The 54,551-nt window shown below is 74.1% G+C and carries 53 protein-coding genes and 1 pseudogene (2 of these 54 only partly in view); 35 read left to right on the top strand and 19 right to left on the bottom strand.

All coding sequences use genetic code 11. The annotated features are described in order from the left end of the window. From bioB to ACWDAS_RS25425, 6 genes are all read left to right on the top strand, one after another. On the top strand, positions 1-886 hold the 3' portion of the coding sequence (bioB, locus tag ACWDAS_RS25450; protein ID WP_450395046.1) for a biotin synthase BioB. The gene continues 323 nt to the left of window position 1, outside the view; the window shows 886 of its 1,209 coding nt (coding positions 324-1,209); its start codon lies off the left edge, out of view; its stop codon occupies positions 884-886. Then, positions 879-2,171, top strand: coding sequence for an adenosylmethionine--8-amino-7-oxononanoate transaminase (locus ACWDAS_RS25445; protein WP_450395043.1), 1,293 nt, complete (start codon positions 879-881; stop codon positions 2,169-2,171). The genes bioB and ACWDAS_RS25445 overlap by 8 nt, the downstream gene beginning before the upstream one ends. Further along, positions 2,168-2,899 carry a dethiobiotin synthase gene (bioD, locus tag ACWDAS_RS25440; protein WP_450395040.1) on the top strand — a complete coding sequence of 244 codons (732 nt, stop codon included), beginning with the start codon at positions 2,168-2,170 and terminating at the stop codon, positions 2,897-2,899. Before ACWDAS_RS25445 ends, bioD begins: the two co-directional genes overlap by 4 nt. A gap of 113 nt (positions 2,900-3,012) precedes the next feature. Further along, entirely contained in the window at positions 3,013-3,690 is a 678-nt protein-coding gene (locus ACWDAS_RS25435) for a class I SAM-dependent methyltransferase (protein ID WP_450395038.1), read from the top strand. Positions 3,691-3,731: 41 nt separating this feature from the next. Then, complete coding sequence (locus tag ACWDAS_RS25430; RefSeq protein ID WP_450395036.1) at positions 3,732-4,295, top strand: TetR/AcrR family transcriptional regulator; 564 nt, start codon at positions 3,732-3,734, stop codon at positions 4,293-4,295. A gap of 31 nt (positions 4,296-4,326) precedes the next feature. Continuing rightward, on the top strand, positions 4,327-4,920 hold the full coding sequence (locus tag ACWDAS_RS25425; protein WP_450395035.1) for a DUF4865 family protein: 594 nt from the start codon (positions 4,327-4,329) through the stop codon (positions 4,918-4,920). Between the two features lie 81 nt (positions 4,921-5,001). On the opposite strand, the gene ACWDAS_RS25420 is transcribed toward ACWDAS_RS25425, so the two are convergent. The 3 genes from ACWDAS_RS25420 to ACWDAS_RS25410 all read right to left on the bottom strand — a co-directional run bounded on the left by ACWDAS_RS25420 (position 5,002) and on the right by ACWDAS_RS25410 (position 6,273). Next, complete coding sequence (locus tag ACWDAS_RS25420) at positions 5,002-5,373, bottom strand: fic family toxin-antitoxin system, toxin component (RefSeq protein WP_450395032.1); 372 nt, start codon at positions 5,371-5,373, stop codon at positions 5,002-5,004. Continuing rightward, positions 5,370-5,597, bottom strand: coding sequence for a toxin-antitoxin system HicB family antitoxin (locus tag ACWDAS_RS25415; RefSeq protein ID WP_450395029.1), 228 nt, complete (start codon positions 5,595-5,597; stop codon positions 5,370-5,372). Before ACWDAS_RS25415 ends, ACWDAS_RS25420 begins: the two co-directional genes overlap by 4 nt. Before the next feature lie 100 nt (positions 5,598-5,697). Continuing rightward, complete coding sequence (locus tag ACWDAS_RS25410) at positions 5,698-6,273, bottom strand: hypothetical protein (RefSeq protein ID WP_450395027.1); 576 nt, start codon at positions 6,271-6,273, stop codon at positions 5,698-5,700. Positions 6,274-6,513: 240 nt separating this feature from the next. Here ACWDAS_RS25410 and ACWDAS_RS25405 point away from each other — a divergent pair, with 240 nt between their 5' ends. From ACWDAS_RS25405 to mug, 10 genes are all read left to right on the top strand, one after another. Continuing rightward, positions 6,514-7,299, top strand: coding sequence for an ABC transporter ATP-binding protein (locus ACWDAS_RS25405; RefSeq protein WP_450395024.1), 786 nt, complete (start codon positions 6,514-6,516; stop codon positions 7,297-7,299). A gap of 9 nt (positions 7,300-7,308) precedes the next feature. Continuing rightward, entirely contained in the window at positions 7,309-9,876 is a 2,568-nt protein-coding gene (locus tag ACWDAS_RS25400; RefSeq protein ID WP_450395021.1) for an ABC transporter permease, read from the top strand. Between the two features lie 59 nt (positions 9,877-9,935). Then, positions 9,936-10,877, top strand: coding sequence for a TIGR03621 family F420-dependent LLM class oxidoreductase (locus tag ACWDAS_RS25395; RefSeq protein ID WP_450395018.1), 942 nt, complete (start codon positions 9,936-9,938; stop codon positions 10,875-10,877). Positions 10,878-10,881: 4 nt separating this feature from the next. Further along, positions 10,882-11,313 carry a GNAT family N-acetyltransferase gene (locus ACWDAS_RS25390; protein ID WP_450395015.1) on the top strand — a complete coding sequence of 144 codons (432 nt, stop codon included), beginning with the start codon at positions 10,882-10,884 and terminating at the stop codon, positions 11,311-11,313. 187 nt (positions 11,314-11,500) lie between these two features. Continuing rightward, complete coding sequence (locus tag ACWDAS_RS25385) at positions 11,501-12,865, top strand: hemolysin family protein (protein ID WP_450395013.1); 1,365 nt, start codon at positions 11,501-11,503, stop codon at positions 12,863-12,865. Beyond that, positions 12,862-13,887, top strand: a complete 1,026-nt coding sequence (locus tag ACWDAS_RS25380) for a hemolysin family protein (protein WP_450395012.1) — start codon at positions 12,862-12,864, stop codon at positions 13,885-13,887. Before ACWDAS_RS25385 ends, ACWDAS_RS25380 begins: the two co-directional genes overlap by 4 nt. Positions 13,888-13,934: 47 nt before the next feature. Further along, entirely contained in the window at positions 13,935-14,705 is a 771-nt protein-coding gene (locus ACWDAS_RS25375; protein ID WP_450395010.1) for an SGNH/GDSL hydrolase family protein, read from the top strand. A gap of 115 nt (positions 14,706-14,820) precedes the next feature. Further along, a complete protein-coding gene (locus ACWDAS_RS25370) occupies positions 14,821-15,090 on the top strand; it encodes a hypothetical protein (RefSeq protein WP_450395007.1) in 270 nt (89 codons plus the stop codon). A gap of 251 nt (positions 15,091-15,341) precedes the next feature. Then, positions 15,342-16,775: an adenylosuccinate lyase gene (gene purB, locus ACWDAS_RS25365; RefSeq protein WP_450395005.1), complete on the top strand. Its 1,434-nt coding sequence runs from the start codon at positions 15,342-15,344 to the stop codon at positions 16,773-16,775. Then, positions 16,772-17,332 carry a G/U mismatch-specific DNA glycosylase gene (gene mug / locus ACWDAS_RS25360; RefSeq protein ID WP_450395071.1) on the top strand — a complete coding sequence of 187 codons (561 nt, stop codon included), beginning with the start codon at positions 16,772-16,774 and terminating at the stop codon, positions 17,330-17,332. Before purB ends, mug begins: the two co-directional genes overlap by 4 nt. A 221-nt stretch (positions 17,333-17,553) precedes the next feature. On the opposite strand, the gene ACWDAS_RS25355 is transcribed toward mug, so the two are convergent. Together ACWDAS_RS25355 and ACWDAS_RS25350 are read right to left on the bottom strand one after the other, a co-directional pair. After that, the gene (locus ACWDAS_RS25355; RefSeq protein WP_450395003.1) at positions 17,554-18,894 is read right to left on the bottom strand and encodes a glycoside hydrolase domain-containing protein; all 1,341 of its coding nucleotides are present in this window, start codon (positions 18,892-18,894) and stop codon (positions 17,554-17,556) included. Between the two features lie 184 nt (positions 18,895-19,078). Continuing rightward, a complete protein-coding gene (locus ACWDAS_RS25350) occupies positions 19,079-19,525 on the bottom strand; it encodes a hypothetical protein (RefSeq protein ID WP_450395001.1) in 447 nt (148 codons plus the stop codon). A 128-nt stretch (positions 19,526-19,653) separates the two neighbouring features. Here ACWDAS_RS25350 and ACWDAS_RS25345 point away from each other — a divergent pair, with 128 nt between their 5' ends. Both ACWDAS_RS25345 and ACWDAS_RS25340 read left to right on the top strand, forming a co-directional pair. Then, complete coding sequence (locus tag ACWDAS_RS25345; protein WP_450394999.1) at positions 19,654-20,811, top strand: ROK family transcriptional regulator; 1,158 nt, start codon at positions 19,654-19,656, stop codon at positions 20,809-20,811. Positions 20,812-20,980: 169 nt separating this feature from the next. Beyond that, the gene (locus ACWDAS_RS25340) at positions 20,981-22,603 is read left to right on the top strand and encodes an alpha/beta hydrolase (RefSeq protein ID WP_450394997.1); all 1,623 of its coding nucleotides are present in this window, start codon (positions 20,981-20,983) and stop codon (positions 22,601-22,603) included. Between the two features lie 41 nt (positions 22,604-22,644). On the opposite strand, the gene ACWDAS_RS25335 is transcribed toward ACWDAS_RS25340, so the two are convergent. Next, complete coding sequence (locus tag ACWDAS_RS25335; RefSeq protein ID WP_450394995.1) at positions 22,645-23,409, bottom strand: GntR family transcriptional regulator; 765 nt, start codon at positions 23,407-23,409, stop codon at positions 22,645-22,647. Between the two features lie 248 nt (positions 23,410-23,657). On the opposite strand from ACWDAS_RS25335, the gene ACWDAS_RS25330 reads away from it, so the two are divergent. Beyond that, complete coding sequence (locus tag ACWDAS_RS25330) at positions 23,658-24,404, top strand: SDR family oxidoreductase (protein ID WP_450394993.1); 747 nt, start codon at positions 23,658-23,660, stop codon at positions 24,402-24,404. 75 nt (positions 24,405-24,479) lie between these two features. Here ACWDAS_RS25330 and ACWDAS_RS25325 read toward each other — a convergent pair whose 3' ends face one another. Next, on the bottom strand, positions 24,480-26,303 hold the full coding sequence (locus ACWDAS_RS25325; RefSeq protein ID WP_450394990.1) for a hypothetical protein: 1,824 nt from the start codon (positions 26,301-26,303) through the stop codon (positions 24,480-24,482). 196 nt (positions 26,304-26,499) lie between these two features. On the opposite strand from ACWDAS_RS25325, the gene ACWDAS_RS25320 reads away from it, so the two are divergent. Next, positions 26,500-27,951, top strand: a complete 1,452-nt coding sequence (locus ACWDAS_RS25320; protein WP_450394989.1) for an NCS2 family permease — start codon at positions 26,500-26,502, stop codon at positions 27,949-27,951. Here the strand turns inward: ACWDAS_RS25320 and ACWDAS_RS25315 are convergent. Further along, positions 27,906-28,432, bottom strand: a pseudogene (locus ACWDAS_RS25315) (EamA family transporter); the annotation flags it as partial. The gene ACWDAS_RS25320 and the pseudogene ACWDAS_RS25315 overlap by 46 nt on opposite strands. Between ACWDAS_RS25315 and ACWDAS_RS25310 the strand changes: the two are divergent. The 3 genes from ACWDAS_RS25310 (at position 28,433) to ACWDAS_RS25300 (ending at position 30,892) form a co-directional block, all read left to right on the top strand. Next, positions 28,433-28,699 (top strand): hypothetical protein, encoded by a 267-nt coding sequence (locus ACWDAS_RS25310; RefSeq protein WP_450394987.1) that lies wholly within the window; start codon positions 28,433-28,435, stop codon positions 28,697-28,699. Between the two features lie 158 nt (positions 28,700-28,857). Then, positions 28,858-30,081 (top strand): MFS transporter, encoded by a 1,224-nt coding sequence (locus ACWDAS_RS25305; RefSeq protein WP_450394985.1) that lies wholly within the window; start codon positions 28,858-28,860, stop codon positions 30,079-30,081. A gap of 49 nt (positions 30,082-30,130) precedes the next feature. Next, positions 30,131-30,892, top strand: a complete 762-nt coding sequence (locus tag ACWDAS_RS25300; protein ID WP_450394983.1) for an N-acetyltransferase — start codon at positions 30,131-30,133, stop codon at positions 30,890-30,892. On the opposite strand, the gene ACWDAS_RS25295 is transcribed toward ACWDAS_RS25300, so the two are convergent. The 3 genes from ACWDAS_RS25295 to ACWDAS_RS25285 form a co-directional block, all read right to left on the bottom strand. Further along, positions 30,889-32,733, bottom strand: a complete 1,845-nt coding sequence (locus ACWDAS_RS25295) for a glycoside hydrolase family 15 protein (protein WP_450394981.1) — start codon at positions 32,731-32,733, stop codon at positions 30,889-30,891. The genes ACWDAS_RS25300 and ACWDAS_RS25295 overlap by 4 nt on opposite strands. A 166-nt stretch (positions 32,734-32,899) precedes the next feature. Continuing rightward, complete coding sequence (locus tag ACWDAS_RS25290) at positions 32,900-35,836, bottom strand: tetratricopeptide repeat protein (RefSeq protein WP_450394978.1); 2,937 nt, start codon at positions 35,834-35,836, stop codon at positions 32,900-32,902. After that, positions 35,833-37,665 carry an HSP90 family protein gene (locus ACWDAS_RS25285; protein ID WP_450394977.1) on the bottom strand — a complete coding sequence of 611 codons (1,833 nt, stop codon included), beginning with the start codon at positions 37,663-37,665 and terminating at the stop codon, positions 35,833-35,835. The genes ACWDAS_RS25290 and ACWDAS_RS25285 overlap by 4 nt, the downstream gene beginning before the upstream one ends. Positions 37,666-37,936: 271 nt before the next feature. Here ACWDAS_RS25285 and ACWDAS_RS25280 point away from each other — a divergent pair, with 271 nt between their 5' ends. From ACWDAS_RS25280 to ACWDAS_RS25270, 3 genes are all read left to right on the top strand, one after another. Then, positions 37,937-38,092, top strand: a complete 156-nt coding sequence (locus tag ACWDAS_RS25280; RefSeq protein WP_450394974.1) for a hypothetical protein — start codon at positions 37,937-37,939, stop codon at positions 38,090-38,092. 98 nt (positions 38,093-38,190) lie between these two features. Beyond that, entirely contained in the window at positions 38,191-38,712 is a 522-nt protein-coding gene (locus ACWDAS_RS25275) for a DUF1990 family protein (RefSeq protein WP_450394971.1), read from the top strand. Positions 38,713-38,788: 76 nt separating this feature from the next. Further along, on the top strand, positions 38,789-40,165 hold the full coding sequence (locus tag ACWDAS_RS25270; RefSeq protein ID WP_450394969.1) for an N-acetyltransferase family protein: 1,377 nt from the start codon (positions 38,789-38,791) through the stop codon (positions 40,163-40,165). Here ACWDAS_RS25270 and ACWDAS_RS25265 read toward each other — a convergent pair. Next, complete coding sequence (locus ACWDAS_RS25265) at positions 40,119-41,297, bottom strand: trans-sulfuration enzyme family protein (RefSeq protein WP_450394966.1); 1,179 nt, start codon at positions 41,295-41,297, stop codon at positions 40,119-40,121. The two genes, ACWDAS_RS25270 and ACWDAS_RS25265, sit on opposite strands and share 47 nt — an antisense overlap. Before the next feature lie 59 nt (positions 41,298-41,356). On the opposite strand from ACWDAS_RS25265, the gene ACWDAS_RS25260 reads away from it, so the two are divergent. Together ACWDAS_RS25260 and ACWDAS_RS25255 are read left to right on the top strand one after the other, a co-directional pair. Further along, a complete protein-coding gene (locus tag ACWDAS_RS25260; RefSeq protein ID WP_450394964.1) occupies positions 41,357-41,839 on the top strand; it encodes an Lrp/AsnC family transcriptional regulator in 483 nt (160 codons plus the stop codon). 48 nt (positions 41,840-41,887) lie between these two features. Beyond that, positions 41,888-43,570: a DUF885 domain-containing protein gene (locus ACWDAS_RS25255; RefSeq protein ID WP_450394962.1), complete on the top strand. Its 1,683-nt coding sequence runs from the start codon at positions 41,888-41,890 to the stop codon at positions 43,568-43,570. 62 nt (positions 43,571-43,632) lie between these two features. On the opposite strand, the gene ACWDAS_RS25250 is transcribed toward ACWDAS_RS25255, so the two are convergent. After that, on the bottom strand, positions 43,633-43,863 hold the full coding sequence (locus ACWDAS_RS25250; RefSeq protein WP_450394960.1) for a hypothetical protein: 231 nt from the start codon (positions 43,861-43,863) through the stop codon (positions 43,633-43,635). Between the two features lie 143 nt (positions 43,864-44,006). Between ACWDAS_RS25250 and ACWDAS_RS25245 the strand changes: the two genes are divergently transcribed. From ACWDAS_RS25245 to ACWDAS_RS25235, 3 genes are all read left to right on the top strand, one after another. Beyond that, on the top strand, positions 44,007-44,210 hold the full coding sequence (locus tag ACWDAS_RS25245; RefSeq protein WP_450394957.1) for a hypothetical protein: 204 nt from the start codon (positions 44,007-44,009) through the stop codon (positions 44,208-44,210). A 185-nt stretch (positions 44,211-44,395) separates the two neighbouring features. After that, positions 44,396-44,926, top strand: coding sequence for a GNAT family N-acetyltransferase (locus ACWDAS_RS25240; RefSeq protein ID WP_450394954.1), 531 nt, complete (start codon positions 44,396-44,398; stop codon positions 44,924-44,926). Positions 44,927-44,991: 65 nt separating this feature from the next. Continuing rightward, complete coding sequence (locus ACWDAS_RS25235; RefSeq protein ID WP_450394952.1) at positions 44,992-45,798, top strand: ATP-grasp domain-containing protein; 807 nt, start codon at positions 44,992-44,994, stop codon at positions 45,796-45,798. Positions 45,799-45,816: 18 nt separating this feature from the next. Here the strand turns inward: ACWDAS_RS25235 and ACWDAS_RS25230 are convergent, their stop codons facing one another. Beyond that, complete coding sequence (locus ACWDAS_RS25230; protein WP_450394949.1) at positions 45,817-46,329, bottom strand: rhodanese-like domain-containing protein; 513 nt, start codon at positions 46,327-46,329, stop codon at positions 45,817-45,819. A 94-nt stretch (positions 46,330-46,423) separates the two neighbouring features. Between ACWDAS_RS25230 and ACWDAS_RS25225 the strand changes: the two genes are divergently transcribed. Then, a complete protein-coding gene (locus tag ACWDAS_RS25225; RefSeq protein WP_450394946.1) occupies positions 46,424-46,873 on the top strand; it encodes an Lrp/AsnC family transcriptional regulator in 450 nt (149 codons plus the stop codon). On the opposite strand, the gene ACWDAS_RS25220 is transcribed toward ACWDAS_RS25225, so the two are convergent. From ACWDAS_RS25220 to ACWDAS_RS25210, 3 genes are read right to left on the bottom strand one after another with little or no spacing between them, the layout of a single operon-like run. Further along, positions 46,838-49,816 carry an AAA family ATPase gene (locus ACWDAS_RS25220; RefSeq protein WP_450394943.1) on the bottom strand — a complete coding sequence of 993 codons (2,979 nt, stop codon included), beginning with the start codon at positions 49,814-49,816 and terminating at the stop codon, positions 46,838-46,840. The genes ACWDAS_RS25225 and ACWDAS_RS25220 overlap by 36 nt on opposite strands. After that, positions 49,816-50,088: a hypothetical protein gene (locus ACWDAS_RS25215; RefSeq protein ID WP_450394940.1), complete on the bottom strand. Its 273-nt coding sequence runs from the start codon at positions 50,086-50,088 to the stop codon at positions 49,816-49,818. The genes ACWDAS_RS25220 and ACWDAS_RS25215 overlap by 1 nt, the downstream gene beginning before the upstream one ends. Next, positions 50,088-51,248: an exonuclease SbcCD subunit D gene (locus ACWDAS_RS25210; protein WP_450394937.1), complete on the bottom strand. Its 1,161-nt coding sequence runs from the start codon at positions 51,246-51,248 to the stop codon at positions 50,088-50,090. Before ACWDAS_RS25210 ends, ACWDAS_RS25215 begins: the two co-directional genes overlap by 1 nt. A 278-nt stretch (positions 51,249-51,526) precedes the next feature. Here ACWDAS_RS25210 and ACWDAS_RS25205 point away from each other — a divergent pair, with 278 nt between their 5' ends. Continuing rightward, positions 51,527-52,174: a hypothetical protein gene (locus ACWDAS_RS25205; RefSeq protein ID WP_450394935.1), complete on the top strand. Its 648-nt coding sequence runs from the start codon at positions 51,527-51,529 to the stop codon at positions 52,172-52,174. Here ACWDAS_RS25205 and ACWDAS_RS25200 read toward each other — a convergent pair. Next, positions 52,171-52,800, bottom strand: coding sequence for a YigZ family protein (locus tag ACWDAS_RS25200; RefSeq protein WP_450394932.1), 630 nt, complete (start codon positions 52,798-52,800; stop codon positions 52,171-52,173). The genes ACWDAS_RS25205 and ACWDAS_RS25200 overlap by 4 nt on opposite strands. A 73-nt stretch (positions 52,801-52,873) precedes the next feature. Here ACWDAS_RS25200 and ACWDAS_RS25195 point away from each other — a divergent pair, with 73 nt between their 5' ends. Together ACWDAS_RS25195 and ACWDAS_RS25190 are read left to right on the top strand one after the other, a co-directional pair. Next, positions 52,874-53,281: a CoA-binding protein gene (locus ACWDAS_RS25195; protein ID WP_450394929.1), complete on the top strand. Its 408-nt coding sequence runs from the start codon at positions 52,874-52,876 to the stop codon at positions 53,279-53,281. An 83-nt stretch (positions 53,282-53,364) separates the two neighbouring features. Further along, a complete protein-coding gene (locus ACWDAS_RS25190) occupies positions 53,365-53,883 on the top strand; it encodes a GNAT family N-acetyltransferase (RefSeq protein ID WP_450394926.1) in 519 nt (172 codons plus the stop codon). On the opposite strand, the gene ACWDAS_RS25185 is transcribed toward ACWDAS_RS25190, so the two are convergent. Beyond that, positions 53,858-54,551, bottom strand: partial view of a GNAT family N-acetyltransferase gene (locus tag ACWDAS_RS25185; RefSeq protein ID WP_450394923.1) — the 3' portion only. Its footprint extends 128 nt past the window's final position; 694 of the gene's 822 nt are visible here — the last part of the coding sequence; its start codon lies off the right edge, out of view — the gene reads right to left on this strand; the stop codon is at positions 53,858-53,860. The genes ACWDAS_RS25190 and ACWDAS_RS25185 overlap by 26 nt on opposite strands.

Here is a 54,551-nt window from a genome sequence, read left to right as displayed (position 1 = left end):
CTGTCTGGTCGCCAGCGGACGCGGCCCGACCGACCGCGACGTGGACCGGGTCTCCAAGACCATCGAGGCCATCAAGGACCAGAACGAGGGCGTCGAGGTCTGCGCCTGCCTGGGGCTTCTGTCGGACGGGCAGGCCGAGCGGCTGCGCGACGCGGGCGCCGACGCCTACAACCACAACCTCAACACCTCCGAGGCCACCTACGGGGACATCACCACCACCCACACCTACGCGGACCGGGTCGAAACGGTGCAACAGGCCCAGGCGGCGGGCCTGTCGGCCTGCTCGGGCCTGATCGCGGGCATGGGCGAGAGCGACGAGGACCTGGTCGACGTGGTCTTCGCCCTGCGTGAGCTGGACCCCGACTCGGTCCCGGTGAACTTCCTCATCCCCTTCGAGGGCACCCCGCTGGCCAAGGAGTGGAACCTCACCCCGCAGCGGTGCCTGCGGATTCTTTCGATGGTGCGATTCGTCTGTCCCGATGTGGAGGTCCGCATCGCGGGCGGCCGCGAGGTGCACCTGCGGAGCATGCAGCCGCTCGCGCTGCACCTGGCGAACTCCATCTTCCTGGGCGACTACCTCACCAGCGAGGGCCAGGCCGGCAAGGCCGACCTCGACATGATCGCGGACGCCGGTTTCGAGGTGGAGGGCGCCGGCACGGTGACCCTGCCCGAGCACCGCGCGGACGTCGCCGCGGCTGGGGGCTGCGGCTCGCACGCCGCCGCGGGCTGCGGCGGTCACGGCGGGGCCGACGGCGGCGGCTGCGGACCCTGCGGCGGGCACGCCCACGGCGCGGACGCGGAGCCGGTCCCGGCCGGTGCCGCCCGTACCGACCTGGTGGCCGTGCGCCGCCGGGGCACCGGGACGGACCTGCCGCCCAATGCGTGAGCCGCTCACCCCGGGCGAGCTGCTGGCACTGGACCGGGAGCACGTCTGGCATCCGTACGGGCCCATGCCGGGCCGTCAGGAACCGCTCGTCGTCGAGTCCGCGGCAGGGGTCCGGCTGCGGCTCGCCGAGCCCGTGGAGGGCAGGACCGAACTCGTCGACGGGATGTCGTCGTGGTGGTCGGCGATCCACGGCTACAACCACCCGGTGCTCAACGAGGCCGCCCGCGGCCAGCTGGACCGGATGAGCCACGTCATGTTCGGCGGGCTCACCCACGAGCCCGCCGTGCGGCTCGCCGCGCGCCTGGTGGAGATCACCCCGGAGCCGCTGCGGCACGTCTTCCTCGCCGACTCCGGCTCGGTGTCGGTCGAGGTCGCGGTCAAGATGTGCCTGCAGTACTGGCGTTCGCTCGGCCGTCCGGCCAAGCGGCGGCTGCTGACCTGGCGCGGCGGCTACCACGGCGACACCTGGCAGCCGATGTCCGTCTGCGACCCCGAGGGCGGTATGCACGGGCTGTGGTCCGGCGTCCTGCCCCGGCAGGTCTTCGCGGACGCGCCGCCGTCCGCGTACGAGCCCGCGTACGCTGACCACCTGCGGGAGACGATCGCCCGTCACGCCCACGAGCTGGCCGCGGTCATCGTGGAGCCCGTCGTGCAGGGCGCGGGCGGCATGTCGTTCCACTCCCCCGCCTACCTGCGCGTACTGCGGGAGGCGTGCGACGAGCACGACGTCCTGCTGGTCCTCGACGAGATCGCCACCGGCTTCGGCCGGACCGGGGCGCTCTTCGCCGCCGAGCACGCGGGCGTGTCGCCCGACGTCATGTGCGTCGGCAAGGCCCTCACCGGCGGCTACCTCACGATGGCCGCCGCCTTGTGCACCTCGCGGGTGGCCGAAGGGATCTCCCGGGGCGAGGTGCCGGTGCTCGCCCACGGCCCCACCTTCATGGGCAACCCGCTGGCCGCGGCCGTCGCCTGCGCCTCGATCGACCTGCTGCTCGGCCAGGACTGGGCGCAGGAGGTCAAGCGCATCGAGGCCGGTCTGCGCGACGGGCTCGCGGCCGCCGCCGCGCTTCCCGGCGTACGGGACGTACGGGTGCTCGGGGCGATCGGTGTCGTCCAGCTCGATCACGAGGTCGACGTGGCAACCGCGACGCGGGCCGCCGTCCGCAGCGGAGTATGGTTGCGGCCGTTCCGGGATTTGATCTACACGATGCCCCCGTACGTGACGGGGGACGAGGACGTCGCGCGCATCTGCGCGGCGGTGTACGCGGCGGCGGAGGCGGCATGACGGTGTTGTTCGTGACCGGTACGGGCACGGAGATCGGCAAGACGGTGACCACGGCGGCGATCGCGGCGACCGCGCTGCTCAGCGAGTACAGCGTCGCGTACCTCAAGCCCGCGCAGACCGGGGTGGGCCCCGGCGCGCCGGGTGACGCCGCGGAGGTCACCCGGCTCGCCGGTCCGGAGGTAACGAGCGTCGAACTCGCCCGCTACCCCGAGCCGCTGGCACCCGCGACGGCCGCGCGGCGCTCGGGGCTCGCCCCGGTGGGCCCCGCCGACGTCGCGGAGGCGGCGGCGAAGCTGGCGGCGGTGCACGACATCGTCCTCGTGGAGGGCGCGGGCGGGCTCCTCGTCCGCCTCGACGACGCGGGCTCGACGCTGGCTGACGCGGCGCGGATGCTGAACGCCCCGGTGCTCGTGGTCGCCCCGGCGGGGCTGGGCACCCTCAACGGTGCCGCGCTCACGGCGGAGGCGCTGCGGGCGCGGGAGCTGAAGTGCGCGGGCATCGTCATCGGCAGCTGGCCGGACGACGCGGACCTGGCCGCCCGCTGCAACCTCGCCGACCTCCCCGAGGTCTCCGGCGCCCCCCTGCTGGGTGCCCTGCCCGCCGGCGCGGCCGCGCTCGACCCCGCCGACTTCCGTGCCGCGGCCCCGGGTTGGCTCTCCCCCCGCATCGGCGGCGACTGGGACGCCGCCGCCTTCACCGCGCAGTGGGCGCCCGCGGCTCTCGCCTGAGCGAGGCGGGCGACGCCGCGACACACCGATATGCGCGCGAACGGGGAGGCTTGGGACGGGCTCCGGGGCGGCAGAATCGGAGGAAGGGGTGCCGAGACGAAGGGGGTCCGGCCATGAGGAGCCGCACCAGTGTGGCGCGCGAGCCCGTCCATCACCCGCTGTTCGCCCGCTTCTACGCCCGCTGCGGCCCTGCGCTGGACGCCCGCGCCGGCTTCAGCGCGCACCGGGAGGACGTGCTGGCGGGGCTCACCGGCCGGGTCATCGAGATCGGCGCGGGATCGGGACTGAACTTCCGTCACTATCCGCGGGCCGTCTCCGAGGTCGTGGCCATCGAGCCGGAGCGGCATCTGCGCCGACTGGCCGCCGACGCCGCACAGCGCGCCGACGTGCCCGTGGACGTCGTGCCGGGGGTGGCGGAGGCGCTGCCGGTCAAGAGCGAGGCCTTCGACGCCGCGGTCAGCTCCCTCGTACTGTGCTCCGTACGCGACCAGAAGCGCGCCCTCGCCGAACTGCACCGGGTGCTGCGACCGGGAGGGGAACTGCGCCTGCTGGAGCACTGCCGGGCCGAGAGCCGGACGGGCCTGGCCCTGCAATGGGCGGCGGACCACACCCTGTGGCCGCTGCTGTTCGGCGGCTGCCGGACCGGGCGGGACACGCTCGCCGCGGTCGAGGCGGCCGGCTTCGAACTGCTCGAACTGCGCCGCTTCCACGTCCCGGAGCGGAGCAAGGGCCTGACCCTGCCCGTACCGAGCGCGTCGCACATCCTGGCCACCGCGCGCCGCCCCGCCTGAGCTCCGCGGGTTCTGTACCTACTGGTATGTACACTGCTCGCATGGAGACGACGCCTGAGCGCCTGATCGAGAGCACCCGCGAACTGCTCTGGGAGCGGGGCTACGTCGGCACCAGCCCGAAGGCCATCCAGCAGCGCTCGGGCGTCGGCCAGGGCAGCATGTACCACCACTTCTCCGGCAAGCCGGAGCTCGCGCTCGCCGCCGTGCGCCGCACCGCCGAGCAGAAGCGGGAGACCGCCGAGCGCGAACTCGCCCGGCCCGGCACGGCGGTCGAACGGATCTCCCGCTATCTGCGGCGGGAGCGGGACGTGCTGCGGGGCTGCCCGATCGGGCGGCTCACCCACGACCCGGAGGTCGTCGCGAGCCCCCAGCTTCGGGCGCCGCTCGACGAGACCTTCGAGTGGCTGCGCGGGCGGCTGGCGGACGTGCTCGCCGAAGGCCAGGCGCGGGGCGAGATCGCGCCCGGCCTCGACACCGGTGACATCGCGGCCACCCTCGTGGCCGTGCTCCAGGGCGGCTACGTGCTCGCCCGCGCGGCGGGCACGGCCGCACCCTTCGACCAGGCCGTGAGCGGAGCGCTGGCACTGCTGGCGCAGCACGCCTGACCGGCGCCCGGCACAACACCCAGGGGGACACATGTACGCGATGCAGTACGGGATCACGCTGCCCGCCGACTACGACATGAAGATCATCCGAGACCGGGTCGCGACGCGGGGCCGGCTCACGGACGCGTACGAGGGACTCGGATTCAAGGCCTACCTGATCCGCGAGCGCGGCACGGAGGGCTCCCCGGTCAACGAGTACGCGCCCTTCTACCTCTGGGACGACACCGGCGGCATGAACCGCTTTCTGTGGGGCGGCGGCGGTTTCGGCGGCATCGTCGACGACTTCGGCCGCCCGGACGTGAGCCACTGGACGGGCGTCGCGTACCGCCCGGGCCCGGCCTTCGGCGTCCCGCCCCGCGCCGCGAGCCGACTCCGGCAGCGGATCCCCGCCGGGGCCGACCCGCGCGAGCCGGTGGCGAGGGCGCTGGAGTCCTGGGAGGAGCGCGCGGACACCGCCGGGGTCCACGCGACCGTACTGGCCGTCGACCCGCGCCACTGGGAGACCGTCCACTTCACGCTCTGGGACCGAACGCCCCCGGGCACCCCCGACCCGGACCGCTACGAGCTGCTGCACCTGTCGGCCCCGCACCTGGACGAGGTGCCGGTGGGCAGGCAGTGGTCCTGACCGGACGTGACGCGCCCGGAACGGCGGGGCGGGGCACAACGAGCGAGGCGGCCAAGGAGGCCGGTCCCGTTCACCGGCGCGTCAGACGCACCAGGCGCGCAGCTCGTCCGCGATCTCGTGGACGTCGGCGGTGCCGCCCTTCACCAGGCGGGCCAGGTCGCGCACCTGTTCGGGGGACGTGGCGACCTTCAGACCGCTGGCCACCAGGTACGCGTAGCCGACGGCCGAGGCGAACAGCGCGTTGGACCGCTCCAGGGCCGGCACGTGGACCAGCAGCTGCAGCAGGCTCGCGGCCCGCTCATGGGGGTCGGCGTACACGGGCATGCCGAATATCTCCGCCTGATGGCGGCCGACCGCGGCGACGAGAGCGCCCCAGTCGGTCACTTGCGGATCACCGGGGGTGTTGTGCTCGGCGACCATGAGCAGCCAGGCGAGATCGATCTGCAGAGTCAACGACGGCCTTCGCGCTCGGAGCCGAACTCCTCGGCGAAGACGGACTCGTACCGCTGCATGAAGTCGGCGGCGGCCTCGACGAAGCTGCGGCCCCGCTCCCCCGCGTCCTTCTGGACGAGTTCCTCTATGTACCGGTTGACGCTGACACCCCGCTGCGCGGCCCGCTCACGGGCGGTCGCGGCGGTGGCCTCGTCCACCCGCACGTTCAACTGGGTCTTGGCCATACCGTCAAGCTAGCGCCGATCCACTAGCAATGACAAGTGGCCGCCTCCCGGTCGGCTCGGAGCCCGGCGGACCGGGCTCCGAGCAGGCGCGGCTCCCGCTTCAGAGGCGGGTCGCCACCGTGCGCGCCAGGCCCTCGAGCGGCTTGTCGAACCGCGAGGGCTCCTCGTTGCGTACGAGCCGGATCGAGACCCACGCCTCGTCCACGCGCAGGAAGACCGACCCGTCCTCCAGATAGGCCTCGTCGCCGATGCCGTCGAGCGGTTTCAGCTCGTGGCCGAGACCGCGCTCGGCGTCGTAGTAGTTCTTCCCCGCCTCCCCCGCGAAGACCTCGACCTGGGCCGTCGGCCCGGTCTCCGGCGCGGCGTAGGCGCAGGTGCCCTCCAGGTCCTCACCTGCCTTCAGCGGCACTCCGGCGAGCCGCTCGGCCTCCTCCCGGGTCACCAGGGCACACGGATCGCCCGTTCCCCCGCCCGGCGACGGGGACTGCGACTGCGGGGCCGTGGCGGACGGCACGGACGGGCTCGGAGCCGTCGCGGACGGCTTGTCGCCGGAGTCCGCCGCCGGGTCCTGGCACCCCTGGAGCGCCAGGCCCAGCAGCGCGGCCAGGGGCACCCCCGCCCAGACCCGCATCCGCCCGCGGCCGCCGGACCCGGTCCGGGTATGTGTGTGCACCATCGATTCGGTCCCCCTCGGTACCCGGTTCTCGCCCCGCCCCGGCCACACCCTGCCCGGCACAGGTGCACCTACAGACGGACCGGGGCGGCCAGTCGGTTTCGGCCGGACGAGCTCGCGGGCGCCCGGCGATCCCCGCGCGCCCCCGCGCTCCCCCTCCCGAACGATGCGGCACCGCACCCGACGACCTACGCTCGGGTCGCATACGGACGAGTGCGCACTTCCTCACGATGGGGGGCAAGCGTGTCGACATGGACGGCAGCGGACACAGAGGGCATCGAGGCGGGCGCGGAACCCGCGGCGCGCGCCACGGCGCTGACGAAGGCATACGGGACGGGCGAGACCCGCGTGGTCGCGCTGGACGCGGTGGACGTGGAGATCGCCCGCGGGCGGTTCACGGCGGTCATGGGCCCGTCCGGCTCCGGCAAGTCCACCCTGATGCACTGCCTCGCGGGGCTGGACTCGGTCACGTCCGGGCAGGTGTGGATCGGCGAGACCGAGATCACCCGTCTGGCGGAACGCGAGCTGACGCGGCTCCGCCGTGACCACGTCGGCTTCGTCTTCCAGGCGTTCAACCTGCTGCCGACGCTGACGGCCGCCGAGAACATCACGCTCCCGATGGACATCGCGGGCCGCAAGCCCGACCAGGAGTGGGTGGACCGGGTGATCGACACCCTGGGCCTGCGCGACCGGCTGGGGCACCGCCCCGCGCAGCTCTCCGGCGGCCAGCAGCAGCGTGTGGCCTGCGCCCGCGCCCTCGCGTCCAGGCCGCAGCTGATCTTCGCGGACGAGCCGACCGGCAACCTCGACTCGCAGGCGGGCGCCGAGGTACTGGGTTTCCTGCGCGAGGCCGTGGACCGGCTGGGCCAGACCGTGGTGATGGTGACCCACGACCCCGGCGCGGCGGCCTACTCGGACCTGGTGCTCTTCCTGGGCGACGGCCGGATCGTCGACGAGATGCACGAGCCCACCGCCGACGGCGTCCTGGAACGGCTCAAGCGGTTCGACGCGCTGCGGAAGCAGGGCTAGGACCCGGCGATGCTCCGGGCGACGCTGCGCAGCTTCCTGGCCCACAAGGGCCGGTTGCTGCTCAGCGCGCTCGCCGTCCTGCTGTCGGTGGCGTTCGTGACCGGCAGCATGATCTTCTCCGACACCGTCAACCGCACCTTCGACCGGTTGTTCGCCTCCACGTCCGCCGATGTGACGGTGGGTCCCCCCGAGGCCTTCAGCGAGGACCAGCAGTTCGCGTCCGGGCAGGTCCGCACGGTGCCGGCGGCCCTGCTGGACCGGGTCAGGGCGGTACGCGGCGTCGCGGACGCGCGGATCGACGTCACCGTCCGCAACACCACCGTCGTCGACGCGAGGAACCGGCCGGTCGGCCCGACCACCGGCGCCCCCACCCTGGCCACCAACTGGTCGGGCAATCCGCGCAGTCCCGTCCGGCTCACCAGCGGTCACGTACCGCACGGCGCCGACGAGGCGCTGATCGACGCCGACACGGCGGAGAAGCGCCATCTGAAGCTCGGCGACCGGCTGCGGGTGCTGGCGCAGCCCGGCGCCTTCCCCGTACGGCTCGTCGGCATCGCCACCTTCACCACGACCAATCCGGGCGCGGCCCTGCTCTTCGTGGACACGCCCACCTCGCAGTCACGCCTGCTGGGCCGTACGGGCGTCGCGACGTCGGTGCAGGTCGACGCCGCCCCCGGGGTCTCCGACGACACGCTCAAGAAGCGGATCGCCGCGGCACTCGGCCCGCGCTACACGTACACGACCCAGGCCGAGCAGGCGAAGTCGGCGGTGGAGAGCCTGGCCACCTTCCTGGACGTGATCAAGTACGTGATGCTGGGCTTCGCCGGGGTCGCGGTCCTGGTCGGGGTCTTCCTGATCGTCAACACCTTCTCCATGCTGATCGCCCAGCGCACCCGGGAGCTCGGGCTGCTGCGGGCGCTCGGCGCCGACCGCAGACAGGTGCGGCGGTCGGTGCTGGTCGAGGCGCTGCTGCTCGGGCTGGCCGGCTCCACCGCGGGCCTGGTCTGCGGGGTCGGCATGGCGGCGGGGCTGATCCGGCTGCTCGGGGTGTTCGGGATGAACGTCAACGCCGCCGAGATGGTCATCCGCTGGCGCGTCCCGGTGGCGGCGTACGCCGTCGGCCTGCTGGTGACCCTGGTCGCCGCCTACCTGCCGGCGCGCCGGGCCGCCCGGGTCTCCCCCATGGCGGCGCTGTCCGACGCCGAGGTCGCGGGCGGCGCGAAGAGCCTGCGGACGCGAGTGGTGGGCGGCGCGATCGTCACGCCGCCGGCGGCGGGTGCGCTGACCGGGGCGGCGGTTGCCGGGAGCACCGGTGACGCCGCCTCCTTCCTGGGGATCGGCATCGGGCTCTCGCTGATCGCGGCGGTGGTCGTCGGGCCGCTGCTGGTGCGCCCGGTGATCCGGGTACTGGGCGGGGCGTTCCCCCGCGTCTTCGGGCCCGTGGGGCGGATGAGCCAGCGCAACGCGCTGCGCAATCCGCGCCGCACGGGCGCGACGGCCTGCGCCCTGATGATCGGGCTGGCCCTGGTCACGGGCATGTCCATCGCGGGGACGTCGATGGCCGCCTCCTTCGATCACGAGATCGACCGGGCCCTGGGCGCGGACTACGTCGTGCAGGGCGACCAGTTCGCGCCGTTCTCGCCGGAGATCACCCGCCGGGTGCAGAAGGTGCCCGGCGTGGGAGAGGTCGTACGGGTGCGCTACGTGTCCGTCCTGATGACCCTGCCGGACCACCGGGAGACCAAGCTCACGGGCACGGCGATCGGCCCCGGGGCGGACCGGGCGCTGAACCTGGACTACGCCCAGGGCGACACGGCGCGCGCCCTGGCCCGCGACAGCATCTCGCTCTCCGCTGCCTACGCCGCCCACCACGGCCTACGCGTCGGCAGCGAGGTCCCCGTGCGCTTCGTCGACGGCCACGCCGCGACCTTCACCCTGCGCGCCCTGACCACCAGCCAGAGCACCCTGCTGGGGGACGACGCGACCCTCACCATGGGCCTGGCCACCGCCGAGCGCTTCCTCCCGCAGGGCCAGGACGCCGCCCTCTACGTGAACACCGCGCCCGGCACGGACAAACCCACGCTCCGGGCGAATCTGGAGAAGTCCCTCAAGGCCTATCCGCAGGTCGAGGTCCGCGACCAGGCCGACTACAAGAAGCTGGTGCGGACGCAGATCTCGGTGCTGCTGAACCTGGTGTACGCGCTGCTGGGGCTGGCGATCGTCATCGCCGTCCTGGGCGTCGTCAACACCCTCGCCCTGTCGGTGATCGAACGCACCCGGGAGATCGGGCTGCTCCGGGCGATCGGCCTGTCGCGGCTGCAGTTGCGCCGCATGATCCGGCTGGAGTCCGTGGTGATCGCGGTCTTCGGCGCCGTGCTGGGTCTCGCCCTGGGACTGGTGTGGGGGCTGGTGACGCACGAGGTGCTCGCGCTGGAGGGCATGCGGGCGTTCACCATCCCGTGGACGACGGTCGGCGCCGTCATGGCGGGCTCGGTGGTGGTCGGCCTGGTCGCGGCGCTGCTGCCCGCGCTGCGCGCGTCGCGGATGAACGTCCTGGCCGCCATCGCCCACGAGTGAGCCGGCACGGGGCGGGTAAGGTCGTCTGTCCGCCGGCGAGTTGAGACGAGGGGACGCTCATGGTGCGACGGTTCCGGTTCGGTGTGAATCTGCTCGAGCCCGCGCAGGGCGCCGCGTGGGCGCGCAAGTGCCGCCGGGTGGAGGCACTCGGGTACGACGTCCTGCAGGTGCCGGACCACCTGGACTGGCCGGCGCCCTTCCCCTCGCTGGTCGCGGCGGCGCACGTCACCGAGCGGCCCCGGCTGGGCACTTTCGTGCTCAACGCCGCGTTCTGGAACCCGGTCGTGCTGGCCCGCGAGGTCGCCACGACCGCCCGGCTCACCGGCGGCCGTCTGGAGCTGGGGCTCGGGGCGGGCTACGTACGCGAGGAGTTCGAGCGCGCGGGGCTGGCGTACGGCACCGCCCGCGACCGGGTCGACCATCTGGAACGGACCGTCGACGTGCTGACCCGGCTGCTCCCCGGCCCGGACGGGGCGGACGGGGCCCGGCCCCCGCTGCTCCTGGGCGGGAACGGCCCGCGCGTGCTGCGGCTGGCGGCACGGCACGCGGCCGTCGTCGCCTTCACCGGCGCGGAGGCCGACCCGGCCAAGGACGACGGATCACTGCGGCTGCTGTCCGCCGGGACGGTGCGGGAGCGGGTCGCGGCCGCGCGCGGCTTCGCCGCCGCGTACGGCACCGACCCGGAGTTCAACATCCTCGTCCAGCGGGTCGTGATCACCGGGGACCGCGAGGCGGCGGCCTCGGGGTTCGCCCCGCACGCGCCCCACCTGAAGGCCGAGGAACTGCTCGACCTGCCGACGCTGCTCGTCGGCACGGTCGCGGAGATCGCGGAGCAGTTGCGGCGGGGCCGGGAGCGCTTCGGCTTCAGCTACGTCACGGTCCTGGAGCCCGCCATGGAGGCCTTCGCCCCGGTGATCGAGGAGCTGCGCCGCGAGGAGCCGGGGAGGGGTTCGGGGAGGGTTAATTCGCTCGCCGCTCGGGGCCGGGGACTGCTTGGCTGACCCCATGGACGATCTCGGGATACGCAGCGCCGTACGGGCCGACGCCGAGCGGGTGCTGGACTTCTGGAAGGTGGCCGCCGAGGGCACCAGCATCAGCGACGACGTCGAGGGCGTGGCGCGGCTGATCGACCGCGACCCGCAGGCCCTGCTCCTCGCCGAGCGCGACGGCGTGCTGGTCGGCACGGTCATCGCGGGCTTCGACGGCTGGCGCTGCCATCTGTACCGGCTCGCCGTTGACCCCGACCGCCGCCGCCAGGGGATCGCCCGCGCCCTGCTGCGGGCGGCCGAGGAGCGTTTCACGGCGCTGGGCGGCCGGCGCGGCGACGCGATGGTGCTGGAGCGCAACGAACGCGCCCACCACGCCTGGAGTGCGGCGGGGTACGCCCCGGAACACCACTGGCGTCGCTGGACCAAGCCGTTCGAACGGACGCCGTAGACCCCCTTGGACCCCGGAGGCCCCGGGTTGTGCCGGGCAGGCCCTCCGGACACCCGATTGCTTTGCCAATCCTTTACGATTGGCGCATGGCCGACCCTCCGAGTCACCCACGTCACCGGCACCGTCCGCGTCGCCCACAGCGCGCGATCCACCCGGCGGTGACCGATCATGGGACCGAGGTGTCCCGATGACCGAAGTGCTCCTCCTGGCCGTCGCCCTGCTGCTGACCCTGACCTGCGCCGTCTTCGTCGCCGCGGAGTTCTCCCTGACCACGGTCGAGCGCACCGACCTCGAACGCGCGGAACGGGCCGGCGAGCGCGGTGCCGCCGCGGCCCTGCGGGCCGTACGCACCCTGACGGTCCAGCTGTCCGGCGCCCAGCTCGGCATCACCGTCACCGGTCTGGTGATCGGCATGCTCGCGCAGGCCTCCATCGCCGAGCTGCTGGCGGGGCCGCTGCGCGCGCTGGGGATGGGGGCCTCCGCGGCCTCGTCGCTCGCGCTGGTGCTGGGCACGGGCGTCTCGACGGTGGTGCTCATGGTGGTGGGCGAGCTGGTCCCCAAGAACTGGGCGATCTCCCGCCCGCTGCCGGTCGCCAAGGCCGTCGCGCCGCCGCAGACCGCCTTCACCACCGCCTTCGGGCCGCTGATCCGCCATCTGAACAACACCGCCAACCGCGTGCTGCGCCGCATGGGCCTGGAACCCGCGGAGGAGCTCGCCTCGGCCCGCAGCCCGGAGGAGCTGGTCGCCCTCGCCCGGCACTCCGCCAGGGCGGGCGCGCTGGAGGCCGACACCGCCGAGCTGTTCGTACGGACGCTGAGCCTGGCCGGGCTGACGGCCGAGAACGTGATGACGCCGCGCGTCCAGGTCGTGGCCCTGGAGGAGAGCGCCCACTGCCAGGACGTCGCAGACGCCACCCGCGCCACGGGGCTGTCCCGCTTCCCCGTCCACCGGGGCGGGCTGGACAACGTGATCGGCATCGTCCACATCAAGGACGTCCTGGCCGTGCCCTACGAACGGCGGCACGGCCACCCGATCACCCCGCTGCTGCGGGAGCCCGTGCCGGTCCCCGAGACGCTCACCGTGGACCGGCTGCTGGACCGGCTGTCCGGCTCCATGAGCATGGCCGTCGTCATCGACGAGTACGGCGGCACCGCCGGCGTGGTCACACTGGAGGACATCGTCGAGGAGGTGGTCGGCGAGGTGCGTGACGAGCACGACCCGCAGGAGACCCCCGACCTGGCCTTCATCCACCAGGACCGCACCGGCCGCCGCGTCTACGACGCGGACGGCGCGACGCGCACCGACCAGCTCGCGCAGATCGGCCTTCGCGTCGAGGACGGGCCCTACGAGACGCTGGCCGGCCTGGTCGCCCACCGGCTGGGGCGGATACCCGCCACCGGGGACACCGTCGAGGCGGACGGCTGGCTGCTGGAGGTCACCGACGACTCCCACCACCGCGCGGCGCACGTACGGCTGATCTCCCCGGCGCCGCACGCGCACGACGGCCTCGCGTCGCAGGGCGCGGAGAACGGGACGGCGGGTGCGCGATGACCTTCCTGCAGCTGTTCATCGGCGCGCTGACGCTGGTGGTCAACGCCTTCTTCGTCGGCGCCGAGTTCGCGATGATCTCGGTCCGGCGCAGCCAGATCGAGCCCCGCGCCGAGGCCGGCGAGCGCGGTGCCCGCAGCGTCCTGTGGGGACTGCAGCACCTGTCGCCGCTGATGGCCGCCGCCCAGCTGGGCATCACGCTGTGCACCCTGGTACTCGGCATCGTGGCGGAACCGGCGATCGAGCACCTGCTGGCGCCGCTGTTCCACGCGCTGCACGTCCCCGAGGGCGCGACCCACGCGCTGTCGTTCGCCATCGCGCTGACCCTGGCCACCTACGCGCACATGCTGCTCGGCGAGATGGTCCCCAAGAACATCGCGCTCGCCGCCCCGGAGCGGACCGCGCTGGCCCTCGGACCGCCGCTGGTGACCCTGGCGCGGGCGCTGCGCCCGGTGATCTTCGCGATCAACGCCTTCGCGAACGGGCTGCTCAAGCTGTTGCGGGTGGAGCCGAAGGACGAGGTCGCGGCCGTGTTCTCGGACGACGAGCTGGCCCGGATGGTGACCGACGCGGGACAGGCCGGGCTGCTGGACGAGCGTGCCGCGATCCGTCTCCAGGACGCCCTGGAGCTGGGCCGCCGCCCGGTCCGCGAGGTCGTCGTCCCGTGGGAGCGGGTGGTCTCGGCGTGCATCGGGGTCACCCCGGCGGCGCTGGAACGCCTCGCCGCGCAGTCCGGCTTCTCGCGCTTCCCCGTGACCGACGAGGCCGCGCGCATCCTCGGCTACCTGCACGTGAAGGACGCCCTGGCGCTCGGCCCCAGCCGCCACGACCAGCTGTTCCCGCGCGGCTCCCTGCGCCGCATCACCCGGGTGGCGGCGGCGACCCCGCTGGACGACGTGCTGGCGGCGATGCGGGCCAGCGGCGCGCACCTGGCGGCGGTCGTCGACGACCAGGGCCGCGGCATCGGCCTGGTCACCATGGAGGACGTCCTCAAGGAGCTCGTGGGGCACGCACCGGCCGCCTGAGACCGCCTGAGGCGGCGGCCCGCCGGGCCGGTAGGATCACGCGGGCCATGCAGATGAACGCCACCCACACCAGCTTCGTCGCGCTCGGCGACTCCTTCACCGAAGGCATGTCGGACGCGCTCCCGGACGGCTCCTACCGCGGCTGGGCCGACCTCCTCGCCGGCCGGCTGGCCGCCCACGCGCCCGACTTCCGCTACGCCAACCTGGCGGTGCGCGGCAAGCTCATCCAGCAGATCGTCGACGAGCAGGTGGAGACCGCCGTCTCGATGGACGCCGACCTGGTGACCCTCGTCGGCGGGCTCAACGACGTGCTGCGGCCCAAGTGCGACGTCGCGAAGGTGTGCGCGCTGCTGGAGGAGGCCGTGGAGCGGCTCGCCCCGAGCTGCCGGCAGCTGGTGCTGATGCGCAGCCCCGCCCGCCGGGGCCCGGTGGCGACGCGCTTCCTGCCGCGCATGGAGGAGCTGTTCGGCTTCATCGACGACCTGGCCGCCCGGCACGGCGCACTCGTGGTGGACCTGTACGGCGCGCACGCGCTCGGCGACCCGCGGCTGTGGGCGGACGACCGGCTGCACCTGGACACCGAGGGCCACCGCCGGGTCGCCGAGGCGGTCTGGCAGACCCTCGGACACACCGCCCAGTTCGACTGGACCGAGGTGCTGCCCGACTCCGTGCCGCTGTCGTGGCCCGCACGCCGGGCCGCAGACCTGCGCTTCACGCGGCAGCACCTCGTCCCGTGGATCGGCCGCCGGCTCACCGGCCGCTCCTCCGGTGACGGCCTCCCGCCCAAGCGCGCCGAGCTGCTCCCGTACGAACTGTGAGCGGGGCCCGCCTTCGGGACACGGCCGCCGAGCTGCAGACAGCCATCGAGGAGCCCGGTGAGGACAGCCACGACTTCCGGCAGGCGCTGCGGAACGCTGCGCGAGGTGGTGGCGAATGACGGGTGAGCCCGATCCGACCGCGCCGTGCACCTGCGACCTCGCCAATCGGGAGCAGCCGGCCAGGCACTGGGTTACCTGCGCCGTGTGGGACCGGCACTGCGAAGAGCGCGGCATCACCCTGGACTACCGGCGGCAGGTCGACGAGCTCGCCGTCCGCCTCGAGGAGCTGCCCGCGGACTGGCGGGGCAGTCTCCACATCGTCATGCCGGAGCCCGGCCGGCCCATGACCTGGATCGAGCTGCCGGAGAGCGGGAGCGACGAGTAGACGGCCGCGGTACTTGCGGTCAGCAGGTAACCGGGCCATCGGTGCCTGCCGCCGACGGCCTCCCGCCCAAGCGCGCCGAGCTGCTCCCGTACGAACTGTGAGCGGGGCCCCCGTCGTGGGGCCCCCCGGCGTCCCGGCCACGCGGCGCATCCCGACGTCCCCGCTCGCGGGTGCCGGGCACCCCCCGACGCTACGCGCATAGACCGGTCCGGGGCGCTGACCTGCGCCGACGCGCAGTAGAATCTCGCTACGTGACTTCCAAGCCCCGCATCCCCAACGTCCTGGCCGGCCGCTACGCCTCCGCGGAGCTCGCCACCCTGTGGTCCCCCGAGCAGAAGGTGGTGCTGGAGCGCCGCCTGTGGCTCGCCGTCCTGCGGGCCCAGAAGGACCTGGGGATCGAGGTGCCGGACGCGGCCCTCGCGGACTACGAGCGGGTGCTGGAGCAGGTCGACCTCGCGTCGATCGCCGAGCGGGAGAAGGTCACCCGGCACGACGTCAAGGCGCGCATCGAGGAGTTCAACGCCCTCGCCGGCCACGAGCACGTCCACAAGGGCATGACCTCGCGCGACCTCACCGAGAACGTCGAGCAGCTGCAGATCAGGCTCTCCCTGGAGCACGTGCGCGACCGCACCGTCGCCGTCCTGTCCCGGCTCGGCAAGCTCGCCGCCGAGTACGCCGAGCTGGTCATGGCCGGCCGCTCGCACAACGTCGCCGCCCAGACCACCACTCTGGGCAAGCGCTTCGCGACGACGGCCGACGAGCTGCTCGTCGCCTTCGCCCGCGTCGAGGACCTGCTCGGCCGCTACCCGCTGCGCGGCATCAAGGGCCCGGTCGGCACCGCGCAGGACATGCTCGACCTGCTCGGCGGCGACGTGGACAAGCTCGCCGAGCTGGAGCGCCGGATCGCCGCACACCTCGGCTTCTCCGAGGTCTTCACCTCCGTCGGCCAGGTCTACCCGCGCTCGCTCGACTACGACGCCGTCACCGCGCTGGTGCAGCTGGCCGCCGCGCCCTCGTCGCTGGCCAAGACGATCCGGCTGATGGCCGGGCACGAGCTGGTCACCGAGGGCTTCAAGCCCGGACAGGTCGGCTCCTCCGCCATGCCGCACAAGATGAACACCCGCTCCTGCGAGCGCGTCAACGGCCTCGCGGTCATCCTGCGCGGCTACGCCTCGATGGTCGGCGAGCTGGCGGGCGACCAGTGGAACGAGGGCGACGTCTCCTGCTCCGTGGTGCGGCGGGTCGCCCTGCCGGACGCGTTCTTCGCCTTCGACGGCCTGCTGGAGACCTTCCTGACGGTGCTCGACGAGTTCGGCGCCTTCCCGGCCGTCATCGCCCGTGAGCTCGACCGCTACCTGCCGTTCCTCGCCACCACCAAGGTGCTCATGGGCGCGGTCCGGGCCGGCGTCGGCCGCGAGCTGGCGCACGAGGTCATCAAGGAGCACGCCGTCGCCTCCGCGCTCGCCATGCGCGAGAAGGGCGCCGAGCGCAACGAGCTGCTCGACCGGCTCGCCGAGGACGAGCGCATCCCGCTCGACCGCGCCCGGCTCGACGCCCTCATGGCCGACCGCCTCTCCTTCACCGGCGCGGCCGCCGGACAGGTCGCGGAGGTCGTCCGGCGCGTGGGCGCGGTCGCAGAGCGCTACCCGCAGGCGGCCGCCTACGCCCCCGGGGCCATCCTCTGACCACGCCCCGGCGTTCCCGCCCCACCCCGGCCGAGCTGGAGGCCGCCCGCGAACGCGTCATCCCCGACGTGATCGCCGGCGGCCTGCGGGTGCTGTTCTGCGGCATCAACCCCGGGCTGATGTCGGCGGCCACCGGCCACCACTTCGCCCGCCCCGGCAACCGCTTCTGGCCCGTGCTGCACGCCTCCGGCTTCACCCCGCGCCGGCTCGACCCGGCGGAACAGGCCGAGCTCCTGACGTACGGGCTCGGCATCACCAACGTCGTCGCCCGTGCCACCGCTCGCGCCGACGAGCTGACCCGCGACGAGCTGCTCCAGGGCGGAGAGCTGCTGACGGCGACGGTTCGGCGGCACGAGCCGTGCTGGCTCGCGGTCGTCGGCGTCACGGCGTACCGCGTCGCCTTCGGCGAGCCCCGTGCGAAGATCGGCCCCCAGGAGCGCACGATAGGCCGCACCCGCGTCTGGGCCCTGCCCAACCCCAGCGGCCTGAACGCGGGTTGGTCGACCCAGGCGATGACGGAGGAGTTCGGCCGCCTCCGCGACGCGGCGGAGAACTGAGGGCCCATGAACGATCGAGCCGTGGAGGACGCCCGGCGGCGGCTCGCCGAACGCGGCGTCCGGCACAGCGGCGACGACGCGTGCACCGACGACGTCACAGGAACCAGCCCTTCGTCGGACTCGCCTATCCTGCGGGACGCGTCGGTGACCGAATGGGGAAGCTTGAGAAACCTGTACGCCGCACGAGTTCTCGCCCGGCCGCCGCGCGGCGCTCCGACCGCCTAGCAGCGTGGAATCGGCTTGCTGTAGGTCGTGTTGCTCGGCGTGGCCACGTAGTGGTCGGAGACGTAGCGGCCGTTGTCCAGGCGGTTCCAGATCTTGGTCGCGCCCACCGTGGAACCGGACCTCTGACAGACGACCCACGCTAGGGCGCCGTCCGGCGACGTGCCCTTCACGGCGTAGGAGGTGCCGGGCCCACTGCGTTCGGCGAGGCCGCCCGCCGCGGTGACCTGGTACGGGAGCGCGCAGCGCGGCAAGGGGGCGCTGTAGCCGGTGGCCGACGGGGTGCTGACGTAGTGGTCGCTGACGTATGTGCCGTCGGTGAGCTTGTCCCACACGGAGGTGGTGCCCACCTTGAGGCCCGGGGCCTGGCACACGACGCGCAGGGCGGAGCCGGGCGCATGGGTGCTGACGACGGGATAGGTCGTCGAGGGGCCGCTGCGCGCCTTCAGCGCGGTGGAGCTGGTCACCGTGTAGGTGAGGGCGACGGTGGCGACGGGCGCGTCGAGCCGGTCGTTGTCGATGTTGACGGTGACGCCGCCGTAGGTCTCGTCGTGGCCGCCGAGGTACTGCTTCGCGCGCTGGTGGACCGCCCACTTGGCGTCGGCGATGCCGGTCCAGCCCTTCAGCGTGTCGGCCCCGTCGTAGCGGGCGATCCACAGGGCGTCGGGGCGGGCGTACGAGGTCGAGGTGTAGACGTCCGAGAGCTGCTTGGCGCCGAGGTTGAGGTTCATGTAGACGCCGGAGACATAGCCCAGCCGGTGCAGTTCCTTGGTCCAGGCGGAGAGGTAGGTGAGGACTGCGGTGCGGCAGGCGGTGTCGGTCTGCGTGTAGTTCTCGATGTCGTTGTAGAAGGCGCTGCCGGGCTGCATGCCGAGGGCCTTGGCCGCGGCGATCGCCTCACCTGCGGCAGCCGTGCCCTGGCTCCGCGCGGTCGCCGGGGTGGTGCTGATCTTTGCGTCGGTGGGCCGGGCGCCGCAGGGCGGCTGCAGGCCCTTGTGTACCGGCAGCAGGCGCCACTTGAGCTGCGCCACGGAGGTGACCCAGGAGGACGTGAGCTGCGGTTGCGCGCAGGTGCGGTTGACACCCGATATGTAGACGCCGAGCGCACGGTAGGGGGACGCGTTCCATGCCTGGATCGTGGTGAGCGGCGGTGCGGTGCAGGCGTCGAAGGCGAGCCCCGAGTAGCGGGTGGCGCTCGCCCCCGCGGGGTAGCCGGCCGGGGTGGCCGGTTCGGCGAGGGCCGCCGGGGCGAGGCCGAGGGCGGTGGCGCCGCCCAGAACGCACGCCGAGGCCGCGGCGAGAAATCGCCTCAGGTTACGGCGAGGGTGCGGGTACGGCATGACGGCCCCCTGTACGGCTCGGCGCCGTGGCGCCGGTGTGGCTGTTCCAGCCGTCCGCGCCGTGTGCCGGGCCCCCCTGGCGGGTGTCGTCGCGCTTGATGACACATCAGGCTGTTCCGGACGAAGGGTAGTAGCGCGCGGCAGCCGCGTCGAGAAGCGTGACAAGGCTCCCTTACGGGGCCTTCTACGGCACGAGCGCCGCGTCGCCGACCGCGGCGACGAGCTGGAGGGGCAGCTCCGGGTCCCACTGACCGACGCACACCCCTATCCAGCGGTCGTCGACGCGCCAGGCCCACACCTCGGCGGCATAGCCGCACAGGACGTCCAGCGGAGGCGGCACCGGATCCCCGTTGAAGGAGCGTTCGAGGTGGACGCCGAGGTCGACCGTCTCGGGCTCGCCCCAGCGCGACGAGAGGAGCTCGACGAGGGCCTGGCACTCGGCCTCCATGTCCTCCTCGGCCCGCCGTCTGCGCTCCGCGTCCCCGTCCGCGTCCCAGAAGTCCTCGCTGATCCGCAGGTCGGCGACGTGGAAGCCGGGGCCGCTCTCGACCGCGCCGGAACGCTCGCGCCGCGCCGGGAACGGGCGGGTGCGGAGCGCGTCGACGGCGGCCACGTGGCCGGGCAGGTCCATGGGGCAAGTAAACCCCCCGGCTCTGACACTTGACTTCGAGTCAGTAACCACTGGCCGGTGGCACTCGCCGCGGGCCGCCGGGACGGGTACGATCCGGCCAACACGCGCACAAGCTGGGAGGACATACGTTGGGGCGGCTCACCGGCGGGGACCCGTCCCTGCTCCGGCGGATCAATTCCGCGGTGGTGCTGCATGCCCTGCGTGGCGAACCCGCGGTGAGCCTCACCGAGCTGGTGCACACCACGGGGCTGTCGCGGCCGACGGTCGAGGGCGTGATCGACGGCCTGATGGAGTCGGGCCTGGTGGTGGAGGCGCCACAGGAGCCCGGTGACGCGCGCAAGCAGGGGCGTCCGGCACGCAGGTTCCGCTTCCACGCGGAGGCGGGGCATCTGCTGGGCGTGGAGATCGGTGCCCGGCAGATCCGGGCGCTGCTGTCGGACCTCAGCGGACGCGTCCTGGGGTCCCTGGCGCACGACGTCGCCGATTCGCTGCCCGCCGAGGAACGTCTGGAACGGGTCCGCGGCACGGTCGCCGAGCTGCTGCGCAAGGCCGGGGTGGCGCGCAGCACGCTGTGGGCTGTCGGAGTGGGCAGCCCGGGGATCGTGGAGACCGACGGCGCGGTGCGGCTCAGCACGGCGCTGCCGGGCTGGACGGGACTGCCGCTGGGCGAGCGGCTGCGCCGGTCGTTCCGCTGCCCCGTACTCGTCGAGAACGACGCGAACGCCGCCGCGGTCGCCGAGCACTGGCAGGGCGCGGCCGTCGGTACGGACGACGTGGTGTTCGTGCTGGCCGGGCTGAGCCCGGGGGCCGGGTCGCTGATCGGCGGCCGGCTCCACCGGGGCTTCGGCGGGGCGGCGGGCGAGATCGGGGCGCTGCACCTGCTGGGCCGCGAGGCGACCCCCGAGCGGCTGCTGTCCACGACGGGGACTCCCCTGCACCCGCTCGACGAGTCCGCGGTGGCCGAGGTGTTCGCGCTCGCCCGGTCGGGGGACGTCCAGGCCCGGGAGGCCGTCGACCGCTTCCTGCAGCGGCTGGTGCACGACGTGGCGGCCCTGGTGCTGGCGATAGACCCGGAGCTGGTGGTGATCGGCGGCTGGGCCGCCGGACTGGACGGCGTACTGGAACCGCTGCGGACGGAGTTGGCGCGATACTGCCTGCGGCCGCCGGAGGTGGCGCTGTCCGCACTGGGGCACGAGGCGGTGGCGACCGGAGCCCTGCGGCTGGCGCTCGACCATGTCGAGGAGCAGTTGTTCGCGGTGGCCCGCACCTCACTGCTCGGGCGCTGAACCGCGGCTGCGGAACCGCGGGACCACGGAAGTCGAACCAGGGCAATACGGGGGAAATTCCGCGTTTCATCGGCCTGCCTGCTTTGCCGGCTTGTCCCACCAGCCGACGATCCGTCGCATCGGCGATGCGTGCCGCGCCGCGGGCGCGGCCGGCGAAAGGGCGTCCCGCGTGCGGCGAGCAGTGGTCCTGGCAGTGTCCGTGGTGCTGACTTTCGGCGCGTCGATCGCTCCGGCCGCCGCGTACACCCCGGATCCGGTGGTCGCCGAGCCGCTGCGGATGGCGGGTGCGGCCCTCGCGGCCCAGCGCGCGGAGAGCACCGGGATCACCTTCGGGGCCTGCCCGGCGGACAGCGGGCTCGATGCGCCCGTGCAGTGCGGCCGGGTCACGGTGCCCGTGGACTACGCGAACCCGGGCGGCGCGAAGATCGACCTGCTGGTGAGCCGGCTGCGCGCGTCCGGGCCCGCCTCGGGCCGGCAGGGCTCCCTGGTGTTCAATCCGGGCGGGCCGGGGTCGTCCGGGCTCTGGTTCCCGGCGGTCGGCCGGCCCGGCGTGGGGGCGGTCACCCGCAAGGTCTGGTCGACGGCGGCCAGGACGTACGACCTGGTGGGCTTCGACCCGCGCGGGGTCGGCCACTCCGCGCCGATCTCCTGCGAGGACCCGGCGGGCTTCCAGCGTGCCCCCGGTCCCGACCCGCGGCTGCCCACCCGCGCGGTGAAGGCCCGCAAACGGGCGGAGGCCCTGCGCAAGGCCGAGGGCTGCCGGGCGCGCAACGGCGCGCTCCTGGCGAACATGCGCACCGCCGACCTGGCGCGGGACCTCGACGTCATCCGGGCCGCCCTGGGCGAGCAGCGGCTCAACTACTACGGCGTCTCCTACGGCACGTACCTGGGCGCGGTGTACGCCACGCTCTTCCCCTCGCACGTGCGCCGCATGGTCGTCGACAGCGTGGTCAACCCGGACCCCCGGGGCATCTGGTACGGCGCCAACCTCGCACAGGACGTCGCCTTCGAGCTCCGCTGGTCGGACTGGCGCGACTGGGTGGCCCTGCACGACAAGGTGTACGGCCTCGGTGCGACCCCCACCCGGGTGCAGGCCAACTTCGACCGGGCGATGCGGATGCTCGGCAAGCGGGCGGCCGGAAAGGTGGGCCCCGGCGAACTCCACGCGGCGGCGGTGCAGGCGGCGTACTACGACCAGCGCTGGGTGCCCTTCGCCCATCAGCTCTCACGCTATCTGCGCGGCGACGACAAACCGCTCGTCGCGGCGGCCGCTCCGGACCCGGGATCGGCCAAGGAGGAGGAGAACGGCGAGGCCGTCTATCTGGCGGTGGAGTGCTCGGACGCGGCGTGGCCGCGCGACTGGGGCGTGTGGGACCGCGACAACTCACGGGTCGCCCGCCTGCGTCCCTTCGAGACCTGGGCGAACGCCTGGCTGAACCTCCCCTGCGCCTCGTGGCCGGTCACCGGGGGACGGCCGGCGGACGTCGGGGTGCGCTGGGGCTCGCAACTGCCGCCGGTGCTGCTGGTCCAGTCGCGGCGCGACGCGGCGACCCCGTACGAGGGCGCCGTGGAACTGCACCGCAGGCTGCCCGGCTCGCGGCTGATCACCGAGGAGGACCGCGGCTCGCACGGCCTGATCAGCTTCTCGAACGAGTGCGTCACCTCGCGCGTCGACCGCTACCTGGTCTCGGGCACCGTCGGCGACCAGGACGTGCACTGCTCGGGGCATCCGCTGCCCGAACCGTCCGGCCGCGATGGCGCCGAGGACGCCAACGCCGGCCGCTTCTACTGACCGGACGGGTCACCGGACGGGCCGGGCGCGAACGCCGGGGGTCACGACGCGGCGGCGTGCCGCTCCTGGCCGTGGTGGGTGATCTCCATGGCGCCGCTGTCGCCGAAGGTGAGCCGGCAGGTGTCGGCGCGGTACGTGGCGACGGCGACGGCCGCGACCCGGCCGCCGCTGAAGTAGCGGGTGGTGACGACCAGAACGGGCGCGCCGGGCAGCCGGTCGAGCTGCTTGGCGTCCTCGGCGCGGGCCGAGCCGAGCTCCACGGCCCGGTCGTCCCCGTCGAGTTCGAGGGCGTGCAGCTCGTGCAGGACGGCGGGGGCGTGGCCGGCCGGGGTCAGATCGTCGGCGAGACCGGGGACCGAGGCGCGGGGCACGTACAGCAGCTCGGTGGCGACGGACTGGCCGTGCATGGCGCGCACCCGGCGGACGGTGTGCACCGCCTCGTCGGTGTCCGTGCCCAGTACGTCGGCGACGGCGGCGGGCGCGACGGCCTCGACGCAGCCCACGGTGCGCCAGGCGTCACCCGCGGCACCCGGCCAGCTGCCGCTCGACGGGCCGACGGAGACGCCCACGCGCGGCGGCGCCACCGTGGTGCCGACGCCGCGGCGGCGCTGCAGGCGGCCCTCCAGCTCCAACTGCTCCAGGGCCTGGCGCAGGGTGGCCCGGGCGACGCCGAAACGGGCGGCCAGGTCACGCTCGTTGGGGAGGATCTCGCCGACCTCGAACTCGGAGTCGAGGGCGTCGATGAGGACGGTCTTGAGGTGCCAGTACTTGGGCTCCGGCACATTCTCGAGCTGCGTGGTCCCCACCCTGTCCTCCGCAATCGGCCTGACCCCGCCGGGGTTTGTTCAGCCTTGTTTCCGAACGGCTCTTTATTAAAGGTTCTTGCACTACTAGGCGACGATAAGGCTGCCCTCCGGCTTGGTCAAGACCAATGCTCACCGGCCCGGCGGGATCCGGCCGCTGCCGACGCACGCTGTTCACGAGGTGTTCCCGCCCGTCATGGGCCGTTCGCACCCTGGTAGCGTGCGTGATCACTTCGAGTGAGGGAGCTGGCATGGGTCCGGTCACGGTGGTCACCGGAGGCGGCCGCGGCATCGGCGCGGCGGTCGCGCTGCGGCTGGCCCGCGAGGGGCACGCCATCGGCATCGGCTACGAGCAGGACGCCGACGCCGCCGAGGAGATCGCCCGCAAGGTGCGCGACGCCGGCGCGCGCTCGGTCGTGGTCCGGGTCGACACCAGCGACGCGGCTCAGGTGGACGCCCTCTTCGACACCGTGAAGGAACAGCTCGGCGGCATTACGGGGCTGGTCAACAACGCGGGCATCACGGGACCGCTCGGCCGCTTCACCGAGACGCCGGTGGAGGTCATGCGCCGGGTGATCGACGTCAATGTGATGGGCGCGATCATGTGCGCCCGGCGGGCCGCGCTGGAACTGTCCACCAGGTACGGCGGGCAGGGCGGCGCGATCGTCAACATCTCCTCCGGCGGCGCGACGCTCGGCAGCCCCGGGGAGTACGTGCACTATGCGGCCAGCAAGGCGGCGGTGGACGCGCTGACCGTGGGCCTGGCCAAGGAGCTGGCGCCGGACGGCGTGCGCGTCAACTCCGTGCAGCCGGGCATGATCGTGACCGACATCCACGCGGCCATGGGCGACCCCGAGCGGCCCTGGCGCAATCCCGACCGTGTGCCCATGCGGCGCCCCGGCGAGCCGGACGAGGTCGCCGGCGCGGTGGCGTGGCTGTTGTCGCCGGAGGCGTCGTACACGACGGGCGCGGTGCTGCGGGTCGCCGGCGGGCTGTAGGGGCCCTCGTCACCCGGGGCGCCGCCCGGCGGGCGTCCCCATGGCGCCCGGCGCGGCAGTGCCCTCTACCGCCGGTCATGCCCCGGCGGCGCCGTCCTCGGCGTCCTCGGCGTCGATCATGCGCAGTACGTCCGTGGCGAGCGCCGTCACCTGGGGGATCATCTCCGGGGTGGCCAGCGCCAGGTGGCACAGCGACCAGGACAGGGTGACGACCCGGCTCTGCCGGGCCTCCAGTGCGTCCAGCAGGCGGCGTCCTACGAGCTCCGCGGCGTCCTTGCGTACGGCGGGGTCGGTCCAGGCGGTGGCGATGATCGCGAGGGCCGCCGCCTCGCACACCCAGTCCTCGGCGTTGTTCAGCACATCGGCCAGGAGCGCGCGGCGCCGCGAGACCGCCCAGGGCTCGTCCGCGCGGTGGTGCGCCAGGCCCAGGCACGCCCATACCTGCACGGAACGTATCCACAGGTCCGGGGCCTGGGCCGCCAGCGCGCGGCCCAGGTCGTCCTCGCGCGGGGCCGGTGGGTGGACGAGCACGCCCAGCAGGTCGTCCGGGTCGAGCCCGGACAGCGCCACCGCCTCGTCGTAGGCGGCGACCAAGTGCGGCCAGCCGTGCCACGCCAGTCTGCGCACCGCCTCGGCAGCCTCCGGTGACGGCGGCCGGACGGCGGGCCGGGCCTTCGTGCCCTCGTACGCCCACAGGGCGACCTCGACGGGGCGGGGGGCGATCCGCAGGTCCGGCTCCGGCACGGACTGGGTGTCGGTCTCGGCGTGCGGGAAGGCGGTGCGCAGGGCGAGCAGGGCGCTGGGCGGCTCCAGGGCGGAGACCGTGAGCGTCAGCTTCGCGTCGGCGGGGACGGACTGCTGGAGGGCCCGGTGGAGCAGGCTGACGATCGCCTCGTTGCCGCCGGGTACCCAGTTGAGCCACGGCCTGCCCTGGCTCAGCCGGGCGAGCAGGTCGGCCGCGTAGCCGTGGCCGGGCTCGGCCCGCAGGTGGTCGGCAAGGGCGACGAGGTGCCGCAGGTCCGGGTCGGCGGCATGGCGCAGCGCGTGGGCGGCGGGGCCCGCCTTGGGGTGGGCGGGGTCGGCGGCCAGCGCGCGCTCGGCCCATTCCACGCCCTCGGCCGGGCGGCCCAGGCTCTGCAGCAGCTCGGCGACGTCGACGTACAGGTCGAGGTCGGAGGGGTCGCGCGCGATCTCGCGCTGCCAGACGTCCAGCGCCTCCTCGGGGCGGCCGGCGCTGCGCAGCGCGTAGCCGAGCATCACGGCGGCGGGGTGGCACGGTTCGAGTTCGTACGAGCGCCGCGCCCAGGCCACGGCTTCCTCCGCGCGGCCCATGCGGCGGGCCAGGGTCGAGCCGCACCACAGCAGCATCGTGTGGTCGGGGTGCCGCGCGGCGGTGGCGCGGACCAGGTCGAGCAGCGGCAGCAGCGGGCCGCGCCGCTCCTCGTCCACCGGATCCGGGAGCTGCGGCGCGACGCGTGCGGCCGCGTGGGCGACGGTGTCCGGGCCGACCAGCTCCACGATGTCGGGGCGGCGCAGCCAGGCGACGTCCAGCCAGGGCCGCTGCGGTTCGTGCCCGGCGCACTGGGCGAGCAGGCCGACGGCCTCGTCCCAGCGGCCCGCGACCGCGCAGAGGTGGCCGCGCGCGGCCACGGTGCCGATGAACGCCCGCTCATCGGGGGCGAAATACGTCAGCGCCGCCTCGGCGCCCCCGACACGCGCGGCGAACTCGGCCAGCGCCTCGTGTATCTCCGGCAGCCCCGGGTCGCGCGCCAGCGCGTCCTCCAGGTGCCGGGCGGCGTGGGCGAGGTCCCCTCCGGCCAGGGCGATGCGCGCGGTGGCCACCTCGCCCTCGGCCTCCAGGCGTCCCCCGTCGTCATGCCCTCCGGAAAGATCGTGCACGACCGCTCCCCGCCTCGACTGCTCCTGCTGCACCGACTCGGGCACCCTAACCGACGTCCTGGAACGGCCTGTCCGCTGAACGGTGCCGATTCGTTAACACAAGGAAACAGATTCAAAACCCGAGAAGGCGTTCCGGCGTACACAATCCCCCCAGCCCCCACCAGGTTGACCGGTTGTTGAACCCCCGAGGAGCACCATGTCCGCTCAGGCCACCGACGTGGCGAAGGGCTCTCCGCCGCCCGCACCGAAGAATCCACTTGACCGCTACTTCCGCATCGGGGAGCGCGGGTCGACCTTCGGCCGAGAGGTCCGAGGCGGCTTCGCCACCTTCTTCACGATGGCATACATTCTCGTGCTCAACCCGATCATCCTGGGGAGCGCGAAGGACAAGTTCGGCCACGTCCTGTCGACCGGTCAACTGGTCACCGCCACCGCGCTGGTGGCGGCGGTCATGACGATCGTCATGGGCGTCGGCGGCAATCTGCCGCTGGCCATCGCGGCGGGCCTCGGCCTCAACGCCGTGGTGGCCTTCCAGATCGCGCCCATGATGAGCTGGGACGACGCGATGGGCCTGATCGTCATCGAGGGCCTGGTCATCTGCGTGCTGGTGGTCACCGGGCTCCGCGAGGCCGTGATGCACGCGATACCGCAGCCGCTGAAGCAGGCGATCAGCGTGGGCATCGGCCTGTTCATCGCCTTCATCGGCTTCGTGGACGCCGGCTTCGTCAGCCGCATCCCGGACGCCGCGAACACCACGGTCCCCGTACAGCTGGGCGGGAGCGGGGCGCTGTCCGGCTGGCCGGTGCTGGTCTTCTGCCTGGGGGTGCTGCTGACGATCGCCCTGCTGGCGCGGAAGGTGAAGGGCGCGATCCTGATCAGCATCGTCGCCATGACCGTGCTGGCGATCGTCGTCGACGCCGTCGCGGACGTGAAGAGCTGGGGGCTGACCACCCCCAAGGTGCCCGACGACGTCTTCGCGACACCGGACTTCGGGCTGCTCGGGCACTTCAGCCTCTTCGGTGCCTTCGCCGAGGTCAGCTTCATCACGGTGGTGCTGCTGGTCTTCACCCTGATCCTGTCGGACTTCTTCGACACCATGGGCACGGTCGTCGGCATCACCGCAGAGGCGGGGCTGCTGGACGAGGAGGGCAACGTCCCGAACCTGGGCCGCGTGCTGCTCATCGACGGTGCCGCGGCGGTCGCGGGCGGCGCGGCCTCCGCGTCCTCCAACACCGCCTACATCGAGTCCGCGGCGGGCGTCGGCGAGGGGGCCCGTACGGGCTTCGCCAACCTGGTCACCGGCGGTCTGTTCGCGGTGGCGCTCTTCCTGACCCCGCTGCTGACGATCGTGCCGCTGCAGGCGGCGGCCCCGGCGCTGGTGGCGGTCGGCTTCCTGATGATGACCCAGGTCAAGAACATCGGCTGGGACGACTTCGAGATCGCCATCCCCGCCTTCCTGACGATCGCCGTGATGCCCTTCACCTACTCGATCACCAACGGCATCGGCGCCGGCTTCATCGCCTTCGTCCTGCTCAAGGCGGTGCTCGGCAAGGCCCGGCAGGTGCACTGGCTGCTGTGGACGGTGTCGGCGCTCTTCGTCGTCTACTTCGCGATCGACCCGATCGAGCAGCTGCTCGGGGTGAAGTAGCCGCCGCCGGACCGCGGAGGCCGCTGCGGCCTTCGCGGTCCCCACGATGAAGACCCCGACCGGGACGGGGGCCCCCGGTCGGGGCCGCTGGCCGGGCCGGCGCTCCGCACGCCCGGCCCGTACCAGTCGAACTGTCGGCGCAGGACCGGAGTTCCCGCCGTCAGCGCATCCCTCCGTGTGACATGGCGCACGCCCGTACCGAGGGCCACCCCCGTCGCGACGAGCAGACTGCCCGCCAGCTGTCCCGCGCCCTACGTGCCCACGCCCACCAGCGGGGCGGTCAGGGCGGGGAGACCGGGATCAGCCCGGAGAAGAGCGTGGCGCGCTCGGCGCCGATCCGCTGGACGCCCGCGTACCAGCACACGAAGCCGATCACCGTGGTGACCGGCGCCGCCTACCAGCCCAGGGCCGGCGCCTCCCCGCCGCTGGGCGACCGGAACGCGGCCGACCCGTCCACGAGCAGGCCCGGCAGGACGCGCTGGTGCGGGCGCTGGAGCGGCACTTCCCTGGTACGGAGGTCTCGTGGATCGCCGCCGGGCTGCACGTCGTGGCCGCGCTGCCCGAACACCACGGCCCCGAGCCGGAGTTCCTCGCCCGGGCGGCGCGGGCCGGAGTGGCGCTGCGGCCGCTGTCCTCGTACGGCCGACGCGGGGAGGAGGACGGCCGGGTGCGGCTGGTGCTCGGCTACGCGCAGCTGCCGGCGGGGGACGTCGAGACCTGTGTGCGTATGCTGCGCGCGAACGTTTGATCTCAATTCGGCAACACCACGTTTGAACGGGGAATACCCCCTTATCGCCGGGCCTAGGTGCTTGATACACATGGTTCCGCGCGTTCCTGTCCGTCGATGGGCGCCTCACCCCCCACCTGCTCGCCGTGCCTTCGGCCGTCCCTCCCCCAGGAACGCCCATGTCTTCGCGGACCGCGCCCTCGCGCGCCCTGCTGCCGCTCGTCGCGCTCTTCTGCGCCGGCTACCTCGCGCCGTACCTCATGCCGACCGTCGTCGGCCGCCTCACCACCGGACTCGCCCTGAGCGGTTCCCAGGCCGGGGCGGTCGGCAGCGCGCTGCTGCTCGGCTCGGCGTGTGCCGGGTTCACGCTGGCCTCACGGGTCGACCGGATCGGCCCGGTGCGGCCGGCACGGTACGGCCTGCTGCTGATCGCGGGCGGCTTCACCGCGGCCGCGGCCACGGAGCACGTGGCGCTGGTCGTCCTCGGCTGCGTCGCCGGCGGCTTCGGCTCAGGCACGTCGACGGCCGTTGCCGCCGTGGGCATCGCCGGGGAGCGGGAGCCCCACCGCGTGACCGTGCTCGCGCTGCTGACCACCTCGGCGACGGCCGGGGCGCTCTACCTCGTCCTGCCGCGGCTCGGTGGCGGCCACGCCCTGCCCTTCGCGGCCATCGCGGCGACCGCCCTGCTCGTCCTCCCGCTGACCGGTCGGCTGCCCGCGGCGCCGTGCCCGCGGGCCGCGGCCGCGGAACCGCGCGCCGGGCTGCCGCTGCCGCACCTCGGGGCCGGCGTGGTGCTCGCCGGGTCGATGCTGTGCTGGTCCCTGGCGCAGAACGCGCTGTGGGGAGTGAGCGGCCGCATCGGGCTGGACCGCGTGGGTCTGTCGGAGGAGGCGATCGGCTCGGTGTTCGCGGTCGCCCTCGGCGGTGGCCTGGTCGGCGTCGTCGCCGCGGGCGTCATCGGTCCCCGGTTCGGCCGCGCGATGCCCATCGGAGCCGGCACGGTCGTGATCGCCGTCTGCGTGGCCGCCAGCGCCTCAGCGCGCGACGCGGCCGCCTTCGCCGTGGGCGAGGTGCTGTGGAACACCGTCTACCCGATGGTGCTCTCGTACGTGATCGGCCTCGCCGCCGCCCTCGACCCGCGGGGCCGATGGGCGGTGTACGCCGGTTCGGCGTCCTCGCTCGGGGTGGCCTGCGGGCCGCTGACCGGCGCGCTGCTCGGCGCCGGCCTGGGCTTCCCGGTGATGGGCGCGGTCCTGGCCTGCCTGCTGCTGCTCGCGGCCGTGCCGCTCACCGCGGTGGCCCGGGGTGCCGGGGCCGGGACCTGGGGCCGGGGCGCCGTGGCGGTCGGCCGCCGGGCCGCCGCCGCGGTCATGGCCCGCTCGGACGTCGGCCGGGCGGCCTGACGGAAAAGAGGATGCGGTGGCGGTGGCGCCTCTGGCAGGGTGCCGCGTCGTGACAGACACCGGTACCCTCCGCATCACCCCGCTCGCCGAGCGCCCCGCCCTGATCCCCCGGCTCTACGAGATCTCCGAGAACTGGCCGGCGTTCGTCCCGCAGGACCCGGTCGCCGGCGCGCTGCTGCACCGTGTGGCCGAGGACTTCCCCCAGTACTGCGTGGTCGCGACCGACGGCGACCGCGTCGTCGCGCGGGGGTTCGCCGTCCCCTTCGACGCCGCCCGCGAGGGCCGGGAGGAGACCCCCGACCAGGGCTGGGACCGCGTGCTGGTGTGGGCTTACGCCGACCTGCGCGACGGGCACCCGCCGACGGCCGCCAGCGCGCTGGAGATCACCATCGACACCGGATACCTCGGCCGGGGCCTGTCCCACCGCATGGTGGCCGCACTCCGCGACACCGCGCGCGACCTGGGGCACCGCGCGCTCCTCGCCCCGGTCCGCCCCACGGCCAAGCACCTGCGGCCGCGCGTCCCCATGGCCGACTACATCCGCCTGCTGCGGGAGGACGGACTCCCCGAGGACCCGTGGCTGCGCGTGCACGTCAAGGCGGGCGGCGTCATCGAGAAGGTCGCGCCGGCCTCCATGACGGTCAGCGGCACACTGACCCAGTGGCGCCGCTGGACGGGGCTCCCCTTCGACCGCGACGGCGCCGTCGAGGTGCCCGGCGCCCTGGTGCCGGTGCACTGCGACACCGCGCACGACCACGCCGTCTACGTCGAACCCAACGTCTGGGTCCGGCACGGCACGGGCCGGGGCTAGCCCAGGGCCCGGTCGAGGTTGAAGGCCGCGCTGATCAGGGAGAGGTGCGTGAACGCCTGCGGGAAGTTGCCGCGCAGCTCCCCGGTGCGGTCGATCTCCTCGGCGTACAGGCCCACGTGGTTGGCGTAGGTCAGCATCTTCTCGAAGGCCAGCCGGGCCTCGTCCTTGCGTCCGGCCCGGGTGAGGGCCTCGACGTACCAGAAGGAGCAGATGGAGAACGTGCCCTCGTCGCCGGGCAGACCGTCCGGGCTCGCCTGGGGGTCGTAGCGGTAGACCAGGGAGTCGGAGACGAGGTCCTTGCCGAGGGCTTCGAGCGTCGAGAGCCACTTGGGGTCGGTCGGCGAGATGAACTTGGACAGCGGCATCATCAGCACCGACGCGTCCAGGACGTCCTCGCCCTCGCTCTGGGTGAAGGCACCGCGCGCCTGCGACCAGCCGTTCCTCATGATCCGCCGGTAGATCGCGTCGCGGGCCCCGTACCAGCGCTCGCGGTTGGCGGGCAGGCCGCGGTGGTTCGCCATGCGGATGCCGCGTTCGATCGCCACCCAGCACATCACGCGGGAGTACAGGAAGTTCTTGCGGCCGCCGCGGGTCTCCCAGATGCCCTCGTCGGGCTGGTCCCAGTTGTCGCAGACCCAGTCCACGAGTTCGCAGACGGTGTCCCAGTGGGCGCTGGAGATCGGCTTGCCCCACTTGTCGTACAGATAGAGGGAGTCGATCAGCTCGCCGTAGATGTCCAGCTGGAGCTGGTGGACGGCGCTGTTGCCGACCCGGACCGGCGCGGAGCCCGCGTAGCCCTCCAGGTGGGGCAGTTCCCGTTCCGGCAGCTCCGAGCGGCCGTCGATGCCGTACATGATCTGCAACGGGCCGGCGGTACAGCCGGGCCCCCCGACGCAGACGCGGTCGGACAGGAAGTTCATGAAGGCCTCGGCCTCTTCGGTGAAGCCCAGCCGGAGCAGCGCGTACACGCAGAAGGCGGCGTCGCGGATCCAGACGTAGCGGTAGTCCCAGTTGCGCTCGCCGCCGATGCGCTCGGGGAGGCTGGTGGTGGGCGCGGCGATGATGGCGCCGGTCGGGGCGTAGGTGAGCAGTTTGAGGGTGAGCGCGGAGCGGTGCACCATCTCGCGCCAGCGTCCGCGGTACTTCGACTGGGAGAGCCAGCGCCGCCAGTAGTGCACCGTCTTCTCGAACTGGTCCTCGGCCTCGGTCAGCGGGCAGCCCCGGGGAAGGACCCCGTCGCCGACCTGGTCCAGGGCGAAGACCGCGGTCTCGCCCTCGGCCAGTTTGAACTGGGCCCAGACGTCCAGGCCGTCGTGCTCCAGCGGCACCGAGCAGGTCAGCGCGAGGGTCTGGGCGGGGGTGGCGAAGACCGCCTGCATGCCGTTCATGTGCACGGTGTGCGGCACGGTGCCGTAGGCGAAGCGCGGTGCCACCCGGACCTTGAAGGGCAGCATGCCCCGGACGCACACCACGCGGCGGATCAGGCGGTGCCGGTCGGCCTCGATGGAGTCGTCGACGACGGGCATGAAGTCCTGGACCTCGCCCATGCCGTCCTCGGCGAAGAAGCGGGTGATCAGCACATTGGTGTCGGGGAAGTAGAACTGCTTGGTCTGCGCGGGCACGTCCGCGGCCAGCTCGAAGTTGCCGCCCCGGTCGGCGTCGAGGATCGAGGCGAAGATGCTGGGCGCGTCGAAGCGCCCACTGCAGTACCAGTCGATGGTCCCGTTCGTGCCGACGAGCGCGGCGCTGCGCAGATCGCCGATGAGACCGTGGGCGGCGATCGGCAGATACCGGTCGCCGCCGGCCGGTGCGAACCGGGGCTGGAGGGCTTCGGCTGTCACGGTGGCCTCCTCACATGCCGGGAAAACGGCGAAAGCCACCTTTTAGACTAACTCTCCGCATCCCCTCCTTTCCCGGCGTGTTCCCGGACCGTCCGCCGGCCCGTTCCCGAGCCTGTTCTCGCGCCTGTTCTCGCGCCTGTTCCCGGGTCTCCTGCCAGGGCTCTTCCTACTCCTCTTCCTTGGCCCGCTCGCCGGACGCCTCCGTGGCGTACTCGATGACGGAGCGGGCCTCGGCGAGCCGCTGCCCGGCGATCTCGTCGTCCTGGCCCTCGTACAGGGCGATCACCGCACGGGCCCGGGCCGCTGCCTCGGTGCGCCGCCCCAGGTCGGCCTCCAGCCAGGCGGCCATGAGCTGGGCGGCACTGCGGGCGGGGCCGGGATCGAAGGTGGCGATCGCGCGCTCGGCGCAGGCCAGGCCCTCCTCGTACGCGGCGCGCGCCGAGCCGTCCTCGTCCTCGTCGCCGGGCTCGTCCGGGCAGGAGCGCACGATCAGTTCACCGGTCTGCCGGTAGGTCCCCGCCAGTTCGGCGCGCAGTTGCGCGGCGGTCGGCTCGTCGCCTGCCGCCGTCGCGGCGGCCAGCGCCTCCTCGGCCACCGCGGCGGCCTCGGCCATGACGGGCCGGCCCTCGGGCAGGCCGCCCTGGCCGTCGTGGAGGGCGAGCCAGGCCCGGGCGCGCAGGGTGCGCACGAGCGGGACCGGGCGCTCCAGCGCGCGCCACAGCTCACCGGCCCGGGTGTAGGCCCGCACGGCCTCGTCGATCATGCCGGCCCGCTCCAGGCAGTCGGCGGCGAGGTTCGCCAGGACGGCGTGGTCCTGCTGCTCGTCCCAGCCCTTGGCGATCTCGGCGGCGAGCAGGAACTGCTCGGCGGCGGCACGCGGCTCGTCCAGGTCGCGCAGTCCCTCCCCCAGCCACCAGCGGGCCTGGACGACCCGGCCGTCGTGGTGGACGCGCTCCAGGTCGGGCAGGGCGGTCTCCAGGACGGTGGCGGACTCGGCGGCCCGGCCCTGGCGCAGCAGTGCCCCGCCGAGCACGAGCCGGGCCAGGGAGCCGAGCTCCTCGGACGCGTCGGCCTCGTCGGCCCAGTGGGCGCCCTCCAGGGCGGTGTCGGCGGCCTCGGCGTCGGCGCCGCGGGCGGCGAGCGCGGAGGCCAGCACGGTGTGCAGGTGGGCGCGGTGCACCGGGCGGAGGACGTCGGCGCCGTGCTCCAGTGCGGCGCGGGCGGACTCCTCGGCGGTGGTGTGGTCGTCGTGCTCCAGGGACAGGTCGGCGAGAAGCGCCTCCGGCTCGGCGGCGTGCCAGGGCGTCCCCGCCTCGTGGTTGGCGCGGGCGGCCCGTGCGAAGAGCTCCGCCGCGGTCGCCGCGTCGCCGCGCGCGACGGCGTAGCGGGCGAGCAGGGTGGTCGCGTCGGCGAGCCGGCCGAGCATCCGCTCCTCGTCTCGGTGCTCCTCGGCGAAGTCGACGATCCGCCGCAGCTCCGCCTCGCCCTCGGCGCTCGGCTGCCGCAGATGGAGCCGGGCGAGCCAGGCACCGCAGAGCTGGCGGGCGGTGGCCCGGCCCGCGCCGTGCAGCTCGCGCAGCGCCTCGACGGCGGTGTCGAGCGCGGCAAGTGCCTCCTCGCTCCGCTCCGCGACGGCGACCGCGTACGCGGCGCGGGCCCGGCAGGCGGCGGCCTCGCCCGCGTCCCCCACGGCCTCGAACAACGCGGCGGCGGTGTCGAAGAGCGGGACGGCAGTGCCGGGGTCCTCGAAGGCGTCGATGCCCGCGTGGTCGGCGACCTCGGCCCGGGCCCGCTCGTCGAGCTCCGCTCCGGTGCGCTCGGCGGCGCGGCCCAGGGCGGCCCAGGCGGCGCGCGCGGTGGGGTGCTGGGCACCGCTGAGCCGGCGGGCCTCGGCGAGCAGCGAAGGCACGTCCTCGGCACCCTCGGGGGCCGCGGCCGCCTCGGGGACCGGCGCGGACCGCGGGCGCGCGGGCGTCACCAGGCGGTGCCGCGCCCGCACGCCCAGCGGGAGCCGCTCCGTGAGCGGCTCGGCGCCGAGGCGCTCGCGCATACGGCGGCCGACGGTGCCGTTGCCGTTGCGGGCGTCGAAGCGCGCGGCGACGGCACCGGCCTCGCGCTCGGCGTGGGCGAGCAGTTCGCGGGCGGTCCACTCGGTGCCGGCGGGGCCGGGGACGTGCTGGTCGGCGTGGCCGAGCGCGACCAGGCGGCGCATGAGGACCCCGGTGACCGCGAGGTAGTCCATCAGCGTGTCGGGGTCGCCGGTGTCGGTGAAGTACGCGGGGTGCTCGGCGAGGATCTCCAGGGCCCGGGCCTCGTTGCCGGTCAGGGCGCAGAACTCGACGTGGCCCGCCACGGCGCCGCGCATGCTCTCCATGGAGCGCACCAGGCGGTAGCCGCGCAGATGATGGGCGCGCGCCTCGTCGAGGCGGCCGAGACGGACCAGCGGCAGCAGGGAGGACGCCAGCACGTTGTGCGGCTCGTGGGCGCAGGTGTACCGGCCCGCGAGGACGGGCTCCCAGGTGGTGAGGGCCTCGGCGTCCTGACCGCACTCGACCTGCCAGTTGCCCTGGCCGTGGAGTTCGCAGGCGTGGCAGTCGGCCATGCTGTCGCGGTCGGCGGCGAGCCACGCGGCGTGGGCGGCCGCGGCACGCCCGGTGTCACCGAGGTGCCGGGCGATGCGGAACTCGCCCTGGCGCACGGCGCGTTCGGAGTGGCCGGCGAGGCGGTAGCGGTGCTCCATCTCGCGCTGCCACTTCTCGATGGAGGCGAGCGGGACGTCGGGCTGGTCGAGCATCCCGTTGGACACCCACTTGAAGATCCAGTGCAGGTGGTGGGTGTTCGCGCCGTCGAAGTCGCCGGGACGCTCGTCCCACATGCGCAGCAGCCGGGCGAAGGGGACGAAGAACTTGTCCTTCTCGCTGCTGTACGCGTAGGCGTTGGCGAGGTTGAACAGGGCGTCCAGAAGCAGCGGGGTGTCGCCGGTGGCCTCGGCCTCGGCGACGAGCCGCTCGGCGCCGGCGTTGCGGGCTCGGCCCTCGGGCTCCTCCCGGTTCTGCTGCAGGGCACGGCGTATGGTCGCGACCGCGGGGTCCTGGGTGCTCATCGGCCGTCCTCCGGTTCGGCGTCGGCGGGGGTGGCGGCGTCGACGGGCTGGGCCGCCCACTGGAGCAGGCCGAGGAAGGCCCGGTTGAGGAGCGCGGAGTCGGCGGGGCGCAGCGGGCGCTGTGCCATCAGCAGGGCCTGGCCGTACAGCGCCTCGGCGGCGGTGCCGACGAGCTCGGGATCGGTGAGGCCGCTGATCCGGCGGACCAGCGGGTTGAGGTGGTTCAGGACGAGCCGGGCGCGCGGGGTGCCGCCGCGCAGGGAGCCGAGGATGCCGGCCCACAGTTCGTCGGCCTGCTCCTCCTCCTCGGCGCGGGCGCGTTCGTGACGGGCGGCCCGGTCGTCCAGGTGGAGGGCGGGGACGGTGACCGGGTGGAAGGTGCGCAGCGACACGTCGCAGCCGAGGGCGTCGAGCTTGGCGCGGGCGGCGCCGAGGAAGCCGGAGAGGGCCAGTTCCGCGGCGGGGTCCACGGGGTCGAGGTGCGCGGTGACGGTGTCGGCGTCGAGTTCGGCGACGACGGTGCCGGGGCGCACCGTGGGCAGCAGCTCCACCAGGTCCGCGTCGTAGGTGTAACCGCCGTTGACCACGCCGATTCCCTGCGCGGAGGCGATCGCCGCGACCTGCCGGTACTCCTCGACGGTCCGGGTGAAGTGGACGACGGGGTGGCGGCGGGCGAACTCCTCCAGCGACAGCTGCCCGTCGGTGGTCTCGAAGGGCAGCCACGGCAGCATGGTGCGCAGCATGCCCGCGTCGTGCCGGGCCAGCGACTTGACGCCGAGGTGGTGGACGGCCAGGAACTGGGCGAGCCGGTCCTGGTCGCCCGCGGCGAGTTCGGTCAGCCAGCCGCGGATGCGCTCGCCCAGGGCCTCGCGGACGGCGGCGAGGGTCTCGTCGGCGTAGAGGCCCTCACGGGAGGCCGTGGGGCGCAGGCTGTCGGTGTCGATCACGCAGCGGATGAAGAACGCCCAGTCCGGGAGGAGTTCGTCGGCGCGGTCGGTGAGCAGCATGCCCTTGAGGTGGACGCGGTGACCGGCGCGCTGGGCGGGGCTGACCGCGGCGGGCAGGACGTAGCCGACGCCGCGCACGCCCGCGAGGGGGACGTCGAGGTCGATGACGTCGAGCGGGGTGAAGCCGAACTGCTCGTGGCAGTGACGGGCGAGCGCGACACGGCGGGCGGCCGGCCCGGGGTGCGGGCGCTCCCACACCGGCGGCCGCTCGGTGACGGGGGTGTCGCCGACCCGCACGTCGTAGGGCAGCAGCGAGCCGAAGTCCTTGGCGAGGGCGCGGACCCGCTCCTCCGTCAGCCACTCCGCGGCGCCGGGCCGCGCGGCGAGGTGGACGGTCGTGCCGGGCTCGGGGCGGGCCTGCTCGGGCAGCGTGCGGACGGTGTACGAGCCGTCGTCGCGGGCGGTCCACTCGACGGGCGGGGCGTCCGGGGTCCGGGCGGACCGGCTGACGACGCGGATCTCCCCGGCGACGACGAAACAGGCGAGCAGCCCGATGCCGAACTGGCCGAGGAATTCCGAGCGAGCGCTCTCGAGTCCGTCGCGCTTGGAACTGCGGCCGATGGTGGCCAGCAGGCTGTGCACGTCCGCCTCGGTGAGCCCGATGCCGGTGTCCTCCACGCGCAGCCGGTCGCCCTCGGCGTACAGGCGCACCCGGGCGGGGGCGTCCGGCTGTTCGGCCCGGCGGGCGGTGATCGCGTCGACGCCGTTCTGCAGCAGTTCGCGCAGGTAGACCTTGGGGCTGGAGTAGAGGTGGTGGGAGAGCAGGTCCACCAGGCCGCGCAGGTCGACCTGGAAGGTGTGTGGTGTCTGATCTGCAGTCATGGTGGGGGCGCCGGTGAATTCCCGGGGAGGGACGGGGCGCGGGTAGGGCGATCGGGTGATCGCGGCCGCTGGATTGCGGGACATCGTATGGCGGTGGGGCCCGGCGTGACCAGGGGGTTTCGGTGCGCGCGGGGACACGGGAGCGGGCGGGAGCCGCCGCACGGTGCGGGGCGGTTGTTCACCGGGCGTTCGGATCGACGGCACGCGGCGCGAGCAGGAGCGGGGGCCGGACGCAATTCGGCGTACGCGGCTGGTGACTTGGGAGGCCAGGATGGCGGACGGATCCGGGAGCACGGTGGGGCGGCGCGCGGTGCTGCGGGGCGGGCCGGCGGCCTCCGGGGTGCTGCTGGTGCCCGCCGCGGCCGCGCCGGCACTGCCGGGGAGGCCGGCGGCGGTCGACGAGCGGGCGGCACCCCCGGGGGCTTAGCATGTGCAAATCGCCGGGGCAATACGGCGATTTCGAGACCTCGTGGAGCGACCGGGAAGGTGCTCCGCGGGATCCTGACGGCTTGGGAGGATGGCGCCGTGACAGGCGGTTTCACCTACGACCAGGTCGGGGTGACCCGGGACGGCGGCCCCACGCCCCCCGGGTTCCACCGGCTGCACGAGCGGACGCGGCTCGGCGAGGGCCCCGAGGTGCTCGCCGCGGCCGGCCGGGCCCTGATGGACTGGCGGATGCACCGCGCCACGGGACTGCGGGTGCCCGCCGACACCCCGGACGCGGCGCCGGGGGTGCGCGTGCCCCTGCGGATCGGCCCGCTGCGGGCGCCGTGCGAGGTGGTGTGGGCCGAACGCGGCCCGGAGCGGACCGGGTTCGCGTACGGAACGCTCGCCGGCCACCCGGAGCGGGGGGAGGAGGCGTTCGTGGTCAGCCTCGCACCGGACGGCTCCGTGTGGCTGGATGTCACGGCCTTCAGTGGACCGGGAGCGTGGTACGTGGGTCTACTGGGCCCCCTGGGACGCGTCACTCAGCGTGGCATGGCACGTTGGTACGGCCGGTGCCTCCGCCGATTGTCGCAGGACAGAACTGTTGAAAGGGGGAGTTAACCGACATGGGACACCCTTTACCCGTCGGTCACAAAGCGTTCGTGATCACGCAACACGTGTTCGGCATGGTGTTTGCATGCCAGAACTGACTTCCGCCACACCGACCCCCACCACCGCCCGGCGGCAGCACCACTGGCGACGCGATGTGATCGAACTCGCCGCGCTCTTCGTGGCCGTCGCCACCGCCGACCTCGTTGCCAATCTCGTGGGCCACGCGCCCGACGGCCCGGCCCTGCTGTGCCTGTCGGCCGCCGCTCTCGTCGCCACGGCCGGCTTCCACACATGGTGGGCACGCCACCACGGCCATTCGCCGCCGGCCGGACCTCCCGGCGGGGCGCCGGCGGGGACCCGTACGACGGAGCAGGGGGAAAGCTCCGCAGGGAACGGGCCGGACGCCGAGACCACGTTGTGGCGCGTGCGCACGACCGTGCGCGACGCGCCGGGAAGCCTCGCCGCCCTGTGCGCGGCACTGGCCGGGCACGGCGTGGACATCCTCACGCTCCAGACGCACCCGCTGGCCGAGGGCACCGTGGACGAGTTCCTGCTCCGCGCCCCGGCCGCGCTCGCCCCCGGCGACCTGACGCGGGCCGTGGGCGGCGCGGGCGGCCGCGACACCTGGATCGAGCGGGCCGACGCCCACGACCTGGTGGACACCCCGACCCGGATGCTGACCCTCGCGACCCGCACCGCCATGGACGCCGCCGAACTGCCCCTGGCCCTGCGCCAGTTGTTCGGCCGGTGCACGATAAGGTCCATCCCGCCCGGGACGGCCGGCGCCGAACCGGCCGAGGACACCCTGGAGGACACGATCATGCGGCTGCGCGATCCGGCCGGAGGCACCATCACCGTGGAACGCGCCTATCTCCCCTTCACCCCGACCGAGTTCGCCCGGGCCCGCGCCCTCGTCGAGCTCGACGCCCAGCTGGGCGTCAGGGTCCCGGAGGAGCGTTCCGTCCTGACCCTGCCCGAGGGCAACGAGATCACCGTCCGCCGGGCCGGCCCCGAGGACCTCGAGGCCGCCCGCGAGCTGCACGAGCGCTGCTCCGCGGCCACCCTGGCGCGCCGCTACCACGGCCCGGTCGCCGACGTGGACCGCTATCTGACCCATCTGCTCAGCCCCCGCTTCGGTCAGACGCTCGCCGTGCAGACGGTCTCCGGCCGCGTCGTCGCCCTCGCGCACCTGCTGTGGGACGGCGACGAGACCGAGGTCGCCCTGCTGGTCGAGGACGCCTGGCAGCGCCGCGGCATCGGCCTGGAGCTGTTGCGCCGCCTGGTCGCCCAGGCCGTGGACGCGGGATGCGGGAGCGTGTACGCGGTGACCCAGGCGACCAACACCGGGATGGTCGCGACGATGCGCCGCCTGGGTCTGCCGCTGGACTACCAGGTCGAGGACGGCACGTTGGTCATCACCGCGACGCTGTCGCCCGCGGACGCGAGCGCTCGGCTGCGCTGAGGGCGATGTCCAGGTCCTCCCACAGGTCCTCGACGTCCTCCAGGCCGACGGACAGCCGCAGCAGCTTGTCGCTGACGCCCGAGCCGTGGCGGTCGCCCTCGTCCACGATGCGATGGCTGATCGAGGCCGGGTGCTGGATGAGGGTGTCGACGCTCCCGAGGCTGACCGCCGGGGTGATCAGCCGGACGCCGGCGATCACCTCGTGCGGGTCGCCCTGCACCTCGAACGCGACCATGGCGCCGCCGATCCGCGGGTAGTGCACCTTCGTCACCCGCGGGTCGGCGGCCAGCCGCTCGGCCAGCGCCGCCGCCGTCGCCGAGGCGGCCTTCACCCGTACGGGCAGCGTGGACAGCCCGCGCAGCAGCAGATAGCCGGCGAGGGGGTGGAGCACCCCGCCGGTGGCGAACCGCACCTTGCGGAGCACGCGGGCGAACTCCTCGTCGCAGGCGATCACTCCACCGAGGACGTCGCCGTGGCCGCCCAGGTACTTGGTGGCGCTGTGCAGCACGATCCTCGCGCCGCTCTCCAGGGGGCGCTGCAGGACGGGCGTGGCGAAGGTGTTGTCCGCGAGCAGCGGCACCTCGCCGCAGGAGTGGGCGACCGCCCGCAGGTCCACCTCGGCGAGCGTCGGGTTGGCCGGGGTCTCCACCATCACCAGACCGGTGTCGGGACGGATGGCGTCGGCGATGCCGGCAGGGTCGGTCCAGGTCACCTCGGTGCCCAGGAGTCCCCCGGTGAGCAGGTGGTCGCTGCAGCCGTAGAGCGGGCGGACGGCGACCACGTGGCGCAGGCCCATGGTGGCGCGGGCCAGCAGGGTGGCGGTGAGGGCGGCCATGCCGCTGGCGAAGGCGACCGCGGCCTCCGCGCCCTCCAGTCGGGCGAGCGCGGTCTCGAAGCGGGCGACGGTGGGGTTGTCGAGCCGGGAGTAGACCGGCGGGCCCTGGAGCGCGGCGCCGGTCGCGGCGAAGTCGTCCAGGCGGGCGGCCTCCGCCCGGCTGTCCCGTGAGGGGTAGGTGGTGGACAGGTCCAGGGGGACGGCGTGCAGGCCGAGGTCCGCGAGATCTTCGCGGCCGGCGTGCACGGCCTCGGTGGCGAGGGCGCGGCAGGTGAGCGCCGATGCTGTCGTGTCCATGGCCTGATGCTGAACAGCTACCGGCCCGTAGCGGCAAGTGTCCGTGTTAATTTCGGCCGGTGTCCGATTCTGTGCTTCTGGATCCGGTCGACCTCGAGATTCTACGCCTCCTGCAGAACGACGCGCGGACGACCTACAAGGACCTCGCCGCCGCCGTCGGCGTGGCTCCGTCCACCTGCCTCGACCGCGTCAACCGGCTGCGCCGCACCGGCGTCGTCCTCGGCCACGAACTGCGGGTCGACCCGGCCCGTCTCGGGCGGCCGCTGGAGGCGCTGCTCGCGGTGCAGGTGCGGCCGCACCGCCGGGAGCTGATCGGCCCCTTCGTGGAACGCGTACGGGCGCTGCCCGAGTCGCGCACGCTCTTCCACCTCACCGGGCCCGACGACTACCTCGTGCACGTGGCCGTCGCGAGCACCGGCGACCTCCAGCGGCTGGTGGTCGACGAGTTCACCTCGCGGCCCGAAGTCGCCCGCGTGGAGACCCGGTTGATCTTCCAGCACTGGGACTGCGGACCGCTGCTGCCGCCCACGTCAGGAATATGATCCGCAATGGTGATGACGGAGCCCGGCGCTCCGTACCAGGATGTGACCATGTCCGACAGCACCGGCAGCGCGCTGCCCCGCCAGATCGCCGACGCGTACGTCGACGCGGTCACCGAACTCGACCCCATCACCGCCACGTACCTGGGGGTGCCGACCGGCCGGGACCGGCTTCCCGACTTCACCCCCGCCGGCCTGGAGGTCCAGGCCGAGCTCGACCGCCGCACCCTCGCCGAACTCGACGCCGCCGAGGCACCGGACGACGACGAGCGCCGCTGCGCGCGGCTGCTGCGCGAACGGCTCACCGCGCAACTGGCCGTCCACGAGGCGGGCGAGGGCCTGCGGGCCGTGAGCAATCTGCACTCCCCCGTCCACTCGGTGCGCGGCGTGTTCATGCTGATGCCGACGGAGACCGAGGAGGACTGGGCCGCCGTCGCCGCCCGGCTGCGCGCGGTGCCCGAGGCCCTGGCGGGCTACCGGGCGTCCCTGGAGGAAGGGCTCGCCCGCAAGCTGCCCGCCGGGCCGCGCCAGGTCACCACCGTCGTCGAACAGCTCGGCGAGTGGCTGGGCGAGGGTGCCGGTGCGGGTGCCGACTGGTTCGCGCAGTTCGTGAAGGAGGGCCCCGAAGCCCTGCGCTCCGGACTCGACGCCGGCGCCGCCGACGCCACCGCCGCGGTAGCCGCCCTGCGCGACTGGCTGCGCGACACCTACGCCCCCGCCGTCGAGGGAACCCCGGACGCCGTCGGCCGCGAGCGGTACGCCCGCTGGGCCCGCTACTGGACGGGCTCCGACCTCGACCTGGACGAGGCGTACGCGTGGGGCTGGGAGGAGTTCCGGCGCATCGAGGCCGAGATGCGCGTCGAGGCGGAGAAGGTGCTCCCCGGCTCCACCCCGATGGAGGCCCTGGCCCACCTGGACGAGGCCGGCGAGGCCATCGACGGCGTCGACGCGGTCCGCGACTGGCTGCAGGGCCTGATGGACGAGGCCATGGCCGCGCTCGACGGCACCCACTTCGACCTCGCCGAGCCCATCAAGAACGTCGAGTCCCGCATCGCCCCGCCCGGCAGCGCCGCCGCGCCGTACTACACGGGCCCCTCCATGGACTTCTCCCGCCCGGGCCGCACCTGGCTGCCCACTCTGGGCCGCGAGCGGTTCCCGGTCTGGGACCTGGTCAGCACCTGGTACCACGAGGGCGTCCCCGGCCACCACCTGCAGCTCGCGCAGTGGGTGTACGTCGCGGACCGCCTCAGCCGCTACCAGGCCACCCTCGGCCAGATCAGCGCCAACGCGGAGGGCTGGGCCCTGTACGCCGAGCGCCTCATGGACGAGCTCGGCTTCCTGACGGACGCGGGGCGCCGGCTCGGCTACCTCAACGGGCAGATGCTGCGGGCCACCCGCGTCATCCTGGACATCGGCATGCACCTGGAGCTGGACATCCCGGAGGACAGCCCCTATCGCCCGGGCGAGACGTGGACGCCGGAGCTGGGACGCGAGTTCTTCGGGCGCTACAACGGGCTGAACGCCGCCATGCTCGACAGCGAGATCATCCGCTACCTCGGCATGCCGGGACAGGCCATCGGCTACAAGCTGGGCGAGCGCGCCTGGCTCGCCGGCCGCGAAGCCGCCCGCAAGGCGCGCGGCGACGCCTTCGACCCCAAGGCCTGGCACATGGCCGCGCTGTCACAGGGCTCGCTGGGCCTCGACGACCTCGTCGACGAGCTGTCGCGGCTCTAGAGCCTGGCGGTGCCCCGTCCTCCCCCGGGCCCGGCCCGGGGGAGGACGCCGTACACCGCCGCTCACCGCTCCAGGTCGGGCCAGGCCGCCACGAGCTCCCGGTAGTCGGCGAAGCGGGGGCCGGGAACCGTCTCCTGGACCGGCCGGCCGTTCAGCCAGTCCATCCGGTGAATGCCGGTCTCGGTGTCGAGCAGGCAGCACACTCCCCCGACGGCGGCCGTGAGACCGGTGAACACCGATCTCACGCTCGCGGACCGCTCGAACATCAGGCTCATCCCGGTCGTCGCCGCCATGAACTCCAGTGTCGTAGTGGGGGTGCGGCGCGGGCGCGAACCGGACCGTCAGGTAGACGTAGCCGATGGCGACCCTCCCGAGTCCGTCGACCTCGGGGTCCCGGCTCTCCAGGTACGCGCGTACCGCGTCGTCGACCCCGAACATGATCGACGTGTCGAGCTCCAGCACGTCGCCCGTGGAGCAATCGACCGGCTCGCTCCGGAATCCGGAGGTGAACGGGACGACGATGCGCTCCCCACCGGGCAGGGTCACCGTCAGCGGCGGCACGCGCGAGGCCGGCGGCGCCAGCGTCACCACCTCCGCCAGCGCGGCGGCGACGTCCCGGGCCGGAACGACGATCTCATAGGTGTAGTCGAGCCCCATGCGCATCCTTCCCCTGAGCCGCACCGGATCCTGCCACCCCGGGCCGGCGGAGGCCTGCGAATTTCCCCTGGGGTTGCGCCGCCGCCCGATGTCCGCCCCCGGCGCGGGGACCCGCCCACGGGGAACGGTGGGGGCGGATAGGGTGAGGTGCATGGGGGTGTTGCACGGATGATTCCGAATGCTTCGCGGGAAGACGGCCGGCTGGTGCTGACGCACGAGCGGGTGGTGCTGAGGGAGCAACTGCGGGACGAGGCGGCGCAGCTGGCGGACGGCAAGCCGGCCGGGCTGGAGTGGATCGACGGAGGCCCCGGCGAGGGCACGATCATCGCGGCCGGGATGACCACGATCGCGGCCGCCGCCGGGGTGTACGCGCCGGGGTGGGGGCTGTTCGTGATCCAGCGGTCCGACGACGGCCTCGCCCTCGGCGGCATCGGCTTCCACGGGCCGCCCTCGGCCGTCGACGGCGTGGTCGAGATCGGCTACGACCTGTCGGAGTCCGCGCGCGGCGCCGGCTGGGCGACGGACGCCGTGCTGGTCCTGTCCCGGTGGGCGCTGAGCCGGCCCGAGGTGCGCACCGTGCTGGCCACCACCGACCCCGGCAACCGCGCCTCCCAACGCGTGCTGGCGCGGGCCGGCTTCGGGCGGGTCGCGGACCGGGACGCCCAGTGGGCGTACGAGCTGCGGCCGGCCGCGGTGTGACATGACGCGGTGCGCGGCGTAATTCGCTGTCGCGGTGACCGCGTCGTGCGTCACCATCGGCGACCGTGAACACCGCATCCCCGTCCCGGACCCTCTTCCTCTCCCCGCGCGTCACCGCCACCGGCCACGCGCTGGCCGCGGCCGCCCGTCGGCGCGGCATGGCGTCGCACACCCTCCGCACCTGGCGGGTGCCTCCGGAGGCTCGGGAGACCGCGGGGGCCGCCCTCTACTCCGGCCCGCTGTTCGCCGACGCCGTGGCGGCGGACCTGGGCCTGGGACTGCTGGAGGCCGACGAGGACTGGCTGGCCCGGCTGCCGGCCGAACTCCTCGGGCGGCAGGTCGAGTTCATGACGCTGGCGGAGGCCCGCCGACTGCGCCGTCCGGCCTTCGTGAAGCCGCCGAACGACAAGAGCTTCCCGGCCCGCGTCTACCGCGACGGCAGCGGCCTGCCCGGCCCGGACGCGGTGGACGACGACACGCCGGTGCTGGTGAGCGACATCGTGGCGTTCACCGCCGAGTACCGGCTGTTCCTGCTGGACGGCGAGGTCGTGGCGGGCAGCCGCTACGCGACCCGCGGTGGCCTGGACGTGGCTCCGCTGGACGACGACCCGCTGTCCGACGGGGTACGGGACTTCGCCGGGCGGCTGTTCACCCCCGGCGTGCCGGAACTGCCCGGCGCGGTCGTGGTCGACGTCGGCCCGATCGACGGCGGGTGGGCGGTGATCGAGGCCAACGCGGCCTGGGCGAGCGGGCATTACGCCTGCGACCCCGACGCCGCGCTGGACGTCGCCCTGCGTGCCGCGGCACCGGTCGCGGAGCTCGCGCCGCGGGACCGCCGGTTCCTGCGGCCCGCGGCCTCCGTCGTCCGGTGAGCCGCCCCCGCGGCGGCGTCAGCAGCCGCAGTCGTCCCCGCTCACCGGCGCGGTGAGCGGGTCGGCGGGGCGCCGCCCGGCGCCGTCGGCCGTCTCGTAGCCGAAGCCCTCCCGGATCCAGTACTCCATGCCGCCGAGCATCTCCTTGACCCGGTAGCCGAGGCTCGCCAGGGCGTACGCGGCGCGGGTGGCGCCGTTGCAGCCGGGGCCCCAGCAGTACACGACGACGGGGATGTCGCGGTCGAGCAAGGCGGGGGCGAGCCGCGGGATGTCCGCGGTGGGCAGGTGGACGGCGCCGGGGATGCGGCCCTGTTCCCAGGCCTGGGTGGAGCGGGAGTCGACGACGGTGAAGCCGGGTCCCGCGCCGGTCTCCGCCGCAGTGGCGAGGGCGGCGGCGACGTCGGACACGTCGGCGTGGAAGGCGAGGCTCGCGGCGAAGTACGCGGCGGCGTCGGCCGGCGCGGCGGGCGGCACGCGCAGGACGGGGTTGTCGGCGGTCTCGGCGGCGGAGGCGGCGGTCTGTGTCGTCATGGCGGCAAATCTACGAGGCGTGGACGGCCGCTTGAAGGGTCGTTCCCCGGCGTCACCCTTGCCTGCCCGGGGAAATCCCTGGTAGTCACCCACCATGACCGTGGATTCCCTCGACGCCACCGACTGGCGCATCCTGGACGCCCTGCAGCGCGACGGCCGGGCCAGCTACGCCGAACTGGCCCGCGCCGTGTCGATGTCCCCGAGTGCCGTGACCGAACGCGTACGGCGGCTGGAGGAGGCGGGGGTGATCACGGCGTACACCGCCGTGGTGGACCTGGAGCGGATCGGCCGCCCGATCCTCGCGTTCGTCCGGCTGCGCTATCCGCACGGCAACTACAAGCCGTTCCACGATCTGCTGGAGTCGACCCCGGAGATCCTGGAGGCGCACCACGTCACGGGCGACGACTGCTTCATCATGAAGGTCACCGCCCGCTCGATGCGTCACCTGGAGGAGATCACCGGCCGGGTCTCGGGCCTGGGCTCGGTGACGACCAGCATCGTGTACTCGTCACCGCTCGCCCGCCGTGCGGTGGCGGAGGGCTGAGCCGCGCTGTCCCTTGACCACCTGCAGCTGGGCGGGGACGCGCTGCCGCAGTTCGGCCACGTGGCTGACGATGCCGACGGCCCGGTCCCGTTCGCGCAGCCCGTCGAGGACGTCCAGCACCTCGTCGAGGGTCTGCTCGTCGAGACTGCCGAAGCCCTCGTCGATGAAGAGCGTGTCGAGCCGGGCGCCGCCCGCCTCGTCCGTGACGACGTCGGCGAGGCCGAGGGCGAGCGCCAGGGAGGCGAAGAAGGTCTCGCCGCCGGAGAGCGTCGCCGTGTCGCGCTCGGTGCCCGTCCAGGAGTCCACGACCAGCAGCCCCAGACCCGACTTGACGTTGCGTGAGGCGCGGGCGTCGGTGTGGACGAGGGTATACCGCCCGGAGGACATGCGGTGCAGCCGGACGCTCGCCGCGGCCGCGACCTGTTCCAGCCGGGCGGCCAGCACATAGGTCTCCAGCTCCATGCGCAGCGTGTTCTCCCCCGCGCCGGTGGCCAGATCGGCCAGCCGCCGCAGCCGCGCGTACTCCTCGCGGGCCGGGGCGAGTGCCCTGCTCCGGGTCAGCGCCTCCGCGCGCAGCCGGTCGAGGGCGTCGCGGGTGGTGCGGGCGGCGGCCTGGCGGGCGGCGGCGTCGCGCAGCCGCCCGGTGGCGGCCTCGACGGCGTGCCGGGCGGCGTCCGGGTCGGCCGGGGGGCGCTCGGCGGCCTCGGCCAGGTCCAGCGCGGTGAGTTCGGCGGTGACCGCGGCCTCCTCGCGGCGCCACTCCTCCGCCCTCCGGTGCAGCCGCTGCCGTTCTGACTGCGGGAGCACCGCGGCCGCCGCGGCCTCGGGCGTGCCGAAGCCGGCCTTGTAGGCGGCGTCGGCGAGGTCGGAATCGGCGTCCTTGAGCGCGCGGGCGGTCTCCTGCCCGGCGCGGGCGGCGCGGGCGGCGTTCGCGGCGTGCTCGGCGTCCGCCGCGAGCCGGGCGCGGCGCTCGGCGACGGTGGCGTACGGGCCGCGGGCGCGGGCCAGGCGGCCGGCCAGCTCGGTGTGCTCCTGGTCGAGGAGTTCACGGCGGGTGGTCAGCGAGGCGAGCCGGTGCTCCGCCTCGTTGCGGGCCGAGGCGCGCCGGGTGTGTTCCGCGACGGCCCGGTCGAGGGCCTGCCGGGCGGCGGGCAGACCCGCCGCGGCCCGCACGGCGGCCTCGTACTCCCGCTCCAGCGCGGCGTGCGCGGCGGCGAGTTCGGGCTCCGGTTCCGCTCCCGCGACGGCGAGGGCCGCGTCGCGGGCGGTGGTGACGCGTACGACCCGCTCCTGCGCGGCGTCGCGGGCGGCGGCGGCCCGCTGCTGGGCCTCCTGCGCGGCCTCCTCGTCGGCGCGGCCCACCTGACGGCCGGTGGGGCGGGCCGGGTGCGGGTGTTCGGTGGCGCCGCAGACCAGGCAGCCCTCGCCGGGGCTGAGCTGCGCGGCCAGTTCGGCGGCGATGCCGTTGATCCGGGCCTCGCGGACGTCCTGCCAGTGGTCGCGGGCGTCGGCGGCCGCGTCGCGGGCGGCGCGCAGCCGTTCCTCGGCGGCGAGCAGCGCGGTGGCGTGGGCGTCGCGCTCGCGGGCGGCGTCCAGGCGGCGCCGGGCCCGGTCGAGGGCGCCGGAGAGTTCGGCGGCACGGGTGGCGGCGGACTGGGCGGTGTCGACGGCGCGTTCGTGGCCGAGGCGTTCGGCCTCCCAGCCGTCCAGCCAGGCGGCCGCGTCCGCGATCAGCTGCTCGTCGGCGGCCGCCTCGCGCTCCACGCGGCCGCGGTCGTTCGCCAGTTCGGCGGCGCGCTGCTCGGCCCGGCCCGCGTCGGCGAGGCCGCCCAGCTCCTCGCGGAGCCGGTTCTCGTACTCCGTGAGCTGTTCCGCGCCCGCCTCGTAAAGCTCGGCGGGGAGGCCCGCGCGGACGGCGCGCTCCTGCGCGGCGGCGGTGGTGTGCCGGGCGGCGGCCCGCTCGCGCAGTTCCAGGGCGGGCACCACGGTCGCGGCCCGCTCCGCCGTCTCCAGCATCCGCTCTTCGCGTGCGCGGGCCTCGCGCTCGCCGGCCATGTCCCGGGCGCGACGCCCGGCGGCGGCGTGCCGGCGCTGCCTCTCGGCGAGTTCCCGTACGGCCTCGGCCTCGCGCTGGGCGTCCTCGTGCGCGTCCTCGGCGGCGGTCACCGCGAGATCGGCGGCGTCGACGCGTTCCCGGGCGGTGCCGGCCAGGACGGCCGCCCAGCCCAGGATGCGCTCGGCGAGTTCGGGATCCCCGGCGGCGAGGGTCTCCGGGTCGTCACCGGCGGCCTGGCCCATGCGCTCGGCCAGGCGCAGCAGTTCGTCGTCGCCGGCGGCGACGCGCTGCTCCGCGGCGCGGCGCTGCGCCCTGAGCCACTCCTCGACGGCCTTGAAGCGGCGGGTGTCGAAGAGTTTGCCGAGCAGGGCGGCCCGGTCGGTGGCGGTCGCCCGCAGGAAGGTGGCGAACTCGCCCTGCGGCAGCAGCACGACCTGGCAGAACTGCTCCCTGCTCATGCCGATGAGCTGCTTGAGCTCCTCGCCCGCCTCCTGGTGGGACTTGCTGAGCGCCCGCCACTCCCCCGCCGTGTGCTCGCGCAGCAGGGTGACGGCCTTCTCCAGGGTGAAGCCGCTGCCGCGCTTCTTGGGGCGCGGCTGCTCGGGACGCCGGGTGATCTCCAGCCGCCGGCCGCCGACGGTGAGGTCGAGCACGACCTCGGTGGGTGTGTCCGGCCCGGCGTGGTCGCTGCGCAGCCGGTTGCCCTGCCGGCCGCCCGGGACGCCGCCGTACAGGGCGAAGCACACACCGTCCAGGACGGAGGTCTTGCCCGCGCCGGTCGCGCCGTGCAGCAGGAACAGCCCGGCCGAGGACAGCTCGTCGAAGTCGACGGCGTGGGTGCCGGCGAACGGCCCGAAGGCGGTGAGGGTCAGGCGGTGCAGGCGCATCAGTCGGTCTCCGCCCGTGCGGCGTCGCTGCGGACCGCGTCGAAGGCGTCACGCAGGACCGCCCGCTCCGCGGTGTCGGGTCCGGTACCCGGCTTTCCGGGGCACCGGGTGATCTCCGGCTGCCGCCCGCCCACGGTCAGGTCGACCACGACCCCGGTGAGCGTGTCCGGCCCCGCGTGGTCGCCGCGCAGCCGGTTGCCCCGCCGCCTGCCGGCGGCGTGGGTGCCGGCGAACGGCCCGAAGGCGGTGAGGGTCAGGCGGTGCAGGCGCATCAGTCGGTCTCCGCCCGTGCGGCGTCGCTGCGGACCGCGTCGAAGGCGTCACGCAGGACCGCCCGCTCCGCGGTGTCGGGCCCGGTACCGCATACGTGGGCCACGAAGTCCTCGGCGATCTGCCGGTCGGAGCGGCCGCGCAGCCGCTGCGCGTACGAGGCGAAGGGGTCGTCGTCCACGCGCTCGGGCTCGAAGGCCAGGGCGAGGGCGTACGGGAAGCGCTTGCGCAGCCGGGCCATGGGCTCGTGCGGGCGGTGCGGGTCGGTGAGGGTGGCCTCCACCCAGGAGTCCTCGTGCCGCTCGTGCGCCGGGTCCGCCAGGAGTTCCTCCAGGCGCCCGCGGATCCGGGCGAGCGGACGCGGCACCGGGCAGTCGACGCGCTCGGCGGCGACGGAACCGTCCGCGCCGAGGTCCACCAGCCACATGCTCTTGCGGTGGTCCGCCTCGGAGAAGGAGTACGCCAGCGGGGAGCCGGAGTAACGCACTCTGTCGGTGATCGTCTGGCAGCCGTGGAGGTGGCCGAGGGCCACATAGTCGACGCCGTCGAAGACGCCCGCGGGCACGGCGGCCACGCCGCCGACCGTGATGTCCCGCTCACTGTCGCTGGGCGCGCCGCCCGCGACGAAGGCGTGCGCCAGCACGACCGAGCGGGTGCCCGCCGGGCGCGCCGCCAGGTCGGCGCGGACCCGGTCCATGGCGGCGCCGAGCACCTCGGTGTGCCCGGCCCGGTCGAGGGTGAACTGCTCGCGCACCAGGGCGGGTTCGAGGTACGGCAGGCCGTACAGGGCGACCGGCCCGTGCTCGTCGGCGAGGACGACCGGAGTGGCGCAGCCCGCCGGGTCGGTCCGCAGGTGGATCCCGGCGCGCTCGATGAGGCCGGCGGCGACGCCCAGCCGGCGGGCCGAGTCGTGGTTGCCGGAGATCATCACCGTGGGCACGCCGAGGGCGGCGAGCCGGTGCAGCGCGTCGTCGAACAGCTCGACCGCGGGCAGCGAGGGCAGCGCCCGGTCGTAGACGTCGCCGGCGACCAGGACGGCGTCGACGCGCTCCTCGGCCACCGTCGCCACCAGGTGGTCGATGAACGCCGCCTGGGCGTCGAGCAGTCCGACCCGGTGGAAGGACCGTCCCAGATGCCAGTCGGAGGTGTGCAGCAACCTCACCGCGGCTCTCCCGCCCGCATGTTCCGCTCCTCCGGTTCACGTTCCGCATGCTCCGCACGGGACCCGGTGTCCCCACCGGTCCCGTGCGCTCCGAGAGCAGGCTATCCGCCACCACTGTCAGCGCGTCGCGGGAGTCCGAACTCGGGCAAGGTCGGTCAAGCGTTGTGCGCGGGCCACCCGGCAAGGTCACCCACGCGAATCCCGCCTGACCTCCCGGACGGGCGAACCCCGGCGTGTACGGGTGATCGGCGGGGCCACGACACCCCACCGTGTGTCCGGTGAACGCACTGACACCCGCGGCCGGGGCGGCCGTCATGGCGACCGGCATCCTCTCCGCGGGGCTGCGGCTGGCCGGGTACGAGGGGGCGGCGCTGGCGGCGCTGGCCCTGGCCGGGGCGGTGTGGGCGGTGTGCGCGGGGGCGTTCGCCGCACGACTGTCGCACGGCCGGGAGCGGTGGCGGCGGGAGGCGATGACACCGGCCGGGCTGACGGGTGCGGCGGCGACGTGCGTGCTGGGCACGTGCCTGTCGCTGCAGGGGTGGCAGGAGGCCGCGGCGCTCGCGCTGGCACTGTCGGCGGCGCTGTGGCCGCTGCTGCTGGTGGCGGTGGTCCGGGGCTGGGAGCGGGGGCTGCCCGGGGTCGTGTTCCTGGTCTGCGTGGCGACGGAGGGCCTTGCCGTGGGCGCGGGCACCCTCGCCGTGCCGTTCCGCCTGCCGTGCGGCTGCTCTGGGAGGCCCTGGCCTCGTCGCGGGGGGAGACGCTGGTCAACTGCATCACCACGCCGAATCAGTGGGCGGTCGACGTCGGTCTGGCCGCCCGTCTCGACATCGGGCAGGAGGGCTACATCGCCGTCCGCGGGATGCCCGTCCTGGCCCCGTACCTCGCCAGTGGGCACTTCCTCTGACCTGCGGGCCCGAATCTGCTAGACGTCCACGAAGGCGCTGCCCGACACCTCCACGCCCGCGGTCCCCGCCGATGCGTCGGCGAGCCAGGTCCGGAAGGCGGCCAGCTCCTCCTCTGGCACGCCCAGCTCGATGCGCACCTCGGCCGCCCCGTAGGCGACGCCGCGCACGGCGCGCCCGGAGGCGCGCAGGTCGTTCTCGATGCGCCCGGCCCGCTGGTGGTCGGCGACGACCGTGACCAGCGCGAGCTTCTGCCGCTCCACCGTGCCCAGCTCGTCGAGTGCCGCCGAGACGGCTCCACCGTAGGCGCGGACCAGGCCGCCCGCGCCGAGCTGGATGCCTCCGTAGTAGCGGGTGACGACGGCGACGACGTCCCGTACCTCGCGGCGCAGCAGCACCTGCAGCATCGGGGTGCCGGCGGTGCCGCCCGGCTCCCCGTCGTCGCTCGCCTTGTGGATCCGGCCCTCGGCGCCGATCACGTACGCGAAGCAGTTGTGCGTCGCCCCGGCGTGCTCCCTGCGGACGCGGGCGATGAACTCCTGCGCCGCCTCCTCGCCGGACACCGGCGCCAGCGCGCACAGGAACCGCGAGCGCTTGATCTCGCTCTCGTGGACGTGCTCGCGCCCGATCGTCAGATACCGCTCCACCACCCCGCCACCCTACGGGAACAGTCAGGTGCGTCCTCTGGTTGACTGCTGCGGATCGGAACCGAGGGAGGACGACGTGTACGGAGACGACGCGACGGTACGCAAGATCCTGACCGGCCTGGGGGACACCTGGGCCGTGGTGGGGCTGTCCAACAACGCCTCGCGGGCGGCGTACGGCGTCGCCGCGGTGCTGCAGCGGTACGGCAAGCGCGTGGTGCCGGTGCACCCGAAGGCCGAGACCGTCCACGGCGAGCAGGGCTACGCCTCGCTCGCGGACATCCCGTTCCCGGTGGACGTGGTGGACGTCTTCGTCAACTCCGACCTGGCCGGAGCGGTCGCGGACCAGGCCGTCTCGATCGGCGCGAAGGCGGTCTGGTACCAGCTCGACGTGATCGACGAGGCCGCGTACGACCGCACCCGGGACGCGGGGGTGCTCATGGTCATGGACCGCTGCCCCGCGATCGAGATCCCCCGGCTCGGCTGACTGCCGCGCCCCGCCCGCGGCGCCCGTCCGGCGCGGGGAAAACCCCTGCGTACCGCCTGGTTGCCTGTTGTAGCGTGCGACCCATGCCCGCTCTCGTACGCCCCGCACAAACCGATGACGCCGCCGAGCTGGTACGGCTGCGCAGGCTGATGTTCCTGGCCATGAGCGGGCGGGACGAGCCCGGCCCGTGGGAGGCGGCCGCCAAGGAGCGGGCGCGGGAGCAGCTGGCCGGGGGCGGCACGCGGCGGCTGGGGGCGTTCGTGGTGGACGGCGACCCGGCGGTCGCGGACGGCTCGCATCTGGCCGCGTGCGCGGTGGGGCGGATCGAGGAGCGGCTGCCCGCCCCGCAGCACCCGGCGGGTCGCTTCGGCTTCGTCTTCAACGTCTGCACGGACACCCGTTACCGCGGTCTGGGCTACGCCAGGGCGACGACGGAGGCCCTGCTCGCGTGGTTCGCGGAGCAGGGCGTCACCCGCGTCGACCTGCACGCCACCCCGGAGGCGGAACCGCTCTACCGCAGCCTCGGTTTCGCCGAGCATTCGATCCCGCTGTCGCTGGACCTGTCGCGGCGCCGGGTCAGCGGACGGGCGGCTCCGCGATGAGGGCCGTGCCGACCCGGTGGAAGCCGAGCCGGGCGTAGATCCGGGCGACGTCCTCGTCGCCCGCGGACAGGAACACCGTCCTCAGCCCCCGTTCGCGGGCGTCGGCGACGAGCGCGCCGGTGACCGCGAGGGCCAGGCCGCGGCGGCGGGCGCTGGGCAGGGTGCCGACGCCGACGATCTCGCAGACCTCGCCCACGGGGTTGTACTGGCCCGCGCACAGCGCCGTACCGCCCTCGACGGCGGCGGCGAACACGGTGAGCCCGGCCCTGACGCGGGCCTCCGCGGTCGCCACGAGCCCCGGACCGGCGTGCAGCGGCAGCGCGGCGGCGAGATCCGCCCGGCCGGCGGTGCCGATGGCCGTGCCGGGCTGTGCGAAGGCCAGGTGCGGGACGGTGAGGGCGGTGGGCAGGGCCGGGTCCCCGGGCCCGAGCACCCGGACGGCGACGTCCGCGGGGAGTTCCGGCAGCAGCGCGGGCGGGGCGAGCGGATCCAGCACCATCAGCGGGTGCGCGTGGACGGAGAGCCCTGACGCCTCCGCCGCCTCCCGCAGCCCGGGGGTGGTCTCCGCGACCCACTCGAAGCACTCGGGTACGCCCAGCTCGCGCTGGCGGGCCCGGACCCGGTCCACGTCGGCCCGGCGCACCGGGCCGTCCGCGCCGAGCGCCGGG

It is taken from the genome of Streptomyces sp. NPDC001070, from assembly GCF_053598835.1.
The sequence above is the reverse complement of the archived record's forward strand: the minus strand, read 5'-3'. Positions and strand labels throughout refer to the sequence as shown.

Excerpts from the sequence above, each read along its gene's own strand:
- ACWDAS_RS25190 (WP_450394926.1), top strand. The coding sequence starts at position 53,365 with ATGCCCGCTCTCGTACGCCCCGCACAAACCGATGACGCCGCCGAGCTG.
- ACWDAS_RS25290 (WP_450394978.1), bottom strand. The coding sequence starts at position 35,836 with ATGAGCACCCAGGACCCCGCGGTCGCGACCATACGCCGTGCCCTGCAG.
- ACWDAS_RS25395 (WP_450395018.1), top strand. The coding sequence starts at position 9,936 with ATGGTGCGACGGTTCCGGTTCGGTGTGAATCTGCTCGAGCCCGCGCAG.
- ACWDAS_RS25265 (WP_450394966.1), bottom strand. The coding sequence starts at position 41,297 with ATGGACACGACAGCATCGGCGCTCACCTGCCGCGCCCTCGCCACCGAG.
- ACWDAS_RS25280 (WP_450394974.1), top strand. The coding sequence starts at position 37,937 with ATGGCGGACGGATCCGGGAGCACGGTGGGGCGGCGCGCGGTGCTGCGG.
- ACWDAS_RS25370 (WP_450395007.1), top strand. The coding sequence starts at position 14,821 with ATGACGGGTGAGCCCGATCCGACCGCGCCGTGCACCTGCGACCTCGCC.
- ACWDAS_RS25305 (WP_450394985.1), top strand. The coding sequence starts at position 28,858 with ATGTCTTCGCGGACCGCGCCCTCGCGCGCCCTGCTGCCGCTCGTCGCG.
- ACWDAS_RS25220 (WP_450394943.1), bottom strand. The coding sequence starts at position 49,816 with ATGCGCCTGCACCGCCTGACCCTCACCGCCTTCGGGCCGTTCGCCGGC.
- ACWDAS_RS25320 (WP_450394989.1), top strand. The coding sequence starts at position 26,500 with ATGTCCGCTCAGGCCACCGACGTGGCGAAGGGCTCTCCGCCGCCCGCA.
- ACWDAS_RS25375 (WP_450395010.1), top strand. The coding sequence starts at position 13,935 with ATGCAGATGAACGCCACCCACACCAGCTTCGTCGCGCTCGGCGACTCC.
- bioD (WP_450395040.1), top strand. The coding sequence starts at position 2,168 with ATGACGGTGTTGTTCGTGACCGGTACGGGCACGGAGATCGGCAAGACG.
- ACWDAS_RS25445 (WP_450395043.1), top strand. The coding sequence starts at position 879 with ATGCGTGAGCCGCTCACCCCGGGCGAGCTGCTGGCACTGGACCGGGAG.
- ACWDAS_RS25215 (WP_450394940.1), bottom strand. The coding sequence starts at position 50,088 with ATGCGCCTGCACCGCCTGACCCTCACCGCCTTCGGGCCGTTCGCCGGC.
- ACWDAS_RS25230 (WP_450394949.1), bottom strand. The coding sequence starts at position 46,329 with ATGACGACACAGACCGCCGCCTCCGCCGCCGAGACCGCCGACAACCCC.
- ACWDAS_RS25390 (WP_450395015.1), top strand. The coding sequence starts at position 10,882 with ATGGACGATCTCGGGATACGCAGCGCCGTACGGGCCGACGCCGAGCGG.
- ACWDAS_RS25250 (WP_450394960.1), bottom strand. The coding sequence starts at position 43,863 with ATGGCGGCGACGACCGGGATGAGCCTGATGTTCGAGCGGTCCGCGAGC.
- ACWDAS_RS25350 (WP_450395001.1), bottom strand. The coding sequence starts at position 19,525 with ATGGACCTGCCCGGCCACGTGGCCGCCGTCGACGCGCTCCGCACCCGC.
- ACWDAS_RS25380 (WP_450395012.1), top strand. The coding sequence starts at position 12,862 with ATGACCTTCCTGCAGCTGTTCATCGGCGCGCTGACGCTGGTGGTCAAC.
- ACWDAS_RS25435 (WP_450395038.1), top strand. The coding sequence starts at position 3,013 with ATGAGGAGCCGCACCAGTGTGGCGCGCGAGCCCGTCCATCACCCGCTG.
- ACWDAS_RS25330 (WP_450394993.1), top strand. The coding sequence starts at position 23,658 with ATGGGTCCGGTCACGGTGGTCACCGGAGGCGGCCGCGGCATCGGCGCG.
- ACWDAS_RS25270 (WP_450394969.1), top strand. The coding sequence starts at position 38,789 with ATGCCAGAACTGACTTCCGCCACACCGACCCCCACCACCGCCCGGCGG.
- ACWDAS_RS25285 (WP_450394977.1), bottom strand. The coding sequence starts at position 37,665 with ATGACTGCAGATCAGACACCACACACCTTCCAGGTCGACCTGCGCGGC.
- ACWDAS_RS25410 (WP_450395027.1), bottom strand. The coding sequence starts at position 6,273 with ATGGTGCACACACATACCCGGACCGGGTCCGGCGGCCGCGGGCGGATG.
- ACWDAS_RS25240 (WP_450394954.1), top strand. The coding sequence starts at position 44,396 with ATGATTCCGAATGCTTCGCGGGAAGACGGCCGGCTGGTGCTGACGCAC.
- ACWDAS_RS25225 (WP_450394946.1), top strand. The coding sequence starts at position 46,424 with ATGACCGTGGATTCCCTCGACGCCACCGACTGGCGCATCCTGGACGCC.
- ACWDAS_RS25400 (WP_450395021.1), top strand. The coding sequence starts at position 7,309 with ATGCTCCGGGCGACGCTGCGCAGCTTCCTGGCCCACAAGGGCCGGTTG.
- ACWDAS_RS25245 (WP_450394957.1), top strand. The coding sequence starts at position 44,007 with ATGATCGACGTGTCGAGCTCCAGCACGTCGCCCGTGGAGCAATCGACC.
- ACWDAS_RS25415 (WP_450395029.1), bottom strand. The coding sequence starts at position 5,597 with ATGGCCAAGACCCAGTTGAACGTGCGGGTGGACGAGGCCACCGCCGCG.
- ACWDAS_RS25355 (WP_450395003.1), bottom strand. The coding sequence starts at position 18,894 with ATGCCGTACCCGCACCCTCGCCGTAACCTGAGGCGATTTCTCGCCGCG.
- ACWDAS_RS25425 (WP_450395035.1), top strand. The coding sequence starts at position 4,327 with ATGTACGCGATGCAGTACGGGATCACGCTGCCCGCCGACTACGACATG.
- ACWDAS_RS25430 (WP_450395036.1), top strand. The coding sequence starts at position 3,732 with ATGGAGACGACGCCTGAGCGCCTGATCGAGAGCACCCGCGAACTGCTC.
- ACWDAS_RS25385 (WP_450395013.1), top strand. The coding sequence starts at position 11,501 with ATGACCGAAGTGCTCCTCCTGGCCGTCGCCCTGCTGCTGACCCTGACC.
- ACWDAS_RS25255 (WP_450394962.1), top strand. The coding sequence starts at position 41,888 with ATGTCCGACAGCACCGGCAGCGCGCTGCCCCGCCAGATCGCCGACGCG.